The organism is Actinocrinis sp., from assembly GCF_035653575.1.
In the GTDB taxonomy this organism is placed as follows: Bacteria; Actinomycetota; Actinomycetes; order Streptomycetales; family Catenulisporaceae; genus Actinocrinis.
Window position 1 is genome coordinate 1 of the sequence record NZ_DASRBQ010000080.1, and the last position, 48,818, is coordinate 48,818.

The 48,818-nt window shown below is 70.0% G+C and carries 55 protein-coding genes; 30 read left to right on the forward strand and 25 right to left on the reverse strand.

Going from position 1 to position 48,818, the window contains the following annotated elements; all coding sequences use genetic code 11:
* Positions 1-614: 614 nt before the first annotated feature.
* On the reverse strand, positions 615-1,718 hold the full coding sequence (locus VFA06_RS11780) for a Vms1/Ankzf1 family peptidyl-tRNA hydrolase (protein ID WP_324840536.1): 1,104 nt from the start codon (positions 1,716-1,718) through the stop codon (positions 615-617).
* Between the two features lie 216 nt (positions 1,719-1,934).
* On the opposite strand from VFA06_RS11780, the gene VFA06_RS11785 reads away from it, so the two are divergent.
* The 8 genes from VFA06_RS11785 (at position 1,935) to VFA06_RS11820 (ending at position 6,484) form a co-directional block, all read left to right on the forward strand.
* On the forward strand, positions 1,935-2,345 hold the full coding sequence (locus tag VFA06_RS11785) for a ChaB family protein (protein ID WP_349260156.1): 411 nt from the start codon (positions 1,935-1,937) through the stop codon (positions 2,343-2,345).
* A 53-nt stretch (positions 2,346-2,398) separates the two neighbouring features.
* Positions 2,399-3,367, forward strand: coding sequence for a PfkB family carbohydrate kinase (locus tag VFA06_RS11790; protein ID WP_324840538.1), 969 nt, complete (start codon positions 2,399-2,401; stop codon positions 3,365-3,367).
* A 9-nt stretch (positions 3,368-3,376) separates the two neighbouring features.
* Complete coding sequence (locus tag VFA06_RS11795) at positions 3,377-3,628, forward strand: hypothetical protein (RefSeq protein ID WP_324840539.1); 252 nt, start codon at positions 3,377-3,379, stop codon at positions 3,626-3,628.
* Positions 3,629-3,754: 126 nt separating this feature from the next.
* Positions 3,755-4,270, forward strand: a complete 516-nt coding sequence (locus VFA06_RS11800) for a mycothiol transferase (protein ID WP_324840540.1) — start codon at positions 3,755-3,757, stop codon at positions 4,268-4,270.
* A 102-nt stretch (positions 4,271-4,372) separates the two neighbouring features.
* Entirely contained in the window at positions 4,373-4,834 is a 462-nt protein-coding gene (mscL, locus tag VFA06_RS11805) for a large conductance mechanosensitive channel protein MscL (protein WP_324840541.1), read from the forward strand.
* Positions 4,835-4,932: 98 nt separating this feature from the next.
* Complete coding sequence (locus VFA06_RS11810) at positions 4,933-5,199, forward strand: DUF4235 domain-containing protein (RefSeq protein WP_324840542.1); 267 nt, start codon at positions 4,933-4,935, stop codon at positions 5,197-5,199.
* Positions 5,200-5,285: 86 nt separating this feature from the next.
* Positions 5,286-6,191: a polysaccharide pyruvyl transferase family protein gene (locus VFA06_RS11815; RefSeq protein WP_324840543.1), complete on the forward strand. Its 906-nt coding sequence runs from the start codon at positions 5,286-5,288 to the stop codon at positions 6,189-6,191.
* A 119-nt stretch (positions 6,192-6,310) separates the two neighbouring features.
* Complete coding sequence (locus VFA06_RS11820; RefSeq protein ID WP_324840544.1) at positions 6,311-6,484, forward strand: hydrophobic protein; 174 nt, start codon at positions 6,311-6,313, stop codon at positions 6,482-6,484.
* 132 nt (positions 6,485-6,616) lie between these two features.
* Here the strand turns inward: VFA06_RS11820 and VFA06_RS11825 are convergent, their stop codons facing one another.
* Entirely contained in the window at positions 6,617-7,165 is a 549-nt protein-coding gene (locus tag VFA06_RS11825; RefSeq protein ID WP_324840545.1) for a DUF6328 family protein, read from the reverse strand.
* Between the two features lie 125 nt (positions 7,166-7,290).
* Here VFA06_RS11825 and VFA06_RS11830 point away from each other — a divergent pair, with 125 nt between their 5' ends.
* Positions 7,291-9,309, forward strand: coding sequence for a maleylacetate reductase and hydroxyquinol 1,2-dioxygenase domain-containing protein (locus VFA06_RS11830; protein WP_324840546.1), 2,019 nt, complete (start codon positions 7,291-7,293; stop codon positions 9,307-9,309).
* A gap of 57 nt (positions 9,310-9,366) precedes the next feature.
* Here the strand turns inward: VFA06_RS11830 and VFA06_RS11835 are convergent, their stop codons facing one another.
* The gene (locus VFA06_RS11835) at positions 9,367-10,149 is read right to left on the reverse strand and encodes a GPR1/FUN34/YaaH family transporter (RefSeq protein ID WP_324840547.1); all 783 of its coding nucleotides are present in this window, start codon (positions 10,147-10,149) and stop codon (positions 9,367-9,369) included.
* Complete coding sequence (locus tag VFA06_RS11840; protein ID WP_324840548.1) at positions 10,139-11,350, reverse strand: alcohol dehydrogenase catalytic domain-containing protein; 1,212 nt, start codon at positions 11,348-11,350, stop codon at positions 10,139-10,141. Before VFA06_RS11840 ends, VFA06_RS11835 begins: the two co-directional genes overlap by 11 nt.
* A gap of 334 nt (positions 11,351-11,684) precedes the next feature.
* Between VFA06_RS11840 and VFA06_RS11845 the strand changes: the two genes are divergently transcribed.
* The 3 genes from VFA06_RS11845 (at position 11,685) to VFA06_RS11855 (ending at position 13,410) form a co-directional block, all read left to right on the forward strand.
* The gene (locus VFA06_RS11845; protein WP_324840549.1) at positions 11,685-12,146 is read left to right on the forward strand and encodes a hypothetical protein; all 462 of its coding nucleotides are present in this window, start codon (positions 11,685-11,687) and stop codon (positions 12,144-12,146) included.
* A 234-nt stretch (positions 12,147-12,380) separates the two neighbouring features.
* Positions 12,381-12,932, forward strand: coding sequence for a type 1 glutamine amidotransferase domain-containing protein (locus VFA06_RS11850; RefSeq protein WP_324840550.1), 552 nt, complete (start codon positions 12,381-12,383; stop codon positions 12,930-12,932).
* The gene (locus VFA06_RS11855; protein WP_324840551.1) at positions 12,904-13,410 is read left to right on the forward strand and encodes a hypothetical protein; all 507 of its coding nucleotides are present in this window, start codon (positions 12,904-12,906) and stop codon (positions 13,408-13,410) included. The genes VFA06_RS11850 and VFA06_RS11855 overlap by 29 nt, the downstream gene beginning before the upstream one ends.
* A gap of 155 nt (positions 13,411-13,565) precedes the next feature.
* Here the strand turns inward: VFA06_RS11855 and VFA06_RS11860 are convergent, their stop codons facing one another.
* On the reverse strand, positions 13,566-14,153 hold the full coding sequence (locus tag VFA06_RS11860) for a hemerythrin domain-containing protein (protein WP_324840552.1): 588 nt from the start codon (positions 14,151-14,153) through the stop codon (positions 13,566-13,568).
* A gap of 208 nt (positions 14,154-14,361) precedes the next feature.
* Between VFA06_RS11860 and VFA06_RS11865 the strand changes: the two genes are divergently transcribed.
* The gene (locus tag VFA06_RS11865) at positions 14,362-15,495 is read left to right on the forward strand and encodes a glutathione-independent formaldehyde dehydrogenase (RefSeq protein ID WP_324840553.1); all 1,134 of its coding nucleotides are present in this window, start codon (positions 14,362-14,364) and stop codon (positions 15,493-15,495) included.
* An 11-nt stretch (positions 15,496-15,506) separates the two neighbouring features.
* Complete coding sequence (locus tag VFA06_RS11870) at positions 15,507-15,755, forward strand: hypothetical protein (protein ID WP_324840554.1); 249 nt, start codon at positions 15,507-15,509, stop codon at positions 15,753-15,755.
* Between the two features lie 6 nt (positions 15,756-15,761).
* On the opposite strand, the gene VFA06_RS11875 is transcribed toward VFA06_RS11870, so the two are convergent.
* From VFA06_RS11875 to VFA06_RS11915, 9 genes are all read right to left on the reverse strand, one after another.
* A complete protein-coding gene (locus VFA06_RS11875) occupies positions 15,762-16,880 on the reverse strand; it encodes a glycosyltransferase family 9 protein (RefSeq protein ID WP_324840555.1) in 1,119 nt (372 codons plus the stop codon).
* A 23-nt stretch (positions 16,881-16,903) separates the two neighbouring features.
* Positions 16,904-18,376 (reverse strand): D-glycero-beta-D-manno-heptose 1-phosphate adenylyltransferase, encoded by a 1,473-nt coding sequence (gene rfaE2 / locus VFA06_RS11880; RefSeq protein ID WP_324840556.1) that lies wholly within the window; start codon positions 18,374-18,376, stop codon positions 16,904-16,906.
* Positions 18,373-19,032, reverse strand: coding sequence for an SIS domain-containing protein (locus VFA06_RS11885; RefSeq protein WP_324840557.1), 660 nt, complete (start codon positions 19,030-19,032; stop codon positions 18,373-18,375). The genes rfaE2 and VFA06_RS11885 overlap by 4 nt, the downstream gene beginning before the upstream one ends.
* The gene (locus VFA06_RS11890) at positions 19,029-20,246 is read right to left on the reverse strand and encodes a glycosyltransferase (RefSeq protein ID WP_324840558.1); all 1,218 of its coding nucleotides are present in this window, start codon (positions 20,244-20,246) and stop codon (positions 19,029-19,031) included. The genes VFA06_RS11885 and VFA06_RS11890 overlap by 4 nt, the downstream gene beginning before the upstream one ends.
* The gene (locus VFA06_RS11895) at positions 20,243-21,208 is read right to left on the reverse strand and encodes a glycosyltransferase (RefSeq protein ID WP_324840559.1); all 966 of its coding nucleotides are present in this window, start codon (positions 21,206-21,208) and stop codon (positions 20,243-20,245) included. Before VFA06_RS11895 ends, VFA06_RS11890 begins: the two co-directional genes overlap by 4 nt.
* On the reverse strand, positions 21,205-22,260 hold the full coding sequence (locus VFA06_RS11900) for a glycosyltransferase family 9 protein (RefSeq protein ID WP_324840560.1): 1,056 nt from the start codon (positions 22,258-22,260) through the stop codon (positions 21,205-21,207). The genes VFA06_RS11895 and VFA06_RS11900 overlap by 4 nt, the downstream gene beginning before the upstream one ends.
* Positions 22,257-23,924, reverse strand: a complete 1,668-nt coding sequence (locus tag VFA06_RS11905) for an HAD-IIIA family hydrolase (RefSeq protein ID WP_324840561.1) — start codon at positions 23,922-23,924, stop codon at positions 22,257-22,259. The genes VFA06_RS11900 and VFA06_RS11905 overlap by 4 nt, the downstream gene beginning before the upstream one ends.
* Complete coding sequence (locus VFA06_RS11910; protein WP_324840562.1) at positions 23,921-25,558, reverse strand: carbamoyltransferase family protein; 1,638 nt, start codon at positions 25,556-25,558, stop codon at positions 23,921-23,923. Before VFA06_RS11910 ends, VFA06_RS11905 begins: the two co-directional genes overlap by 4 nt.
* Positions 25,559-25,681: 123 nt before the next feature.
* Entirely contained in the window at positions 25,682-26,662 is a 981-nt protein-coding gene (locus VFA06_RS11915; RefSeq protein ID WP_324840563.1) for a UDP-glucuronic acid decarboxylase family protein, read from the reverse strand.
* A gap of 241 nt (positions 26,663-26,903) precedes the next feature.
* On the opposite strand from VFA06_RS11915, the gene VFA06_RS11920 reads away from it, so the two are divergent.
* Both VFA06_RS11920 and VFA06_RS11925 read left to right on the forward strand, forming a co-directional pair.
* The gene (locus VFA06_RS11920) at positions 26,904-27,785 is read left to right on the forward strand and encodes a glycosyltransferase family 2 protein (protein WP_324840564.1); all 882 of its coding nucleotides are present in this window, start codon (positions 26,904-26,906) and stop codon (positions 27,783-27,785) included.
* Positions 27,769-28,713, forward strand: a complete 945-nt coding sequence (locus VFA06_RS11925) for a glycosyltransferase family 2 protein (protein WP_324840565.1) — start codon at positions 27,769-27,771, stop codon at positions 28,711-28,713. The genes VFA06_RS11920 and VFA06_RS11925 overlap by 17 nt, the downstream gene beginning before the upstream one ends.
* 54 nt (positions 28,714-28,767) lie before the next feature.
* On the opposite strand, the gene VFA06_RS11930 is transcribed toward VFA06_RS11925, so the two are convergent.
* The gene (locus VFA06_RS11930) at positions 28,768-29,844 is read right to left on the reverse strand and encodes a DNA ligase (protein ID WP_324840566.1); all 1,077 of its coding nucleotides are present in this window, start codon (positions 29,842-29,844) and stop codon (positions 28,768-28,770) included.
* Between the two features lie 32 nt (positions 29,845-29,876).
* Positions 29,877-30,314 (reverse strand): hypothetical protein, encoded by a 438-nt coding sequence (locus tag VFA06_RS11935; protein WP_324840567.1) that lies wholly within the window; start codon positions 30,312-30,314, stop codon positions 29,877-29,879.
* A 280-nt stretch (positions 30,315-30,594) separates the two neighbouring features.
* Between VFA06_RS11935 and VFA06_RS11940 the strand changes: the two genes are divergently transcribed.
* The 4 genes from VFA06_RS11940 to VFA06_RS11955 all read left to right on the forward strand — a co-directional run bounded on the left by VFA06_RS11940 (position 30,595) and on the right by VFA06_RS11955 (position 34,329).
* Positions 30,595-30,948 carry an STAS domain-containing protein gene (locus VFA06_RS11940; protein ID WP_324840568.1) on the forward strand — a complete coding sequence of 118 codons (354 nt, stop codon included), beginning with the start codon at positions 30,595-30,597 and terminating at the stop codon, positions 30,946-30,948.
* The gene (locus VFA06_RS11945; protein ID WP_324840569.1) at positions 30,945-31,988 is read left to right on the forward strand and encodes a sensor histidine kinase; all 1,044 of its coding nucleotides are present in this window, start codon (positions 30,945-30,947) and stop codon (positions 31,986-31,988) included. Before VFA06_RS11940 ends, VFA06_RS11945 begins: the two co-directional genes overlap by 4 nt.
* Before the next feature lie 57 nt (positions 31,989-32,045).
* Positions 32,046-33,098, forward strand: coding sequence for a DNA topoisomerase IB (locus tag VFA06_RS11950; RefSeq protein ID WP_324840570.1), 1,053 nt, complete (start codon positions 32,046-32,048; stop codon positions 33,096-33,098).
* Positions 33,099-33,180: 82 nt separating this feature from the next.
* Positions 33,181-34,329 (forward strand): enolase C-terminal domain-like protein, encoded by a 1,149-nt coding sequence (locus VFA06_RS11955; RefSeq protein ID WP_349260155.1) that lies wholly within the window; start codon positions 33,181-33,183, stop codon positions 34,327-34,329.
* A gap of 78 nt (positions 34,330-34,407) precedes the next feature.
* Here the strand turns inward: VFA06_RS11955 and VFA06_RS11960 are convergent, their stop codons facing one another.
* Positions 34,408-34,722, reverse strand: a complete 315-nt coding sequence (locus tag VFA06_RS11960; protein ID WP_324840572.1) for a hypothetical protein — start codon at positions 34,720-34,722, stop codon at positions 34,408-34,410.
* Between the two features lie 81 nt (positions 34,723-34,803).
* Here VFA06_RS11960 and VFA06_RS11965 point away from each other — a divergent pair, with 81 nt between their 5' ends.
* From VFA06_RS11965 to VFA06_RS11985, 5 genes are all read left to right on the forward strand, one after another.
* Positions 34,804-35,421, forward strand: coding sequence for an endonuclease (locus tag VFA06_RS11965; RefSeq protein WP_324840573.1), 618 nt, complete (start codon positions 34,804-34,806; stop codon positions 35,419-35,421).
* Between the two features lie 155 nt (positions 35,422-35,576).
* Entirely contained in the window at positions 35,577-37,598 is a 2,022-nt protein-coding gene (locus tag VFA06_RS11970; protein ID WP_324840574.1) for a transketolase, read from the forward strand.
* A gap of 5 nt (positions 37,599-37,603) precedes the next feature.
* Positions 37,604-38,122: a DUF5709 domain-containing protein gene (locus VFA06_RS11975; protein ID WP_324840575.1), complete on the forward strand. Its 519-nt coding sequence runs from the start codon at positions 37,604-37,606 to the stop codon at positions 38,120-38,122.
* A gap of 30 nt (positions 38,123-38,152) precedes the next feature.
* A complete protein-coding gene (locus tag VFA06_RS11980) occupies positions 38,153-38,794 on the forward strand; it encodes a UdgX family uracil-DNA binding protein (protein WP_324840576.1) in 642 nt (213 codons plus the stop codon).
* A gap of 59 nt (positions 38,795-38,853) precedes the next feature.
* The gene (locus VFA06_RS11985; protein WP_324840577.1) at positions 38,854-39,414 is read left to right on the forward strand and encodes a ferritin-like domain-containing protein; all 561 of its coding nucleotides are present in this window, start codon (positions 38,854-38,856) and stop codon (positions 39,412-39,414) included.
* Between the two features lie 87 nt (positions 39,415-39,501).
* Here the strand turns inward: VFA06_RS11985 and VFA06_RS11990 are convergent, their stop codons facing one another.
* Positions 39,502-39,999, reverse strand: a complete 498-nt coding sequence (locus tag VFA06_RS11990) for a DUF1360 domain-containing protein (protein ID WP_324840578.1) — start codon at positions 39,997-39,999, stop codon at positions 39,502-39,504.
* A 138-nt stretch (positions 40,000-40,137) separates the two neighbouring features.
* Between VFA06_RS11990 and VFA06_RS11995 the strand changes: the two genes are divergently transcribed.
* Together VFA06_RS11995 and VFA06_RS12000 are read left to right on the forward strand one after the other, a co-directional pair.
* Positions 40,138-41,109, forward strand: a complete 972-nt coding sequence (locus VFA06_RS11995; RefSeq protein ID WP_324840579.1) for a TIGR03557 family F420-dependent LLM class oxidoreductase — start codon at positions 40,138-40,140, stop codon at positions 41,107-41,109.
* The gene (locus VFA06_RS12000; RefSeq protein ID WP_324840580.1) at positions 41,106-41,552 is read left to right on the forward strand and encodes a hypothetical protein; all 447 of its coding nucleotides are present in this window, start codon (positions 41,106-41,108) and stop codon (positions 41,550-41,552) included. Before VFA06_RS11995 ends, VFA06_RS12000 begins: the two co-directional genes overlap by 4 nt.
* Here VFA06_RS12000 and VFA06_RS12005 read toward each other — a convergent pair.
* From VFA06_RS12005 to VFA06_RS12035, 7 genes are read right to left on the reverse strand one after another with little or no spacing between them, the layout of a single operon-like run.
* Positions 41,527-43,290 (reverse strand): complex I subunit 5 family protein, encoded by a 1,764-nt coding sequence (locus tag VFA06_RS12005; RefSeq protein WP_324840581.1) that lies wholly within the window; start codon positions 43,288-43,290, stop codon positions 41,527-41,529. The genes VFA06_RS12000 and VFA06_RS12005 overlap by 26 nt on opposite strands.
* A gap of 4 nt (positions 43,291-43,294) precedes the next feature.
* On the reverse strand, positions 43,295-43,663 hold the full coding sequence (locus VFA06_RS12010; RefSeq protein WP_324840582.1) for a sodium:proton antiporter: 369 nt from the start codon (positions 43,661-43,663) through the stop codon (positions 43,295-43,297).
* Positions 43,660-44,802 carry an MnhB domain-containing protein gene (locus tag VFA06_RS12015; protein WP_324840583.1) on the reverse strand — a complete coding sequence of 381 codons (1,143 nt, stop codon included), beginning with the start codon at positions 44,800-44,802 and terminating at the stop codon, positions 43,660-43,662. Before VFA06_RS12015 ends, VFA06_RS12010 begins: the two co-directional genes overlap by 4 nt.
* Entirely contained in the window at positions 44,789-45,085 is a 297-nt protein-coding gene (locus VFA06_RS12020; protein ID WP_324840584.1) for a DUF4040 domain-containing protein, read from the reverse strand. Before VFA06_RS12020 ends, VFA06_RS12015 begins: the two co-directional genes overlap by 14 nt.
* Positions 45,082-45,486: a monovalent cation/H(+) antiporter subunit G gene (mnhG, locus tag VFA06_RS12025; RefSeq protein WP_324840585.1), complete on the reverse strand. Its 405-nt coding sequence runs from the start codon at positions 45,484-45,486 to the stop codon at positions 45,082-45,084. The genes VFA06_RS12020 and mnhG overlap by 4 nt, the downstream gene beginning before the upstream one ends.
* Positions 45,483-45,746, reverse strand: coding sequence for a monovalent cation/H+ antiporter complex subunit F (locus VFA06_RS12030; protein ID WP_324840586.1), 264 nt, complete (start codon positions 45,744-45,746; stop codon positions 45,483-45,485). The genes mnhG and VFA06_RS12030 overlap by 4 nt, the downstream gene beginning before the upstream one ends.
* Positions 45,743-46,333, reverse strand: a complete 591-nt coding sequence (locus VFA06_RS12035) for a Na+/H+ antiporter subunit E (RefSeq protein WP_324840587.1) — start codon at positions 46,331-46,333, stop codon at positions 45,743-45,745. The genes VFA06_RS12030 and VFA06_RS12035 overlap by 4 nt, the downstream gene beginning before the upstream one ends.
* 210 nt (positions 46,334-46,543) lie before the next feature.
* Here VFA06_RS12035 and VFA06_RS12040 point away from each other — a divergent pair, with 210 nt between their 5' ends.
* From VFA06_RS12040 to VFA06_RS12050, 3 genes are all read left to right on the forward strand, one after another.
* Positions 46,544-46,672, forward strand: a complete 129-nt coding sequence (locus tag VFA06_RS12040; protein WP_324840588.1) for a hypothetical protein — start codon at positions 46,544-46,546, stop codon at positions 46,670-46,672.
* A gap of 206 nt (positions 46,673-46,878) precedes the next feature.
* On the forward strand, positions 46,879-47,715 hold the full coding sequence (locus tag VFA06_RS12045) for a hypothetical protein (RefSeq protein ID WP_324840589.1): 837 nt from the start codon (positions 46,879-46,881) through the stop codon (positions 47,713-47,715).
* Between the two features lie 133 nt (positions 47,716-47,848).
* Positions 47,849-48,685, forward strand: a complete 837-nt coding sequence (locus VFA06_RS12050) for a metalloregulator ArsR/SmtB family transcription factor (protein WP_324840590.1) — start codon at positions 47,849-47,851, stop codon at positions 48,683-48,685.
* Positions 48,686-48,818: the final 133 nt, after the last annotated feature.

Sequence of the window (48,818 nt, forward strand, 5' to 3'; positions counted from 1 at the left end):
CGGCGCGCCGCGGCCGTGGGTGGGTGGGTCACCTGCATATCCCCTTATCTCGGGTGGCGGCGGCGCATGTGGGTGCGTCCGGCCGCACGGGAGTGCGGGCACGCGAGACGGGACGGCGGGATCACCGCTTGGCCCCAGGACACGGCCCGATCGGTTCGGCGCGATGCCAACGTCGGAAGATCATCGGGGTGATTGCGGAGCGACGAGGTGCAGCCGGGCCCGATCCGACCGCTTGGCGTGCGCGCCGCCGCCCCGTTCGGAAGGATCCCTGCGGGACGGCTACGGGTTTATCAGTGCTCGAAGGTGGGAATTGCCGCGACGACCGCCGCGATCGCACTGTCAAGCACTGAGGGGGAAATTAGCGCCGCGCAGAGAACCGGTCAACGATTGCTGACGAAACAGGTGTTTCCGCGGTGTGCGGGCCGGCCTGGCAATTACCCTGCGGTTTCGCGCCGGTCACGGGCTTGTCGCGAAAGATCGCCGCCGCGTGTTCGAAGCGCGGCGGCGACCCGATCTGTCGCGAATGCTTGATATGTCGGTTACCAATTCGAACCGTTGATGTTCGTTGATGTTTGTGGCAGCGGTCTCAATTGCCCGTTCGGGCTCTGCCGCGATCAGGTGTGCCGCAGCACCGCGCCGACCCCGTGCTGCGGACCCGGCTCGCCGCCGGCCAGCACCAGGATCCGGCTGCCGCTTTGCACCGCGGCGCGCACCAGTACGTTCCCGGCCTTGTCCCGCCGGATCTGCGCCGAACGCATGTCGGTCAGCTCCTCCGGATGCGCGGCCAGCTGCCCCGGCTGCGGACCCCACCACATCCACGAGTCAAGCTCCTTGGATCCGTGCCGGATCAGCAGCGTGTCGACTTCGCCGCGCCGCAGCGCCTCCACCGTCGGCACCAGGCCCTCGACCGCCCCGCCGGTGGCGAGCCTGCCCGCGTAGCGCTCCCGCACGTCCGCGCGCAGCGACTCTTCCGTCCGCGCGGCGACGACCATGGCCGCACGCCGGGCCTGCGCGCGGTCCGAGCCTTCGGCCCGGCCGCCGGAGGGCAGCGGGACGGCCCGTGCGCTCCAGTCTGGGCCGAGGTGCTCGAGCAGCATGGTCTTGGCCCGCGCGTCGCCGCTCACCGCGATCAGCTCGGCGTGGTGGGACTGCGCGATCTGCCGCACCCGGTCGGCTTCCTGTTTGGCGTTCGCCGCCCAGGTGTTCTCCACCTCCCGCTGGAAATGCGCCTCGTGCCAGTCGCCGTTGTGCACCTTCCGCAACGGCCAGCGCGCTCCGGCGTCGACCCGCTCGCGCTCCTCTACTCCGGCGCCGTCGTACACCTCCACCTCGGCCCCGCCGCGATCGGCGAAGACCAGCAGGTAGGAGGGGAAATCCGGAGCCTGCGCGAGCAGTGGCAGGACGTCCGGCAGGTGGCCGAAGGCGGCGCGGTCGAGCACGTTCGGCACCCGCAGCTCCTCCTGCAGCAGCACCGAGCCGCCGGCCGCGAAGATCGCCTGGCCGTGCGGCGAGGGGCGGTCTCGGTCCGAGCCGACCGCCGCGTCGATCGCCTCCAGCGTCGGTTCGTCGGCGCCGTCGGCCTCCAGTCGGCCGCGCAGCTCCCGCCAGCGCAATTCGATCGCGTGCGCTGCCTCGGGATCGGCGCGGTCCGTGGCGAGATAGACGGAGGCGAACGGCCCTGGATTGTCGTACAGCTGCTTGAAGTGACCCGGCTCCATGCTCACGCTCCCTTCGCGCGGTGCTCGGACGACTCGGCGAACCCGTAACGGGCCCGGTTCCTCGTGGTACCCGTTCGGTCCGCTCGAAACGGGGTGCGGTTTCCGCTCCATCGGAAGGGGCACTCGACACTGATCAAGCGCAGGACGACGAGAACGACCTGACAACTAAGAGACGTGACGATTAGGACCGTGACGACGGATCGGAGGTCGATTCAGATGCCGGGACGCCAGGAACTTCCTTCGACGCTGCGCCGTTCGCCGGCCAAGGCGCAGCGCACTTGGATCGAGGCACACGACAGCGCCGTGCAGCAGTACGGCGAGGGAGAGCGGGCGCACCGCGTGGCCTTCGGCGCGCTCAAGCACAGCTTCGAGAAAGTCGGCGACCACTGGGAGGCGAAGGAGGGCGGCCGCAAGGGACCGTCCGACCCGCAGTCGGCCCGGCCGCGGCAGATCGGCGGGCGCAGCGGCGAGGGCGTCGACGAGCAGGCCAGCAAGCAGCACCTCTACGAGCTCGCGAAGAAGCTCGACATCCCCGGCCGCTCCACGATGAGCCGCGGGGAGCTGCTGGAGGCCATTCGGAAGGCGAATCGCAGCAAGACGCGGGAGAAGCAGCCGAGTTCCCGTTGATCGATCGCCGCCGCGCGAAGACGCGGAGCGGGATGAACGGGACGGGGAGCGAGATGGACGGTGAACTGCGCCCGGCCGTGGTCGTCTTCGGCCAGGCCGGCCGGGACCTGGTGCTGCCGATCGACGAACTGCCGCAGCCGGGCACGTCCGCCGTCGTGCATACGCACAGCGAAGTGCTCGGCGGGAAAGGCGCGAATCAGGCGGTCTCGTTCGCACGACTCGGTATCCGGGTCGCGCTGGTGGCAGTACTCGGGGACGATCGCGCGGGAGACGAGGCGCTGGCGCGGGCACGCGCGGACGGCATTGACGTGTCGTGCGTCGTCCGGCGCGCCGACACCGTGACCGGACTCATCGTCGAAATCCTCGACCGCGAGCATCGCTGGCGCTATTTCGAGGACCTGCCCGAGGCCGTGCAGTTGACGCAGACTGATGTCGAGGCCGCGGGCGACTTGCTGGTCCGGGCGGATGCGGCTGTCATCCAGCTGCAGCAACCCGCCGCGGCCTGCCTGGCTGCCGCGACGATGGCGCGGAAGGCCGGTTGCCGGGTCGTGCTCGACGGTGCGCCGCAGCCGGATCATCGCAGGGCCCTGCTGGAGAACGCGCACGTACTGCGCGCCGACGGCCACGAAGCCGAGCTGCTGACCGGCCGGCGGATCCGCGGCGTGCAAGACGCGGTACGCGCGGCCGACGAACTACTGGCCAACGGACCCGAAGTCGTCGCGCTCGCGGTCGAAGGCAAGGGAAACCTCGTCGCTTGCCCTCAGGGCCACGTCTTCTATCCGCTCGACGACGCGCAGACCGTGGACACCACCGGCGCGGGCGACGCCTTCGTCGCCGCATTGACCACGGCACTCGTACTCGGCGAGGCACCGCGGGAAGCGGGTCGCTGGGCGGTCGCCGCCTCGGCCCTCACGGTCGAGCACGTCGGCGGGCGACCGCGGATGACCGCCGAAACGCTCCGGGCGCGCCTGGCCGCGGCACCGGACCCCGGCCGGTTCAGCACTGAAGGCACGAAAAAGTAAGGAGCTGACATGGACCGCTCGACGAGCAAGCACGGCCCGCGGCTGGACGAGGAGATGAAGAAGGAGGTCGAGGGCCAGATGCGGGCCGGTCACCCGACCCGCGCCGAGGAGTGGCACGACCCCGAGCCGATCGAGGACGAGACCAGCCCGGAGGTGGGCGAGGAGATCGAGCAGCGGCGCGAGCGCGAGCGCGGGCGCACCGAGAACAAGCCGCCCGAGCCGCCCGCGCGTTCGGCGGCACAGAATGACGGTGATCAGTAGAGTCCTGAGCCGCGGGCACGGCGCAGTCCGGACACTGCCTGCGGCCGCGACCCGAATAAGCCGGTCAACGCGACACCGGGGAGTCGGCAATCACGATGAGGAGCCACCGATGACGGGGAGCTGGCGATGAACGGTGCGGAACTGATCGTCGACGCCTTCGGCCGAGTGCGCGAGGTCGTGCACCACGCCGCCTCCGGGCTGACGGCGCAGCAACTCGCGGAACGGCTCGATCCCGACGCGAACTCCATCGCGTGGCTGGTGTGGCACCTGACACGCGTTCAGGACGACCACGTCGCGGACGCCCTTGGCATCGAGCAGGTGTGGACGGCGCAGGGCTGGGAGCAGCGCTTCAATCTCCCGTTCAAGACGGAGGCGAGCGGTTACGGCCAGAGCTCCGCAGAGGTGGCCGCCGTGCGCGTCGAGTCCGCCGAGCTGCTGACCGGCTACTACGACGCGGTGTACCAGCAGACCGTTGAGTGTGTACGTGGCCTGAGCGACGCCGACTTCGAACGCATCGTTGACGAGGCCTGGGATCCGCCGGTGTCGCTCGGCGTGCGCCTGGTGAGCGTGATCTCTGACACGCTTCAGCACGCGGGTCAGGCCGCTTTCATCCGCGGCGTCTTGGAGCGCCGCGCGGGCTAGGTCCCGCGCCGCGCCGCGCTACGTACCGCGGCGCGGCGCTCGCGAGCACATTGGCCCGCGCGGTACGCATTAGTCGCGTCTGCGCGGGCAATCCGGTGCGCCATGAAGGGATTCCGCAAGTTCATCCTGCGTGGCAACCTGGTGGATCTGGCCGTGGCGGTCGTGATCGGGAGTCAGTTCTCGAGCCTGGTTCACCAGTTCGTCGTCTCGTTCGTGAATCCGCTGCTGGCGCTGCTCGGCGGCACCCCAAATTTCAACAACCTGACATTCTCGGTGCACGGGTCGAAGTTCGCGTACGGGGCGTTCATCACCGAGGTGCTCTCGTTCCTCATCTCGGCGGCGGTCGTGTACTTCGTCATCGTGCTGCCGGTGGCCCGATTCCTGCATCTGTTCGAACGCAACCAGGCCGCGACCGAGCGCAATTGCCCCGAGTGCGATCGCAGCATCCCGATCCAAGCGCGCCGCTGCCCTGAGTGCACCAGCGTGCTTGTCCACGATGATCCCGACCCCGCCGCGACGGCTCCCGCCGGCGGTCCGGCGCCGGTAATGGGCCCAGAGGGCTGACCGGCAGGTTTGACCCGGGCGTCGGCAGGTGACGCGGGGACGTGGCTGCGCCCACGCAGCGGCGGTGCGGCCGTGACTTCGACGGTAGGGAGCAGGCAGTGAAAGTGAGCAAGGTGGCCTACAAGCCACTCGGGATGGTGTTCGGCGCGGCCGGCGGGGTGCTGGCGGGCGCGGTGTTCAAGCGGGTCTGGCGGCTGATCGACGATCAGCAGGACGCGCCGAGCCCGACCGACGAGGATCGCGGCTGGCGCGAGGTGCTGGTCGCCTCTGTGTTGCAGGGCATGATCTTCGCGCTGGTCCGGGCGGCGGTGGATCGCGGCGGAGCGGCGGGCGTGCGCCGGATCACCGGCACCTGGCCCGCGTGACCCGAAGCGGAGCGGACCAGGGGAGCGGCGCACGAGGCACGCACGACACTCCCACGGTCATTCGGGACTCAGCAGGACGCGCGATCGTGGAAAAGGCGAAGCGCGTCCTGCTCGTCGGCTGGTTCAGCTTCCTGCACGGCGAGGCTACCGCCGGGGACGTGCTCGCCTGGCGCGCGGTGCGCGCTGAACTGGAGCGCGCCGGGATTGCCCACGACACCGCCTGGAGCCCGGTGTTCCGGCCCGGCGGCCTGATCTTGGACGCGGCGCGGCCGGAGGACTACAGCGACCTGGTGTTCGTCTGCGGGCCGTTGCACGGGCCGCAGATCGCCGGGCTGCACGAGCGGTTCCGCCGCTGCCGCAGGATCGCGGTCGGCGTCTCGGTCCTCGACCCGCGCGATCCGGCGGTAACCGGCTTCGACACGATCATCGCCAGGGACGCCCCGGACATCACGTCGCGCCTGGATCTCGCGACCGGGCCCGCGGCCTCGGCAAGCGCGGTCCCGGTGATCGGCGTCGCGCTGGCGCATGGCCAGGGTGAATACGGACCGGCGCGGCGACACGAAAGTGTCACCGAGACGATCACGGCGTGGCTGCGGGAGGCCGGCGTCGCCGTCGTGCCGCTGGAGACCCGGCTCGACAGCGTGGACTGGACGCTGGCGGCCCGGCCGGAGCAACTGATCAGCGTCGTCCGCAGGCTCGACGCGATCGTCACCACGCGCCTGCACGGACTGGTCCTCGGCCTGGCCAACCGGGTGCCGGTGCTGGCCGTGGACCCGGTGGCAGGCGGCGGGAAGGTCGCCGCCCAAGCCGCTGCCTGGCGCTGGCCTGCGTTCTTGCCGGCGCAGCGGGCGCGGCAGGCCGCCTTGCAGGGGTCGCTGGACTGGTGCCTGTCAGCCTCGGGCCGCGAGCGGGCCGGGCTGTGCGCCCAGCAGGCCGTGGCGGCCGCCGAGGCCGGTTCGCTGGCGGCGCGAATCGGCGCCCGGCTTTCTTAGGAAAACGCTCCCACGAACTCCTGTTTGGGTCGGCGCTGAGCGGTTATCAGGTCGGCGGCAAAGCACGGCGCAAACACGAGATCCGGATCACGAGAGTGATCAAAGGAGTGAGTGGTCAGATGGGTATTATTCTGCTCGTCCTGCTGCTGGCGCTGATTCTCGGCGGCCTCGGCTTCGCGGTCCACGTGCTGTGGTGGATCGCGCTGATCGTGTTCGTCGCCTGGCTGGTCGGCTTCGGCTTCTCCGGAGGCGTGTCAGGTGGCGGCCGTCGCCGGTGGTACGGGCGCTGGTGACCCGATAAAAGGATGCGAGGCGGCCGGTCCGGTTATCCGGGCCGGCCGTCCGCCTGTCTCGGCAGGAATTACCGAAAAGACCGGGCCTTGCCGATCTTCCGGCTCGTTCGATGATTCTCGAAGAGTGATCGGTTAATCACCGCGTTCGCTGGAACGCGCCGTATCGGAATAGACCAGGTTCGGCATCAAGTACCAGAGCAGGCAGTAAACGATGACCACCGCGATGGTCAGCGGAAGCGCCAGCGCGATGCCCTTCAGCACATCCAGCACCAGGAACACCACGCCGCTCATCGCCACCAGCAGCGCGAGCAGCCCCGCCTGCGCGACGCGATCGGCCCAGACCACCAGTTCCGCCTTGTAGCCCTGGCGGAAGACCCGGCGGTGGTGGCTGACCGGCGCGATGAGCAGCGCGGCGGCCACCGCGGAGGCCAGCACGGTGATCGTGTAGACCGCGACCTGAAGCGTCGTCGCGTGGCTGAACCGGTTGCTGAACGGCACCGTGAGCAGGAAGCCGAACAGGATCTGGACGCCGGTCTGCGCGACCCGCAGCTCCTGCAGCAGCTCGGTGAAGTTGCGGTCCCAGCGTTGCAGTTCGGTCTCGGGGCGCTTTGCGGATCGCAGCGCGCAGCTCGCTTGCTGCCCGGGCGGCGCTTCTTCGCCGAAGGGCCGGGCACCGTCCATCCCGATCGACCTCCGAACTCCGGATATGACGTGCTGGCGCGATAGCGCGAAAGCAAGCTCTAGTACCCGAGCCGGCACCGCGCAATCATGGCCCGTACAAGCTGAGACGTACGGGAGCGGGAACGATGGCGACTGAGGGCTTCGAGGCGGAATCGCTTGAGAGGGCGTCCTTCGAGTACGCCGCGCACCCTGCGCGAGTGCTGTTCGGCAGCGGTACCGCGTCACGCGTCGGCGATGAGGTGCGTCGTCTCGGTGGCACGCGTGTGCTGCTTCTCGCTGGACACTCGGTCTCGGCCGCAGTCGAACACTTGTGCTCAACCCTCGGCCCGTTGCTTGCCGCTCGATTCGACGGCGCGGCCATGCACACGCCGGTCGAGGTGACCGAAAAGGCGCTCGGCGTGCTGCGCGAGGCGCAAGCGGACTGCCTGGTCGCACTCGGCGGCGGTTCGACCACCGGGCTCTCTAAGGCGCTCGCGCTGCGCACCGACCTGCCGCAGATCATCCTGCCCACGACGTATGCCGGTTCCGAGGTCACGCCGGTCCTCGGTGAGACGAGCGACGGACGCAAGGTGACGACCTCGTCCGCGGCGGTGCTGCCGGAGACGGTGATCTACGACGTGGAGCTCTCCCGGGGGCTTCCGCTCGGCCTGACGGTCACCAGCGCGGTCAACGCGCTCGCGCATGCCGTCGAGGCGTTGTACTCGCCGCAGGCCAACCCGATCATCGACAGCCTCGCCCTCGACGCGATCGCCCGGACCGCCCGCGCCCTTCCGCTGATTGCCGGGGGCGACACCGGCCCGGCGTCAGGCGGGAGCGGCGGGTTCGATCCGCGCGCCGATTTGCTGCGTGCCGCCTGGTTCGCCGGAACCTGCCTCGGCGGGGCCGGCATGGGCCTGCATCACAAGCTGTGCCATGTCCTCGGCGGTTCGTTCGGTCTGCCTCACGCCGAGACGCATACGGTGATCCTTCCGCATGCGATGGCCTACAACGCGCCGGCCGCACTACAGGCCATGCGCCGGATCGCCGAAGCCCTCGGCGTCGAGGACGCGCCGAGCGGCCTGTTCGACTTGATCGCTTCGGTCGGCGGCCCGACCTCGTTGCAGGCGCTCGGTCTCGCGGAAACCGACCTCCCGCATGCAGCGCAGCTCGTGGCCGCGCAGTCCTATCCCAATCCGCGGGAGCTGACCGTCAGCGGTATCGAATCCCTGCTGCGTGACGCTTGGCACGGGCTCCGTCCTGCCCCGTCATCGCTGCGCGGCGTCGCCGATTCGGGTCCGGCGTCGGCGATGCCTGACTCGAGCTCGCTCACCGAACAGGTCGTCGCCAGCTTCGACCATGCTCCCGACCCGCGAGTAAGACAGCTGATCACAAGTCTCGTCTGGCATCTGCACGCCTTCGCCGTGGAGAACGAGTTGACGCAGGGTGAATGGCAGCACGCGATCGACTTCCTCACCCGGACCGGTCAGATCTGCTCGGACACGCGCCAGGAGTTAGTGCTGCTCTCTGACACGCTCGGCGTCTCCAGCGTCGTCGACCTGCTTGCCAATTCGCGTACGCCCGGGGCCACGCCGTCTGCGGTCCTCGGCCCCTTCTACGTGGAGGGGCCGCCCGAAACGCAACAGGGCGCTGACATCTCTGGCGGCCTGCCGGGGATCCCGCTGTGGACCGACGTGCGGGTCCTCGGCGCGCAGGATCGGCCACTCGGGGGCGCGATCGTCGACGTCTGGCAGTCCAACCAGGACGGCTTCTACGACGTACAGCTGCCGGACCTGGACGGCCCGGTTCTGCGTGCTCGGTTCCGTACCGACGAGGAGGGCAGGCTGCGGTTCTGGTCGATCCTGCCTTCGCCTTATCCGATCCCTGATGACGGACCGGTCGGCGCGATGCTCGCCGCCGTCGGCCGCCACCCTTACCGGGCGCCGCATCTGCACTTCATGATCAGCGCCCCCGGCCACCGCCGGCTCGTGACCCAGCTGTTCGTCGCGGGCGGCGAATACCTCGACTCGGACACGGTCTTCGGCGTCAAGGAGGCGCTGATCGTGGACTTCGCCGAGCGCCACGGCCCGACGCCGGACGGGCGAGAGGTAGCAGGCGCGTGGCGCAGCGTCGAGTTCACCTTCCGGCTCGCTCCCGACGCATCCTGAGGCCGACGCGACCAATCCGGCTTGACCGCGCCCGGCTCTCAATCCTCTGCCAATCCGCTACAACAGGTGCCGTACTCCGGCCTCGCGGGCCACCGGCTCGATCTGCCGGCTCAGGTCGCCTTCGAGCGCGGCCGCCGCGCCACGGCGCCGGCCGATCGGCAGGATCTGCTTGCGCATCGTCTCTTCCAGGAGGAACGCGGTCCCGCCGTACAGCGAGATCGCGATGATCGGAATGCCCAGCCAGCCCGAGGCGTGCTCGATGTTGACGCCGCCGTACAGCTCGTACACGCCGCTGAGCGCGAACCTCGCCGTCGCCAACAGCGCAAGCAGACCCAGCAGCGGTCTCGCGACGATCGCACCGGTGCTGATCATCAGCACCGCGGCCGCGATCGTGAGCATGAACATCCCGACCGCGGTAGAGCGGCTGCCGGGCGGCGAGGTGTACAGCTCCAGTCCGAGCGCGATCCAGACAGCGCCGAAGATCAGCATCGCGGTGGCCACGCCGGCATCGCGCGCGGCATAGGCGACCAGCCCCGCCATGATCTCCAGCGGCCCTACGAAGGCGAGCAGGATGATCGCGAGCGGCTTGCTCTGCTGCGCGGACATCCATTGCAGTTGCAGGGCGCTGTACAGGATCGTCCCCGCGCCGAACGCGTAGAACGCAACGGGTGCGCTGCTTGCCACAGGGCGCAGCACGATGCGCAGATGGTCACCCGCGGCCCCGACGCCCACCGAGCCGGAATCGCCGGTCTCGGGCGGCTGTCCGCTGCGCGCATGTGCGGGTACTGGCTTCGTGACCGGTTCCTCGGTCCGCGTCGGCCCTGCCCCGTCAGTCGACATCGAGCACCGTCTTCAGCCAGCCGTCCTCGCGCCGATCGAAGTTCTGGTACGCCTCGATCGCCGACTCCGGCTCGGCGCGCCGCGTGATGAACGCGGTCGGGTCGACGGTGCCGGCCGCGACCAGGTTCAGCAGGCCGGGCAGATAGCGCCGGTGGTTGCAGTTGCCCAGCTTCACGGTCAGGTTCTTGTTCATCGCCTCGCCGAGCGGGAAGGCGTCGAAGCCGGGCGGATAGACGCCGATCACGCCGACTGTGCCCGCCTTCGCCGCGGCTTGCACCGCCCAGCGGGCGGCCAGGCTCGGAGCGTCGCCCGGCACCCACTGCGCGTCCTGCGGCTGGGCTTCGGGCGCGGCCTTCTCCCGCTCCTGCGCGAACTGCTCGGCCTGCTCCTTCGCCTGCTCGGCCGCAGGGCCCTGCTTCGGGCGCTGCGCGTCGACGCCCACGGCGTCGATCACCCGGTCTGCGCCGATGCCTCCGGTCAGGTCCTTGACCACCTCGACCGGGTCCTCGGCGTTGAAGTCGATCGGCTCCGCGTTCTGCGCCCGGGCCGCGTCAAGACGCGATCTGATCCCGTCCACGACCAGCACCCGGCCCGCCCCCTGCCGCTTCGCCGAGAGCACCGCGAACTGGCCGACGACGCCCGCGCCGAGCACGAGCACTGTGTCGCCGCTGCGCACCTCGGCCAGGCGCGCGCCGAACCAGGCCGTGGGGAAGATGTCAGAGAGCAGGATCGCCTCGTCGTCGGTCACGCCCTCCGGGATGCGCACCAGCGTGGTCATCGCGTACGGAATGCGCGCGTACTGCGCTTGCAGGCCGTTGATCGGTCCGGTGCTCTCGGGCCCGCCGAAGAACGCGGTCCCCGCGGCCGGCCCGTTCGGGTTCGCCGTATCGCACTGTGCGTAATAGCCGGCTCGGCAGTACGAGCAGGTGCCGCAGCCGATCGTGGAGCACACCACTACGCGATCACCGGGAGAGAATCCGCGCACCTGCGCACCGGTCTCCTCGACGACGCCGACCGCTTCGTGCCCGAGAATGGTGCCCTCCTTCATCTCGGGCATGGTGCCGCGCACCAAATGCAGATCGGTACCGCAGATGGCGCTGCGGGTGATCCGGATCAGCGCGTCAGTCGGCTGTTCGATCTTCGGGTCGGCGACGGAGTCGAGGCGGATGTCGCCGGTTCCATGCCATACCACTGCCTTCATCGAGAATCTCTCCAAAATGTGGCGGATTGGTGCGTCCCGAAAGGCGCTGACTGCCCAAGCGCTCCGCACCCAAACCCGCATGACGCAGAACGACGATCAGGTTCGGAGGGTGGAGGCGAGGCGACATGCGCTCAGCTAGGCCGCGGTTCGTTAACGTGTCCCTCGACCGGGTAACCGCGTCAAATGTCGCTTTCACTTCCCCGCGTACGACCGGAGAACCCGCTGCGTCGCCTGTATGTGACCGAACTGCGCAGGCGGTTCGGCGTCGAGGAGGCGACGCGCCGCCTGCTGCTTTATGCGGTGTGCTCGGCCTCTTCTTCCAGCCCAAGCCGGGGTGCTGACCACCGCGGCGGCCAGCCTCGGCGCGCATGAAGCCACCGCGATCTGGGATGTGACCTATGCCGAGAGCAGGCGCAAGGTGACGCCGGCCGAGCAGCACATTCACAGCCTGCTGGAGGTGGTGCCGCTGATGGCGACCGCCTCGCTGGCGGCACTGCACTGGGACCAGGCGCTGGCGGTGGTCGGCCGAGGACCGGTCAAGGCGGACTTCAAGCTGCGCCCCGAGGTACGGCCGCTGTCCACGCGCACTCGCGCCGCGGTGATCGGTGCCGTCACGGTCTTCGGCGCGCTGCCGTACCTCGAAGAATTGGTGCGCTGCCTGCGCACCAACCGTTCGCTGCGCAGCCAGCCGGCGGCGCCGGAGGCGAGTGCACCGACCCCGACACTTCGCGTCCCCAAGCATTCCGACGAGCGTGCGGAGACCTCCGTCGAGCGCGCTCACCTGCCCGTTCGCTGACAGCGAACGCGCCGCGCCGGCCCACCGCGCTTGCTCGCCGCGCCTCCATTCCGCCTTTCCCGCAACCGAGTGGAAGGACGGCGCTGCTGTGTTTTCAGTGCTGCCGTTTCGCATCCGAAGGGCTCGGGTAACCGGGCGAAAACCACGGGCCGGGACAGGCAGGACAGACCGGACCCGCCGAGAAATCACCTGCATGCATTCCTGTCTCCCTCTTCTTTGGACGGAGCGATTTTCATGGCCAAGGACCTCAACGGCCGCCGTATCGCCTTCCTCGTCGCCGACGAGGGCACCGAGCAGGTCGAACTGCGCGACCCGTGGCAGGCCGCGCTCGACGCCGGAGCCACCCCGGTGCTGGTCTCGCCGAAGCCGGGCAAGGTGTGGCTGTTCGACCACCTCGATCGGGCCGCGCAGTGGGACGTGGACGAGCCGCTTTCCGCCGCCGACCCCGACCGCTTCGACGCGCTCGTGCTCCCGGGCGGCGTCGCGAACCCGGACCGGTTGCGCACCATCCCCGAAGCGGTTGCCTTCGTGCACAAGTTCGTGCAGGACGGCAAGCCAGTGGCCGCGATCTGCCACGGGCCCTGGACGCTGATCGAAACCGGGACGCTGGAGGGCCGCACGCTCACCTCGTGGCCGAGCCTCCAGACCGACCTGCGCAACGCCGGCGCGAACTGGGTGGACCAAGAGGTGGTCGTCGACACCAGCCGGCCGAGCAGCCTGGTGACCAGCCGCAAGCCGGACGACCTCAAGGCATTCTGTGAGAAATACATCGAACACATCGCATAAGCGCGAGGTCGCGGTACTGCGTGCGCCGGGCGCGGACCGGTCACGCGGCTTGGAACTGCGCGATCAACTCGCCGCCTGCGAGGTTTCGATGGCCGTGCTGGTCCCGGAGCCACCGGGAAAGGCAGGCGCGGACAGCGCCTACGACGACGATCCCCTTCCGCGCTCTATCGCGCACGAGGAATCGGCGTCGTACGACGCGGTCGTTCTGCTGGGCAATACAGAGCCCTGGCTGGCCGCCGACCGGCACGCGCGCAGCTTCATTGAGACGGCTTACCGACAGGGCAAGCCGATCGGCGCCCTCGACCAACGCGAGGACGTAGCGTTCGCGACGCTGGCCGGGATCGTCAATAACAGTGAGTCAGGCCTCCGCGATGACGAAGGCATCATTACGCAGCCCGATCCGGAGGGCTCGACGAGTGCGTTCACGCAGCGCCTTCTCGGAGCCCTCGAACGCCAACGAACCCGCAGCGAGCAGTAGCACCGAGAGCCCCCACACACAGCGGCCGGTGGTGTGAGGAACGCGAGTCGCTCACACCACCGGCCGCTGTGCTGCTTGCGTCTGCGACTTGCCACTGCTCCGGTTGTCACTGGCTCCGATCAGACCGCCGGATTCTGCGTCAGCTGTATTCCGCGTCAGCTGTCGTCAGAGTGCTTCTTGAACGCGTCGCGGGCGCGGTCGAGCATCGAGGCGAACGGCCCGGCGGCCTTCACCATGCCCGGGGAGCCCGCGGCGGTCGGGTGCGGGTGCGTCGGGGCCGTCTTCTCGGCCTTCAGCAGCCGCTCGCCCATCCGCTTGAGCTCCTCCTCGGTGCGCTGGGCCAGCACCGTCGGGAACTCCTCGTGCTCCTCGTGCTCGGCGTGGTCGGACACGGCCTGCTCGAAGCTCGCCAGCTTCGTCTCGAACTCGGGGCTGTTGACGTCCATCTTCTCGAGCTCGGCCAGGACGTGCGTGGCCTCGTCTTCCTCGTGGTTGCGCGCGTCGGTGATCTCGTGGCCCGCGGTGTTCTTGGACACCGGGCGCAGAATCATCTCCTCGCCGACCTCGTGGACCGCGAGCAGTTCACGCAGCTGGTCGAAGCGCTCCTGCTTCGGCGCGCCGGTCGAAGCCTTGACCGCGACGAACAGCTCGCGGATCTGGGCGTGCTGCTCCAGCAGGATGCGGATGATGTTGCCCTCGGGCAGCCTGGCGGCTTCCGTCCGCTCCCTCTCTGCATGCTTCATGGTGCTCCCTTTCTGGATTTCTGCACGTCGCCGCCCGTTGCGCGGCGTTCGATCTCGGACTTCGCGTCTGCGTCTCGCGGGTACCCGGACGCAGCGGATGAAACTCCGACGAAACGGTGCATCCGCCGTTTGCCCTATGACCGCGTGGGCAGCCGGGCCCAAACGGCACGAATCGACCTGAACGCACTAACCGAAAGGCGACGGAAGCATGAGGGCTTTGGTCTACAAGGGCGCGCGTGAGGTAGCCGTGGAACAGGTGCCCGACGCGCGCATCGAGGCGCCCACGGACGTCCTGGTGCGCATCACCGCGACCAACATCTGCGGTTCGGACCTGCACATGTACGAGGGCCGCACCAGCGTGGAAGAGGGCAAGGTCCTCGGCCACGAGAACTTGGGCCAGGTGATCGAGGTCGGCTCCGCCGTGGCCCGGATCAAGGTCGGCGACTGGGTGTGCCTGCCGTTCAACATCGCCTGCGGCTTCTGTCGCAACTGCGAGCGCGGCCTGACCGGCTTCTGTCTCACGGTGAACCCTGGCATGGCCGGCGGCGCCTACGGTTACGCCGACATGGGCCCGTACAACGGCGGTCAGGCCGAACTGCTGCGCGTGCCCTTCGGCGACTTCAACTGCCTGCGGCTGCCCGAAGACGCGCAGGAGCGGCAGGACGACTACGTGATGCTCGCCGACATCTTCCCGACCGGCTACCACGCGACCGAGCTGGCACGGGTCAGCCCCGGCGACGCCGTCGCGGTCTTCGGCGCCGGACCGGTCGGGCTGATGGCGGCCTACTCGGCGGCGATCCGCGGCGCGGCGAAGATCATGCTGGTCGACCACCAGCGGGACCGGCTGCGGCTGGCGGAGAAGATCGGCGCCATCCCGGTCGACGCGAACGACGGCGATCCGGTCGAGCGGATCATGGAGCTGACTCAGGGCCGCGGCGCGGACAAGGGCTGCGATTGCGTCGGCTGGCAGGCGCACGACCCGGGCGGCACCGAGCACCCTGACATGGTCATCAACAACGTGGTCCGCTCGGTGCGCGCCACCGGGACGATCGGCGTGGTGGGCGTATACGTGCCCAGCGACCCGAACTCGCCGGACGAGCTTGGCAAGGAGGGCCAGGTCGCCTTCGACCTGGGGCTGTTCTTCCAGAAGGGCCTGACCATGGGCAGCGGGCAGGCGAACGTCAAGGCGTACAACCGGCAGCTGCGCGATCTCATCCACGCCGGCCGCGCCGAGCCGTCGTTCCTGGTCTCGCACCACGTCGGCCTGGACGACGCCCCGGACGCCTACCGCCACTTCGACCAGCGCGACGACGGCTGGACCAAGGTGGTCCTGCACCCGTAGCGTGGTGGACCATGCGCGCGTGGCGATGGTTGTTCGGCGACGTCAGCCTTACCAAACGCGCTGTCGTCATGGTCGGCGCGACGGGTGTAATCGCACTCCTCGCACGGCAGCTTCTTGGGCAGTGGGCGCTTCTCGTCGTCATGCCGGTCGGCGCTGTCCTTATTGCGACCGGATTGCGCACCAGCCAGCCGGAGCAGCCGCAACCGCGCACTGACCAAGACGTCTGGGATTCGGAAGCCCAGGAGCCAGAAGCGCAGTAAAGGCACTCAGCCGACGGAATGCGCGGTCGCCTCAAGGAGCTTGTCGACGGCGGCGATGACGTCCGTGGCGCGGATCGCGTCGAGGGCCGGATCGAGCTCGCTGCCGTGCGGGTCGCCGTGGTAGCCGGGCTCTGCGGCGTGCAGGGCCACGTGCCACGGGCGATCCGGCGGCGGCCCCCACTCGTTGGGCGGGATCGGGCCGAACAAGACCACTGACGGACGCCGGAACGCCGTCGCGAGGTGCGCGACGCCGGTGTCGCCGGAGACGACCAGCGCGGCCTCGGCCACCAGCGACGCGAGGTTGAGCGGCGTGGTTTGGCCGGCGACGGCGGCATGGGGCGGAAGGTCCGCGGCGCGCGCTACGTACGCGGCTAGGTCGCGCTCCGCTGCCGAGCCGGTGATCAGTACGCGCCAGCCAGACTTGTTCAGGTACCCGGCAACGGCCGCGAAGCGCGAGGGGGGCCAGCGGCGGCTCGCGTAGGCCGCTCCGGGATGGATGATGACGGGCCGGGCGTAGTTGGCGGGCCAGGGGCGGGCGGCGGTGTTCGAGCCCGCGGTTGCCCGGACGGCCGACGAGTGCAGGTTCGGCGCCGGGTGCGTTACCGGATCCGGGGGCTGGAGATCCAGCTCGCTCGGATCGGCCGGGATGCCGCTGCGCGTCAGCAGTCTGCACCAGCGGTGGACTTCGTGCTCGCTCGGCAGCCAGCGCGGACCGAGGTGGCACACGCCGCGATTCGCCGCGCGGCGGGTGCTGAAGCCCACGATCCGAGCGGGTCTGAGGTCTTCCAGCAGGCGGCGGCTGGCCGGTCCGTTGCCGTGCAGGTCGATGGCCAACTCCGGGGCGTCGTGCGGCCAGGGCCAGCGCAACGGCTCAAGTTCGCCGGCGGGCAGCAGGCGGTCGATCGCGCCGGTGAGCTCGGCCAGCGGGGCGAACTGCGCGGGCGCGGCGAGCACGATCTCGTGCTCGGGGAACGCGCGCCGCACGGCGCGGTATGCCGGCACGCCGGTGAGGAAATCGCCGAGGCCGAGCGCGCGCAACAGCAGCACGCGGGGCCTGGCGGCGGTGCTCTCTGCGGCGCTGCCGGTGACGACTGGGAAGGTGGTGGCGTTTGTGATCGTGGTCATCTCAGCTTGCTTCGTCTGTGGTATCAGGCTGCTTCATTGCGGGCCGAGCGGACCAGGCCGGTGGTCGACCGGCCAGACAGGTACGGCACGGTCAGGACTCTGCCGCCCCACCCGCGCACGAGCGGTGCCTCGGGCAGGTCGTCGGCCGCGTAGTCGCCGCCCTTGACCCAGACGTCGGGGCGCAGCCGCCGCAGTGTCTCCTCCGGGGTGGCCTCGTTGAACACCACGACCGCGTCGACGCAGCTGAGGGATTCGAGGATGGCTGCGCGGTCCGCCTCGTTGTTCAGTGGCCGACCGGCACCCTTGAGCCGGCGTACGGAGGCGTCGGAGTTCAGGCACACGATCAGGCAGTCCCCGGCCGCTCGCGCCGTGCGCAGGCAGTGCACGTGACCGGCGTGCAGCAGATCGAAGCAGCCGCCGGTCGCGACGACTGTGCCGCCGTGTGCCCGGACCGTTGCGGCGAGCTCGAAGGGGTCGGCGGGGCGGGGGAGGGCCGAGACAGGGCGCGGCAGGTCGGCGTGAGCGGTGGTGGTAGCGGCTGCTGGGGCGTAGGCGAAGGGGGAGGCGGCAGAGGCGTTGGACGTGTCGAATACCGGGTCGAGGGCTGATACGCCGCCGGCAGCCAGGAACGACGCTGCGGCGTCAACTGCCGCGACTACGGCTTCTGACGGCAGCGCGCCTGACGCGAGCGCGGCTGCGGTCGCGGCGGCGAATGCGTCCCCGGCTCCGCAGGCGTCGGTCGGCTCGATATCGCGGGCCGGGATCAACTGAGTGTTGGCTGCTCCGCACAGCAGCACTCCCTGCGCGCCGAGCGTGATCGCGAGCTGCGATACCGGCCAAGCGGTGCGCAGTTTGTCCGCTGCCTCCGCGGCCGCTCTCACAGCCGCAGACCCGCGCGCCGCCGCGGCGCCGGGCGACATCGAGGCAGCGGCCGCCTCCGCCTGATTGGGCGTCGCCAGCAGTGTGCCGGGGACGGGTGCTGCGCCGCGCGGATGCGGATCCCAGACCAGCGGCACGCGGCGAGCGGCCGTAGTCAGAGCATCGCGTACGGCCTGATTCGAGGTAACGCCCCCGGCGTAGTCGGACACGAGGATCGCGCGGGCGCCCTCGAACGCTTCGGTGAGCCGCGATCCCGGGTCGCCGGTGTACGGCTGCGCCGGATGGTCGATACGCAGCAGTGTCCTGCCATCGACGCGAACTCGCGTCTTCTGCGCGATCGCGTCTGGCCAGGGCAGCGCGACGAGGCGGACGCGTGGATCGATGAGCTCCCTCAGCATCTCGCCGTGAGCATCATCGCCGAGCGGGCAGACCAGCGTCACCTGGCACCCGGCCCGCGCTGCCAGGTGCGCTGCCAGCGCGGCGCCGCCGGGGCGTGGACGGACCGTGGGCTCGTCGACTACCGGCGCCGGAGTATCAGGGCACAACCGTCGCACCGCGCCGTCGAGGTCGCGGTCGAGCAGCGCGTCTCCGATGACGACAAGCGGACCGGCCGTCATCGGGGGACTCCGATCGGCGCGGCTTGCGGAAGATGCCGGACCTCACTGCCGTCCACGTCGCGGCTGAGAAGCTGTGGTTCCTGGCGCGCGAGGGCGAGATCCATGGCTTCGCAGACGAGGTGCAGCGCCACCAGATGAACCTCCTGCACCGTCGCCGTGTCGGGGCCGTGCGCGCAGATCGAGCGATGCGCCAGCGTCGCGAGCGGGTTCGGCGCCGGTCCTGTCAGGGCCCAGACGTGCATACCCACCGCCCGGGCCCGCTGCGCTGCGGCGATCACGTTGCCGCTGCGGCCGCTGGTGGACAGCAGCAGCAACACGTCGCCGGGCCTTCCGTGCGCCTCGACCTGCCGGGCGAAGACCTCGTCGGCGCCGTAGTCGTTGCCGATCGCCGTGGTCGCCGAGGTGTCGCCGTGCAGCGGGATCGCCGAGAACGGCCGGCGCTCGTCCCGGAACCTGCCGACCAGTTCGGCGGTCAGGTGCTGGGCCTGCGCCGCGCTGCCGCCGTTTCCGGCGGCCAGCAACCGGTGCCCGGCGCTCAGCGCGTCGGCCAGCTGGCGGCCCCACTCGGCGCAGGTCTCGGCGAGCACGTCGGAGGTCCGGAGCGCATACGTGACCTGACTCAGCCGGTCGCGCAATACCTGTTCGATCGACATCATCGGTTCACCGCCTCCTCGATCCTCCCGGTCCCTTCGGCCACGAGCCGGCTGTACACCTCCGCGGTGCGGCGCGCGATCCGCGGCCAGCCATAACGCGATCTGGCGCGCAGCAGGCCATTGAGTCCCAGCTGCCTGCGCAGCTCGCGATCCTTGATCAACGGCTTAAGCGCGTCGGCGAGTGCATCTGGCGCGCGCGGAGGGACGAGTACGCCGGTTACTCCGTCGAGCACCGTGTCGGTCAGCCCGCCGACGGCGCTCGCCACGACCGGGATGCCGCTGGCCATCGCTTCGAGCGGCACGATGCCGAAGGGCTCGTACCACGGCGTGCACAGCACCAGCTCGGCCGAGCGAAGCAGCGCCGGCATGTCGCCGCGCGGCACGGCGCCGAGCAGTTTGACCCGGTCCGCGACGTCGCATTCGGCAGCGATCTGACGCAGCCGGTGCGCCTCGGGCTCGTCGCAGAGCTGTTCGGCGGGCGGACCGCCCGCGATGACCAGCTCCGCCTCCGGCAGCTGTGCCAGCGCCCGGATCGCCATATCAAATCCCTTACGCGGCACGAGCCGGCCGATCGCCAGCAGCCGGTGCCTGCGGCCGCGCGGCGCGACCGGGCCCTGCGGAGTGAAGCGCTCCAGGTCCACGCCGCACGGGATGACCGAGATGTGCCGCCGGTCCACGCCAAGCCGCACCAGTTCGAACAGCTCGTCGCTGCAGGTCGCCACGATCCTGGCGCAGGTCTTGCCGATCTCGCGCTCGGTCTCGATGCGCGACGGCGGGCTCGTGTCGGCAGATCCCTGATACCGCTGCTTGACCACGCCGAGCGCGTGATAGGTCTGCACGACCGGGATGCCGAGGGGTTCCGCGGCCTCCAGCGAGGCCAGCCCGGACATCCAGAAGTGCGCGTGGACCACGTCGGGCCGCTGGGTCTTCCAGCGGGCCGCGAGCTCCCGCGCGAAGGCGGGCATGTGCGGCAGCAGGTCGTCCTTGGGCACCGGCCGAGGCGGACCCGCGTCGATCTGCTCGACCACGACCCGCCGGCCCATCTGGGTGCGCGCCGCCGTGTCGGCCGCGTCCCGCCGGGTGTACACCGTCACCTCGTGGCCCAAGGCGGCCATGCCGGTGGCGAGGCAGGCCACATGGACGTTTTGCCCGCCCGCGTCGGCGCCGCCGAGCGCGGCCATCGGGTTTGCGTGTTCTGATACGAGTGCGATTCTCATGAGCTCACCTCGGCCAGCACCTGGTCCCAGCGCTCGAGAAAGCGTTTGAGCCCATAGCGCTCAAGCGCCGCCTCACGCGCGGCAGCCCCCGTTTCACGTGCCAACTCCTTGTCGTTGATGAAGGCGCACATCGCCTCGTGCAGTTCGGCGACGCTCGGGGAGACCACCCCGGCGCCGGGCGGTACCGCCCGCGCGGCCTCGGTGGTCGCCAGCGCGACCGCCGGCATCCCGAGCTGCATCGCCTCAAGCAGCGAGAGCCCGAGCGAGGTCCAGCGGATGGGGTGCACGTACACCCGCCGCCGCGCGAGTTCCGTGTGCATCTGGTCCTGCGGCAGGTCCTCGTGCAGGTGAATGCGGTCCGGCGGGAATCCCGGGTGATGGCGCAGAGCATTGACACGCATCCCGAACACGTCGAGGGGCGCGTGCTCGGCGAAGCCCGGCAGCAGATCGGTTCCGGTGACCCGGCCGCGTCGCACCGGATCGTTGACCACGACCGCGGCATGCGCGATCTCCCCGGTGTAGCGCTCGCCGGGATCGACGATGCCGTGTTCGATCACGGTCGTCGGAGTGCTGCCGCAGTCCCAGAACAGGTCGTTGAAGTCCGTCACGTGCACGACGAGCAGGCCCGGATGGCCGGCGGCGGGGTGCGGCGTGTTCGGCACGTCCTGCTGCGGCGTGTTGTGCTCCACGTAGACCGCGGGCACGTCGATGCCCGGCACAAGACCGGTCCAGTTGACGACGAGCTGCGCGTCCTGCGGCCGTTGCAGAACCACCACGTCGAACGGCGTCGAGCGCAGCTCGTGCACCGGCACCTCGATCGCGCTGCGCGGCCAGTCCCAGGTGCGCGCCCGGCCGAGGCCGTCCGGACCGCGCGGCTCGGTGACAGGGAGCAGATACGTGTGCGATCCCTGCACGAAGGAGGTCGTCCACGAGCCGTGCACGTGCCATAACAGGATCCTCATGCCACACCTCCTTCGCGGTGGCCGGCCGAGGCCAGCAGCTTCTCGACGGCGCTGACCACGTCGCGGGCGGTCACGCCGGACAGGCACGGATGGCCGGGGACCGGGCACTCCCGGGCGCGGGTGCCAGCGCAGGGAGCCTCCTGATCGCCCAGCAGCACGGTCTCGACTCCGTACGGCGCCCAGCGCACGGCAGGCACGACCGGCGCGAAGAGGCTGACCACCGGAGTGCCGACGGCGGCGGAAAGATGCGCCGGACCGGTGTTCGGCGCGACGGTCACGGCCGCGCCGGCCAGCACCGCGGCCAGCTCGGGCAGGCGGGTGCGGCCGCCGAGATCCAGGGCTCCGGTCTCGCCGGCGGTTCGTGCGGTCAGCTCGCGCTCCTTCTTGCTGCCGGTCACCACGACCCGGTGGCCGTCGGCGGTCAGTTCGCGTACCGCCCGCGCCCACCGCTCGACCGGCCAGGTACGCGCGGGGGCGGTGCAGCCGGGATGCACCGCGACATAGCGCTCCGACGGGACCAGAGCACTGACATCCGGCAGCGGATCGCGCAGCGCGAGCCGTCCGTCGTCCTCGGGCGGAAGGGGGAAGCCGGCGGCGCGCGCCAGCGACAGCGCACGCTCGGGTTCCGGGATGTCCTCGTCCACGAGGTGCCGCACGTCGAGCAGCGAGCCGGGGTAGTCGACGCTGATCGCGCTGATCCGGGGCACCGCCGTCATCCGCAGCAGCAGCGCGGCCGGCAGCGGCGACTGGTGGAACGAGGTGAAGACGACGGCCTCGTCGAAGTCGCCGAGAATCAGTTCGCGCATCAGGAACCGAAGACAGCCGTCGTCCAGTGGCTGCGGGTTCGGACCGACCCAGGGCGCCTTGTAGACGAGCACGTCGTTGACGCCGGGCAGCAACGGCGCGACCGAGGCGCCGTCCGGACCGGCCAGCAGCGTCACGTGCCGTGAACCGGCCGCGAGCGCGCGCAGCGCCGGCCCGGTCAGCAGGACGTCGCCGAGGCCGTCCAGCCGCACGGCCAGCACCCGGTTGCGCGTGGTGGCGGCGCTCATCGCCGGCTCCCACTCGTTGATCGGCCGGTGGCGGCGGCGCGCGTGCGATGGGCACGCGCCGGCTCCGGATCGCTCTGGCCGACGATCCAGCGTGCCGCGGCGAGCAGGTCGACGCCGATCCGCGCTCCGGCCAGCTCCTCGATGCGAGTGCTCGGTGTGGGTATCAACACGCTGCGGCTTCCGGCCGCGCGCGCCGCCGCCACGTCCGCACCGATATCGCCGATGACGACGCAGTCCTCGGGCCGCATGCCGAGCTCAGCAGCAGCCTGAAATATCAGCCCGGGCCGCGGTTTGCGGCAGTCGCAGCCGTCCTCCGGCGTGTGCGGGCAGACGGCCCAGGCGTCGAAGGGGCCGAGCAATCGGCGTACCTGCTCATCTACCTCCTTGGCCTGGCCCGGCGTGATCAGCCCTCTGCCGATCCCGGACTGATTCGTGACGACGCCGATGCGCAGCCCGGCATCGCGAAGCAGCCGGAGTGCTTCCAGCGCTGTGGGCATGGGCGCGACGCGGTCCGGATCGGTGTTGTACGGCACGTCGTGAATCAGGGTTCCGTCACGGTCGAACAGTACCGCCAATGGCCGGCCTGGCCAGCTCTCCGCGTGCACATGGCGATAGCGCCGCAGCCCGCGCAGCCAATGCGCGGTTGCCACGGGCGGAATCGCGGCGCTGCTGACCGCCATCGCGGCCAATTCATCGGCGGTGCGCGGTCCTGGACGCACGCGTTCGGCGAAGAATGTGGCGGTCCCGGCGAACCAGCCCGCGGCAGCGAGGAAGCCGGCCCGGCGCAGCGCCGCGCTCTGCCTGGACTTCGAAGCCGTCGCAGACTTCGTCAGGCCCCGAATGCCCTGGGCTGCTCCGGCAGCCAACGCCGCGGTCCCGAGAGCGGTAACCGCCAGATGGCGTCGACGCGCGCCGCGAGTCGCCTCTGCCCTGTCGTACCAGTCGCGGCCGTGCAGCCGCGCCATCAGCACGTCGTCGGCATTTCCGGCCTGCATCCGAATGCTGACAAGCCGGTCCGCGGGCCGTACCGGATGGCGGGTGCGGCGCTGGCCGACGGTCAGCCGCCATCCCGCGTCCTGTACCCGCAGCGCGAGGTCGGCATCCTCGCGAAACGCCCGGCGGAACCGCTCGTCGAAGCCGCCGCTCTCGACCAGGGCGTCGCGCCGGTACGCCAGGTCCGCGGTGATCCACCGCGCATCGGCGAGCCCCGCGACGTTGCGCTCCCAGTCGGTCGGCCTGCGCTGGCTCGGCAGCGGAACGTGGATGACGCCCTGTACCGCGCCAACGTCAGGCGTAACGCGCAGGTCGTGATCCAGCCGCGCCCGCCAGAAGTGTTCGACCTCTACGTCGTCGTCGAGGAACACGATCCACGGCACGGTCGCCGGCACCGTGCGCCAGCCGAGGTTGCGCGCCGCCGCCGGCCCGCGGCCTCCGCTGGTCATCGCGATCGTGGTGCGGTCGGCCAGCGCCCGCGGCACCTGGAGCGGAAGCGGATCGGGCGTGTCTGGCCGATCGTCGACCACGACGACGAGCTCCGGCAGCGGCCCGGATGCCGTGGCCAGCGCGTCTACGCAGCGTTGCAGGCTCGGCCGCCCGATCGTCGGTATGACGATCGCGCAGCGCGTGTCGTACGCCGGCTCGGCGGTATCAGCCTTCGTGCTCATTGCGCCAGCTCCCCGCGTCTGATCACGAACGGGCCCAGCGCCAGCACGTCGACGGGGGAGGAGCCGAAGCACTCCAGGGCGTCGCGCGGGCTGTCCACCATCGGCCGGCCCGCAGTGTTCAGGCTCGTGTTCACCACGACCGGCAGTCCGGTGCGCCGCTCGAAGGCCGCGAGCATCTCGGCCACCAGCGGTTCCTGCGCCCTGTCCACGGTCTGGATGCGCGCCGTGCCGTCCACGTGCACTACAGCCGGGATGCGATCGCGCCACTCGGCCGCCACCCGGTGCACGAACAGCATGTAAGGGCTCGGCGTCGGACCGTCGAAGATCTGCGCCGCCCGCTCGGCCAGCACCATCGGCGCGACCGGCCGGAACTGCTCGCGGCCCTTCACATCGTTGAGCCGCTCCAGATTCGCCGCGTGCCCGGGGTGGGCCAGCAGCGAGCGGTGCCCTAGCGCGCGCGGTCCGTATTCGCTGCGGCCCTGGAACCAGGCCACGATCCGGTTCTCGGCGAGCGCCTGCGCGACCTCCTCGGCGACGCTTTCCGGCCTGTGGTAAGGGATGTGCGCGGTGACCAGCCAGGATTCGAGTTCCTCCGCGCTCCAGCCCCGGCCAAGCGCGGCGTCGGTCATCGGATCGGTCAGGTCACCGAGTTCCCGCGCCACGTGCAGCGCGCCGCCGAGCGCGGTTCCCGAGTCTCCGGCCGCCGGCTGCACCCATACCTGCTCGAACGGGCCCTCAGCCGCGATCCGCGAATTGGCCACGCAGTTGAGCGCGACCCCGCCGGCCATCGACAGCGCCCGGTCCCCGGTGCGTCCGTGCAGCCAGCGCACCAGATCTAGCAGCACTTCCTCGAGCACCAACTGCACGCTCGCGGCCAAGTCGGCGTGCTGATCCGTCCACGGTTCGTGCGGCTCGCGGCGCTTCGTCAGCGTCGACCAGGGCACCGGCTCGGTGACGAACCCGCCGTCCCCGCGCGGATAGACCGACCGGCGCAACTCGGCGGCGAACCGCGGCTTGCCATACGAGGCCAGGGCCATGACTTTGTACTCGTCGCTGGATCGCAGGAAGCCGAGATGGTCCGTGGCCTCCTCGTAGAACAGGCCGAGCGAGTGCGGCAGGAACTGACTCGACAGGATCTCCAGTTCGCCGCCGCCATACCGTCCGGCCAGATGCGAAACCGACTCGCCGCGGCCGTCGCAGACCAGGACGCTGCAATTCTCGAAGGGCGCGGCGAGCCCGGCCGAAGCCGCGTGCGCGACGTGATGCGGCACATGCCTGACCGTTTCCGGATCGACGCCGGGAAGCGCCTCGGCGATGAACCCCGGTGCATGGTGCGCGTACATCTGGCGCAAGTGGTCCCACGGATCGCCGAGCCCGAGCTCCTCGGCCGATTTCGCCTCGCGCGGATCATAGGAATAGGCGACGGCGTCGAGATCGTCCGGCCCCAGCCCGGCCTCGGCCAGGCACCAGGCCGCGGCCAGCTCCGGTAACTCCCACGTGGAGAAAGGCACCGGGCGTTTGCCGTGCTTGCGACGGCTGAATCGCTCCTCCTCCGCCGCGGCCACGATCCGGCCGTCCACGATCAGGGCGGCGGCGGGGTCGTGAAAAACGGCGTTGATGCCGAGAACGCGCATATATTTCCCCAAAACGTCGTGCAGAAGGTGTAGCGGCCGTTTGCCCGACCGTGAAACTCGACTCCGTGTTGCGCGGCCGCTGCGCCCCTGAGCCCCAGCGCGGCCGCCGCCGGCGGTCGCCGTTCAGGCGGCGGCTGCGGTCATTTGTTGCTCGGTCCGCTCGGCGAACCAGGCGATCGTGTCGCGCAGGCCCTCGTCGCGGTCGACTTTCGGTTCCCAGCCCAGTCGCGTGCGGGCCAGGGTGATGTCAGGGCAGCGCGTGGTCGGGTCGTCAACCGGCCGCTCGGTGAAGGCGAGCGGGGAGCTCGACCCGGTGAGCTCGACGATCCGGGTGGCCAGATCGAGCACGCTGAGCTCCTGCGGGCTGCCGATGTTCACCGGTCCCGGCTCGGCCGAGGCGGCCAGCGCGAGGATCCCGGAGACGGTGTCGGAGACATGGCAGACCGAGCGGGTCTGGCTGCCGTCCCCGGCGATGGTCAGCGGATCGCCGGCCAGCGCCTGCATGATGAAGGTGGGAATCGCCCGGCCGTCGTGCGGGCGCATCCGCGGCCCGTAGGAGTTGAAGATCCGCACGATCCCGGTGTCCAGGCCGCGGCTGTGCCGGTACGCCATGGTCAGCGCCTCGGAGAAGCGCTTGGCCTCGTCGTAGACCCCGCGCGGGCCGACCGGGTTCACATTGCCCCAGTAGTCCTCGGACTGCGGATGCCGCAGCGGGTCGCCGTACACCTCAGAAGTCGAGGCGAGGATGAACCGCGCGCCTTTCTCCGCGGCCAGCCCCAGCGCGTGCAGTGTGCCGAGGCTGCCGACGCGCAGCGTGTCGATCGGGTATTTCAGGTAGTCGGTGGGGGAGGCCGGGGAGGCGAAATGCAGCACGAGGTCGGCCTTGCCGGGCACGTGAATGAACTCGCTCACGTCGCACGGCACCATGCGGAACCGCCCGTCGGAGATGAGGTGCCCCACATTGTCCGGTTCTCCGGTTAGGAAATTGTCCAGGCACACGACCTCGGTGCCCTCTGCCAGCAGCCGCTCGCACAGGTGCGAGCCCAGAAAGCCCGCCCCGCCGGTGACCACGGCCCGATGGAAGCGGCGCGCGGTTTCCGCCATGTGGTGGCACCTCCCGGATCGTCCACGGCCGTCCTCGGATGGCCGGTTGTTGTCTTAACTGAAGCTTCACTTGGTCGAGTGACCGGTCGGCTACCCGGCACTTGCGGACGAAAACGACTTCCCGTCGAGACGTTTCTCCGGGCCAGCTCATCGCGCGTCATGGCTGTGTATTCGATCCCACAGACGACTGAATCGGGCCGGGCGGTCGTTTGCCTTCGGCGGGTGCGGCAACGTCCCGCCGATGAGCCGTACCACGGTCGTGATCGCCACCCGCAATCGTGCGGCGGAGCTTGACCGCACCCTCAGCGAGCTGACCGCTCTGCCGGAGCGGCCCCCGATCATCGTGGTGGACAACGCCTCCACCGACGGAACCCCGCAGCGGCTGGCGGCGCGCTTCCCAGCTGTCAGGGTGCTGCGAATGCCGCGCAATCTGGGCGCGGTCGCCAGAAACCGCGGCGTGCTTGCCGCCGCGACACCGTACGTGGCGTTCAGCGATGACGACTCCTGGTGGGCGCCGGGCGCGCTGGCCGAGGCCGAGCGCATCCTGGACGGTTCGCCGCGGCTCGCGCTGATCGCCGCGCGCACCTTGGTCGGGCCGCGCCGCGAACTGGATCCGGTGAATCTGTTGATGTGGCGCAGCCCGCTGCCTGAGCAGGAGCCGACGCCCGGCGGCCGCCCGGTGCTCGGATTCCTGGCCTGCTCGGCGGTGGTCCGCCGCCGGGCCTTCCTCGACGTCGGCGGGTTCGCGCAATTCATCCGGGTCGGCGGGGAGGAGAAGCTGCTGGCCTACGATCTGGCGGCGGCGGGCTGGCAGCTGGTTTACGCCCCCGGACTTGTCGCACACCACCATCCTTCGGCGGTTCGCGACCCGGCCGCGCGGCGCGTACTGGAACTGCGCAACGACCTGCTGATCGACTGGCTGCGCAGGCCTTGGCAGCATGCGCTGCGATCGAGCGCGCGGGCGGCGCGGGCAGCGGTGCGTGAACCGGTGGCCCGAAAAGCGGCGCTGTCGGCCGCGGCGCGCCTTCCGGTGCTGTTGCCGCGGCGCAGAAAACTTCCGCCGAACGTGGAATCGGCGGTGCGGATGCTGGAAGCCGGAGGTCGCTATGGCATCGCCGCGTGACAGTGCCGCCGCGGAGAACAGTGCCACCGCCGAGAAGCGGGTCACCGTCGTGGTCATTACGCACAACCGCCGCGAGGAACTGGCACGGACGCTGCACCGGCTCGCGACTCTGCCGACTCGGCCGCCGGTGATCGTCGTCGACAACGGGTCACGCGACGGAACGGCCGATTTCGTCCGCCGCGAGTACCCTGAGATGACTCTGATCGCGGCGGACCGCAACCTCGGCGCGGTGGGCCGGAACCTCGCGGCCCGGCGGGTCGAGACGCCTTATATCGCGTTCTGCGACGACGACACCTGGTGGGAGCCCGGGGCGCTCGTCCGCGCGGCCGACCTGCTCGACTCGCACGCCAACGTCGCCGCGATCACCGGGCACATCGTCGTCGAACCGGAGGGCAGCGACGACCCGATCGTGGCGGAGCTGCGCGACTCGCCGATTCCGCGACCGCCCGGTGCGCGGCTGCCGGGTCCCGCGCTCGGCAGCATTCTGGCCGGCGCCTCGGTCCTGCGCACCTCCGCATTCCGGCAGGTCGGCGGCTTCAATCCGCGATTGTGGCTGGGCGGCGAGGAGGAGCTGCTGGCGATGGATCTCGCGGCGTGCGGTTGGTGGCTGTGCTACGCGCCGGACGTCATAGTGCACCACGAACCCTCCACCCGACGTGAAAGCACGGCGCGTAGGCGCGACGGCATTCGCAACACCCTGTGGACGACTTGGCTGCGCCGACCCGTGACGAGCGCGCTGCGCCGCACCGTCTGGCTGGCCGGTTCGGTTCCGCGGGACAGGACCTCGGCCTCAGGGTTTTTCAATGCGCTGCGCGGCCTGCCGTGGGTACTGAGGGAACGGCGCGTCGTACCCGCGAATGTGGAAGCGAATATGCGACTGCTGGAAGTACCGCAGCGCACGTCCACCGCGCGCCGTTACGTGGGCTGAGTCGCTGCATGAGCTGATCAGGCACCGCTTTATGCACGATTCGCGTCTCGCGCACTATTCGGCGTGAACGTCGCGCGGTGCCTTATCCGGGCGCAGTCCGCGCCAGGACGGCGTGCGCAGCATTCCGTCGCGGGTTCGCTCGGCGTAGACGACCTCGCCAACCAGTTTCGGCTGCACCCACCGCGCCTCGCGCTCGATCGCGGGCGGCACACGGCCGGCGAACGGACTGCGCTCGGTGGCCAGCGCATCCAAGCGCTTGCCGAGATCCGCGAGGCTCTGCTCGGTGAAGCCGGTTCCGACGAGGCCCACGAACTCAAGGGTGTCCGCTGCCGTGTCATGCGCCGATCCACCGCGGCGCCCCACCCGACCCCCGCTCGTGCCAGCGCCAGCGCCTGCGCCGGCCACCGGAATGCCCAGTAACAGCGATCCGATCGCCCCGCGCCTGCGGCCCTCGCCGGGAGTCCACCCGCCGACCACCACTTCCTGAGTACGCACGTGCTTGATCTTGATCCAGTCCGGGCTGCGTCGGCCGGGCTGGTACGTGGACTCCAGCCGCTTGGCGATCACTCCTTCGAGCCCTTCTGCGCGCGTCGCCGCATACAACCCGGCACCATCGCCCGCCTGGTAATCAGGCGCCTGCCAGCTGGACACCGCCGCGAGATCGAGAGCGGCAAGGATCGCGCGGCGCTCGCGGTAGGGCTCGTCTACCAGAGAGCGTCCGTCCCTGCGCAGCACGTCGAAGACGATGTACGCCACCGGCGTCCGCTCGCTCAGCCTGGCGATCCGGGCCGCGTCGCGCACGTGCATCCGCTGCTGGAGTGCGCCGAACGAGGGCCGGCCCGCCGCGTCGAAGGCGACGATCTCGCCGTCCACCACCAGGCCGCGCCGTCCGGCCAGCCGAGCCAGCTCGGCGGATCGCGGTGTCAGTTCGGGATACGCGGCGGTGATGTCGCGCTCGTTGCGCGAGACCAGCTGAAACCGGTCCCTGCCCAGGTAGCCGATCGCGCGGACCCCGTCCCACTTCACCTCATAGCCGAACAGGCCGTCCTGCGCGCCGGAGGGAAGCCGGCCGAGAGTGGCCAGCATCGGGGCGATCGCGCGCAGGCCGGCCCAGGTGGCGTCTTTCGCCATCCGCGATCACCTCGACTCGCTTGTGCGCCAGGTCAGTGCCGCGCGGCCCTGACCTTCTCGCCGAGATCCTCGAGTACGTGCCAGGTCACCGCCTGCTCCAACGCCGGCAGCAGCCGGTTCTGCTCCACGTCGAGCAGCCCGCGGGCCTGCCCGGCCAGCGTGCTGACCAGCTCCGGTCCGGCCTCGCCGTACCCGTTCTGCTCGGCCACCCGGCCAAGGGTCCAGCTGACCTGGTCGCGCACCCGGTCACTCTGCCTGGACAGCTCTCCGCCGCCGGGGACGAACTCACGCAACGCTCCGGCGAGGCACTTGGAGGTCAGCGTGACGTGCTCCTCGACCGCCGCGGTCAGCTGCTTGACCAGCGCCCGCTGCCTGGCCGGATCCTGCTCGGCCGCGCACTGGCCCGCGACCAGCTCGATCAGCTTCCGGTCGGCGGCCAGCTCGGTGCCGAGGTCCGCGCCGTGGCCCATGATCCGCTCCCTTCGCCGGACCTTTCCGGGCCTGCCCTGGACGCGGCGGTTCGGGCGACAGTCCCCGGTGAGTACCCGGTCCGTCCATTTTTCCACTCGCTGGCACAAGTGTCTTGATTTTCTTCGCGCGATCATCGCCGCACGATGCTGCCGCACCATCGTTCCGGCCGGGACGAGCCAGCTGAATCACCCGATCCGCCATCGCATGGAGTGGCGGTATCCGGGTAGCCGGTCGCCCAAGAACCGAGTGGTCAGGCCTACGGGAGGAGGAGGTCAGCCGATGCAGCCGGTCAACCCACCGGGCGCCACGGAATCCGGCGTCTGCGACGGCGCCTCCGGCTTCCGGGCGTGGACCTCTGGCGAAGGCTGCTGGCATCTGGCCGGAGAAGCCGACCTGAACGCCGAGGGCGCACTGCGGGCCGCCTTGGATTCGGCCTGCGCATCCCGCGTCGCGCTGGTTCTAGACTGCGGGGAACTCGACTTCATCGACGTCGCGGGACTGCGGGCGATAGCTCAGACCGCGCTCGCCCTCGGGTCTCCCGTCGTCGTGAACGGCGCCAACGAGATGCTGCGGCGCGCCTGGTCGCTGCTCGACCTGCACGCCGCCGCCCCGAACGTGGAGTTCAGTACATGAGCATCGACCAGCTTCCTGAGTCGCGGCCCGCGGCGTCGAAGCGGGGCCGGTTCAGGCACGAGGCCATGCTTTATCGCGGACCAGACGAGTTCGTCCACCGCGCTGCGACGTTCGTGCGCGACGCCCTCGCCGCCGAAGAGCCGATCATGGTGGCGGTCATCGAGCCGCGGGCCAGCATGCTGCGGGACGAGCTCGGCGTGGACGCGCGGCTGGTGAACTTCATCGACATGGCGGCGATCGGCCGCAACCCGGCCCGGATCATCCCGGCCTGGCAGGAATGGGTCGTCCGGCACCAGGGCTCGGCGCATGGCTTTCGCGGCATCGGCGAGCCGATCTGGCCGGGCCGCAGCCCGTCCGAGTTGATCGAGTGCCAGCAGCACGAGGCGCTGCTGAACCTCGCCTTCGACGAGGGTCCGCCGTGGTGGCTGCTGTGCCCTTACGACACGACAAGCCTCGACTCGGATGTCATCGCGCGGGCGCATCAAACTCATCCGGGAGTAATGGACGCAGGCCGCGCGTACCGCAGTGCCAGCTATCCCCATCCGGAGTTCTCGCGATCAGCCATGTTTTCTGCAGCCTTCCCCGAACCGACCGAACCGACGGTGCAGCTGTATCGCACCGAATTCGGCCTGGCCGACCTTCCGCGCATCCGGCAGGCGGTGGCGACCTGCGCCACCGCGCAGCACGTCGCCGCGCGCCGCGTCGATGACCTGGTCTTGGTGGCGAACGAGCTGGCCTGCAACAGCATCAAGCACGGCGGCGGCACCGGCACGCTGCGCCTGTGGCGCGAGGGCGGGCAGGTGGTGTGCGAGGTGCATGACCGCGGCCTAATCACGGACCCGCTGGTCGGCCGGCGCAAGCCGAATCCGGAGGGCGGCGGCGGCGCGGGGCTGTGGATTGCCAATCTGCTGTGCGATCTGGTGCAGATCCGTTCCACTCCGCAGACCGGCACCACGGTACGTGTCTACGTGGAGGCATCGAAGGCTGATCCGGCGTCGAGCGTCGAGTCGGTGTCCGACGACCACAACTCCATGGCCTGACGGCTCTGGCGCGAGCGCACGGAAGCGAAGCGGCACACGGCTAGACAGGGGTGCGCAGTGCGTTTGCGGCAGAGCGATCTTCGCGCTCCCGGATACCGGCGCGTGCACCACGGCCGCGGGTTCCGGTACTTCGACCTGCAGGGCGCGCCGGTGACGGATCCCGAGTTGCGCCAGCGGTTCACCCAGCTCGTCATTCCTCCGGCCTGGCGCGACGTATGGATTTGTCCGTGGCCGACCGGACACATCCAGGCGACCGGCATCGATGCGGCCGGCCGGCGTCAGTATCTTTACCATCCGCGCTTCCGTGAGCAGCAAGAGCAGGCAAAGCACGAGCACGTCTTGGAGATGGCCGAGCGCTTGCCGTTGGCGAGGGAACGCATCAGCGCGGACTTGGCGCGGCGCGGCCTCGTGCGTGAGCGGGTGCTGGCGTGCGCGGCACGGCTGCTCGACTTCGGGTTCTTCCGCGTCGGCTCCGACCAATACGTCCAAGCGAACGGAACATACGGTCTGACCACGGTGCTGTGCCTGCATGTCGACTGCCGCAACCGCGAGACGGTCGCGTTCGATTATCCGGCGAAGGGCGGTAAACGCCGGGTGCAGGCGATCGTGGATGAACCGACCCGTAAGACCATCGCCGCGCTGCTTCGTGAGCGCGGGACCGAGGACAGGCTGCTGGCCTACCGCGAGCGCCGCAGCGTTGGAAGAAACGGCGGTAACGGCGACGGCTGGCACGAGGTGCACAGCGACGAACTGAACGCGTATCTTAAGGAGATCTGCGACCTGGACGTCTCGGCGAAGGATTTCCGCACCTGGCACGCCACCGTGCTGGCCGCGGTCGCCCTGGCCGTGTCGACACAGGCGGCGCGCACCTCCCCGACCGCGCGTAAGCGGGCCGAGGTCCGCGCGGTCAAAGAGGTGGCCGAATACCTTGGCAACACCCCGGCCGTATGCCGCGCCTCCTATATCAACCCGCGCGTCATCGAACTCTATGAAGAGGGCCGCACCATCGCGCCCGCGCTCACCGCGCTCGGCGCGGAGCAGAGCTTCGGTCAGCCGGCGACACAGGGCGCGGTTGAACGAGCCGTCCTCGACCTGCTCAAGGCCGGCTGAGACGAGCTCGGGGCCGCCAAGGCGCAGCCGCGACACCCAGCCGGTGTTTCACGATCACCGGATCCGGTTATCCGCAGCCGCCATGACTCCACCACCTGCTTCCGCTTCCGGCGGACCGCCGCCGGCCACCGATGTTCCGGTCGAGGCCGTGAGCGCGGCCGCGTTCACCGTGCCTACCGACAGCCCCGAGGGCGACGGCACCTTGACCTGGGACTCCACCACGATGGTGATGGCGCGTGCCTCCGCCGCCGGTGTCACCGGGATCGGCTGGACCTACGGCCTCGCGGCCGCGGCGAACGTGATCACCGACAAACTGGCCGACGTGGTGCGCGGATGCAGCGCGCTCGACGTGCCCGCGGCGAACGACGCGATGTGCCGCGCCGTGCGCAACGCTGGAAAGCCGGGGCTGGTCGCCATGGCCATCTCAGCGGTCGATATCGCGCTTTGGGACCTTAAGGCCCGGGTGCTCGGCGTGCCGTTGGTGCGGCTGCTCGGCGCGGCACGACCGGACGTCCCGGTATACGGCAGCGGCGGCTTCACCACCTACGACGACAAGCAGCTCGAAGAGCAGCTGCGGTTCTGGGCCGAGGAGCAGGGCATCCCGCGCGTCAAGATCAAGATCGGCGAGTCCTGGGGCCGGGACGAGCGCCGCGACCTGGCCCGCGCCGAGTTCGCGCGCGACATCGTCGGCGACGATGTCGAGTTCTACGTGGACGCGAACGGCGGCTACACCCGCAAGCAGGCGATCCGGGTCGGGCGCGCCCTCGCGGATCTCGGGGTGACCTGGTTCGAGGAGCCGGTCAGCTCCGACGATCTGGTGGGCCTGCACGAGATCAGGGACGCGATCACGCCGGACGTGGCGGCCGGTGAATACGGCTACGACCTGCCGTACTTCGGGCGGATGCTGAACGCGGACGCGGTCGACTGCCTGCAAGCGGACGTGACCAGGTGCGGCGGCATCACGATTTGGCAGCGGGTCGCGGCCGTCGCCGAATCGCTCGGCCTGCAGATATCAGGACACTGCGCGCCGCATGCGCACGCCGCCGTCGCCGCCTCCGTGCCGAACCTGCGGCATCTGGAGTGGTTCCACGACCACACCCGGATCGAGTCGATGTTCTTCGACGGCACCCTCGACCCGAGCGGCGGCGCGATCAGCCCGTGCGACAACACCGCTCCCGGGATCGGCCTCGAGCTGCGAAGCGCGGTGGCGAATCGGTACCGCGTCGCGTGACAAACGTCGCGTCTGACGGGCACGGCCCGATTCGCCACCAAGTACCCGCCTAACGCGGGCCAGCCGATTCAGGCCGCGTTACCGGCCGCCTCCTCCCGAACGCGCCCGCTCCTCGTCCCTGGCTCTCTCTTCGTCGGGTTCCTCGGCGTCGCCCGAGCCGGTGTCCTGGACATCCTCAGGCCGCACGCCGATCCCGCCGGACGCCATCGAGTCCGCGTCCGAGGCTTTCTGTACCGCCTGCCGCGCGTCGTCGAGCACTTCGCGCAGGTGATCGCTCTCCTGCTGCATTTCGCCGGCGCGCTGCCATTCGCCGCGGATCTGCTCGTCGGCGGAGTGTTTGGCGTCGGGGGTCGCCGCGTCTTCCAAATGCGGAAGTCCGTTTTCTTCAGACACAGTCGCTCCTTCTTCAGTGCAGGTCGGACGAAGCCGGGTACCCGATCGGGGAATTCGCACTCCCGATCCTCGGAGGAACCGATGTCCGCACCCGACGATCTGCGCCACCGGGTCGGTGACCTGCTCAAAGAGCACGGCCAGACCTTCGCGGACGAGGCCGGGGTCCGGCTGCGGGACACGCCGGGGCCGCTCTACCAGCTCCTCGTCGTCTGCGTCCTGTCCTCGATCCGCATCCGCGCCAACATCGCGGTGGACGCGGCCCGCGAGCTGTTCGCGGCCGGCTACCGGACTCCCGCGAAGATGCTGGAGGCCAGCTGGCAGCAGCGCGTGGACGCCCTCGGGCGCGCGCACTACAAGCGCTACGACGAGAGCACCGCGACCGCCCTGGGCGAGGGCGCGCAGCTCATTCTCGACCGCTGGCACGGCGACCTGCGCAAACTGCGCGCCGAGGCCGGCCACGATCCGCGCCGCGTCCGCGAGCTGCTCCAAGAGGTACCGCGCATCGGGCCGGTCGGCGCCGAGATCTTCTGCCGCGAGGCGCAGGGCCTGTGGCCGGAGCTGCGTCCGACGTTCGACAAGCGGGCCGCGCAGGGGGCGAGCAAGGCCGGGCTGCCGGCCGACCCGCGAAAACTCGCCGAGCTGGTCGCCGAGCAGGACCTGCCGCGGCTCGCCGCCGCCCTCGTGCGCGTGACGCTGTGACGCTGTGCCCGAAGTGACACTGCGCCGCGAAGTGCGCACACCCTTCGGGTGAATCAATTCCGCATGTCGGGGTAGCGCCGGTCGGTGACGCACCGGAAAGGCTCGACCCGAAGACGACGCACACGGACCAGACGGACCGGACGGAGCTACAGACCATGAACGCGATCGGAAGCGACCTGCGGGTCGGACCGGCGGCTGACCGGGCCGAGCTGTATGCCCTCGGCCGGCAACTGCGCGTCGACTCGGTACGTGCCAGCACCGCCGCGGGATCCGGCCACCCCAGCTCGAGCATGTCGGCCGCCGACCTGATGGCCGTGCTGATGGCCCGGCATCTGCGCTACGACTGGGACGACCCGGCTAACCCGGCGAACGACCACCTGATCCTGTCGAAGGGGCACGCCTCACCGCTGCTCTACTCGATGTTCCGCGCGGCCGGTGTGATCAGCGAGGACGAGCTGATGAACACCTACCGCCGCTCCGGTCGGCTCCAGGGCCACCCGACGCCGGTCCTGCCCTGGGTTGACGTCGCCACCGGCTCGCTGGGCCAGGGCATCGGCTACGGCGTCGGCGTCGCGCTGGCCGGGAGCAAGCTCGACCGGCTGCCTTACCGGGTCTGGGTGCTGTGCGGCGACAGCGAGATGGCCGAGGGCTCGGTCTGGGAGGCGCTGGACAAGGCCGCTCACTATGAGCTGAACAACTTCACCGCGATCATCGACGTCAACCGGCTCGGGCAGACCGGCGCCACCGAATTCGGTTGGGACGTCGAGCGGTACGCGCACCGGGTCACCGCTTTCGGCTGCCGCTCGCTGACCATCGATGGGCATGACATCGACGAGATCACCGCCGCGTACGAGGCGGTGGAACTGGCCGACCGGCCGACCGTCATCATTGCGCGCACGGTCAAGGGCAGCGGATTCTCCGAGATCGAGAACAAGCCGGACTGGCACGGCAAGCAGCTGCCCGAGGACATGGCGCAGCGCGCGATCGAAGAGCTCGGCGGCGTCACCGCGATTCACGTGCGCGGCCCGTTGCCCGAGGGCGCGCAATCCGCCGAGTCGCTCGGGTCGCAGGAGTCGCAGCAGTCGCCGGGTACCGGCGGCCCCTCCGCGCCCAGCCGCTCGCAATCGCAGGCTGCTGACGGTCAGCGCGCGGCCACGGCCCAGCGTGCCGCCCCGATCGAGCCGCCGCGTTTCGAGCTCGGCGAGAAGATCGCCACCCGCAAGGCCTTCGGCCAGGCGCTGGCCGCCCTCGGCGCGCGCCCCGACGTCGTCGCCCTGGACGGCGAAGTCGGCAACTCCACCTACACGGAGCTGTTCGAGAAGGACCACCCGCAGCGCTTCTTCCAGATGTACATCGCCGAACAGCAGATGGTCGCGACCGCGGTGGGGTTCTCGGTGCGCGGCTACCGGCCGTTCGCCGCCACCTTCGCCGCCTTCCTCACCCGCGCGCACGACTTCCTGCGCATGGCCGCCATCTCGCAGGCCGATTTGTGCGTCGTCGGCTCGCACTGCGGCGTCGAGATCGGCGCGGACGGACCGTCACAGATGGGGCTGGAGGACATCGCGATGATGCGGTCCGTCCACGACTCCACCGTCCTCTACCCGTCCGACGCGCCGAGCGCGGCCGCGCTCACCATCGCCATGGCCGACCTGCCGGGAATCAGCTATCTGCGGACCACGCGCGGCGGATATCCGGTCCTGTACGGACCGGACGAGCGATTCCCGATCGGCGGCTGCAAGGTGTGGGGTGAGAGCCCTGACGACGTGGTCACCCTCGTCGGCGCCGGAGTCACCCTGCACGAGTGCCTGAGCGCCGCGACCGAGCTGGCCCGCCAGGGGATCGCGACCCGCGTGGTCGACCTGTACTCGGTCAAACCGATCGACGCCGAGAGCCTGGGCCGCTGCGCCCAGCAAACCAGGCTGCTGATGGTCGTCGAAGACCATCACCCCGAGGGCGGAATCGGCGAAGCGGTCGCCGCCGTGATCGCGAAGGGCTGGCCGCGCCAGGCCGGAGCCCGGTTCGCGCACCTCGCCGTCGAATCGCTGCCCGGCTCCGCCTCCACCCCGCAAGCCCTGGACGCCGCCGGCCTCAGCGCCGAGCACATCGTGCGCGCGGTGCGGTCGGAACTGGACCGCGACGGCCTTCCCAGCGGCAAGCCGACCCTGAGGAGTGAGTGAGAACCATGACCACCGACCCGGGTGAAAGCCCGATCCAATCGCAGGATGTCCCCGAGGACGACGGCGTCCTGCAGCCCGGCGACAGCCTGGAGACCGACGACCTGTCCGCCGACCCGCTGGACACCGGCATCAGCCCGCCCGAGCGCAGGCCGGCCTCGGAGAAATACGGCGTCACGCTCGACGAGGCCCGTACCGGCGCCCCGCTGGATCAGCGCCTCGCCGAGGAGGAACCCGACTTCGGCGAACCGGCCTCGCTGGAAAACCGGCCGGAGGCCGAGCCGGACGCCCCGCCGGTCGACGACTTGGAGCCGGACCAGCGCGCCGGCCGCCTCGTCGCCGAGGACGAGGGCGCGCACACGGTGAGCACCCCGAACTACCTCGCCCGTGACATGGGCGTCGACGGCGGCGCGGCCAGCGCCGAGGAGGCCGCGATGCACGTGGCCGACGCAGACGTCAGAGACACCCGCGAGCAGGACGCCGAAGCGGCCGAGACCTGGCAGGATCCGCTGTCGCGCAACTCGTGAGCCGGCTCGTGGCGATCGGCGGAGGAGACGATGACAGCCGAGGAGTTCGTCCCGAGCGACGGGGACCTGACCGCGCTGGCCAAGGCCGCGGCGCACTGCGAGGGCTGCGAGCTCTACCGCGACGCGACGCAGACGGTGTTCGGCCGCGGCGACGAGCACGCGCGCTTCGTCCTCATCGGTGAGCAGCCGGGCGACCAAGAGGACAAGCGCGGCCTGCCGTTCGTCGGACCGGCCGGGGCGTTGCTCGACCGCGCGCTGGCCGAGGCCGGCATCGACCCCGGTGAGACCTACGTGACCAACGCCGTGAAGCACTTCCGCTGGAAGAGCGCCCCCGACCGCGGCAAGCGGCGCATTCACGAGAAGCCGGGCACGACGCACATCAACGCCTGCCGGCCCTGGCTGCTCGCCGAGCTCTCCCGGCTGCGGCCGGAGGTGATCGTGCTGCTCGGCGCCACCGCGGGCCAGTCGCTGTTCGGCTCCGGCTTCCGGGTGGGCAAGTCCCGCGGGGTGCCGGTCGACTGGCAGCCGCCGGAGGGCGCCGGTCCGGGGGCCAAGGCGGTCGCGACCGTGCACCCCTCGGCCGTGCTACGCGCTCCGGACCGCGACACCGCGTATGCGGGGCTGCTCGCGGATCTGCGTACCTGCGCCGAACTAGCCGGACGGCTCGATTGACCGTCCGCACTCGGGGTAGCCGTCAGCGGTCTGCGGCCGAAACGAGGAGGATCGCGTACATGCAGCAGGAGCAAGACGAGACGATGAACCCTGCCCAGCCCTTTCTGAGCGACATCGAGACGCTGCGGGCCAAGGCACGTGAACAGATGGACAAGGGACCGGTAACCTCCGCGTACGGCGCGGACCTCGACCGCGTGCTCGAGGTGCTGAACCAGTCGCTGGCGACGGAGATCGTCTGCGTCCTGAGATACCGCCAGCACCACTTCGCGGCCAACGGCCTGAACGCCGGCCCGGTCGCCGCCGAATTCCTCGAGCACGCCAACGAGGAGCAGCAGCACGCCGACCTGTTCGCGGCGCGCATCGTCCAGCTCGGCGGCGTGCCGGATCTGAACCCGCAGACGCTTACCGGCCGCTCGCACTCCCAGTACGTCACCTCGCACGAACTGCGCGCCATGATCGAGGAAGACCTCGTCGCCGAGCGCATCGCCATCGCCGCCTACACCGAGATCATCGCCTGGCTCGGCGACGGCGACCCCACCACCCGCCGCATCTTCGAGGAAGTGCTCGCCACCGAGGAGGAGCACGCCGAAGACATGCTCTCCCTGCTCGAACAGGGCTGAATGCCACCGACCCGCAGGGCTGAATTCCACCGACCCGGCCCGCCGACTCGATCAGAGCCGGCGGGCCGTCTCATCCCCCGGCACGACTCACATCAGCTTGGCCCGCAGGAAGTGCAGGAAGTCCGAGCCGGTCAGCGCGGTCAGGCCGCTCGCGGCCAGCCGCGTGACGCGGGGAGCGAACACCAAGCCGGCGCACAGCCCGGTCGAGATCCACATGCCGGTGCAGAACGGGCAGGTCAGCAGCTCGCCTACGGCTTTGCGCGCGCCGGAGCCGCGTACCTCCTCCTTCAGTTCGGCGGGCCCCTGCGTTCCGTGGAACTCGGTGAACGGCGCGCGCAGCGGGCTGGTCACCGGGTCCTTGGCGATCAGGCGGCTGAGTCGGTGCGTGGCGCCGGCCAGGATGACCACATCCCAGGGGCTCGGGTCCGGCACCGGCCGCCGAGTCGCTTTGGCGATGCCTGCGAGCGAGGCGACCAGTCCCGTGTACACGCCCATGGCGCCGACGTAGCTGCGTAGCGGAAAGTCGGCGCCTTGCGTGTATTCCTGCTCGACTCCGCGTAGTGCCTGCTCCGTCTTCTCCGTCACCGTCGCGCCTCCTGGTCCTTTGGGCGTTATGAGCCTTTCGCGCCGACTACCCGTCTCGATCGTGGGTACACGCGGGCGACGCACCGGCCGGCCCGCAGCTGGCCGGCCGCATGAGCGCAGCGAGATCGAGGAGAGGCAATGGTCAAGAAGATCGGGTACTTCCTGTCCAGTGAGGAGTTCGGACCACGCGAACTGGTCGAGCAGGCGCGGATGGCGCAGGACGCCGGCTTCGAAGCGCTCTGGATCTCCGACCACTTCCATCCCTGGAACGACGCGCAAGGACAGAGCGGCTTCGTGTGGGGCACGATCGGCGCCCTCGCGCAGGCCGTGGACCTGCCCATCGGCACCGCCGTGACCTGCCCGACCATCCGCATCCACCCGGCGATCGTCGCGCAGGCGGCCGCCACCGCCGCCGTGCTGACCGACGGGAAGTTCACCCTCGGCGTCGGCACCGGAGAGGCGCTGAACGAGCACATCCTCGGTGGTCCCTGGCCGACCTCGCAGGTGCGGCGGGAAATGCTGGAGGAGGCCGTGCAGGTGATGCGCGAGCTGTGGAAGGGCGAGAACTTCAGCCACCGCGGAACGTACTACACCGTCGACAACGCGCGGATCTACACGCTGCCGGACAAGCCGGTGCCCGTGTACGTCTCCGGTTTCGGCCCCGCCTCCGCCCGGATGGCCGGACAGATAGGCGACGGCTACGTCGGCACCCAGCCGGACTCCGAACTGCTCGGCGTGTTCCGCGAGAACGGCGGCCAGGGCAAGGTCACCCAGGGCGGCTACAAGGTCTGCTGGGGCCGGGACCGCGACGAGGCGGTCAAGACCGCGCACGAGCGCTGGGCCAACGAGCAGCTGCCGGGCGAACTGGCCCAGGTGCTCCCGCAGCCGGCGCATTTCGAGCAGGCGCAGCAGCTGGTCACGCCGGACATGGTGGCCGAGGCGCTGGTCTGCGGCGACGACGAGGAGGCGCATCTGCGCCGGTTCGCCGAGTACGCCGACGCCGGGTACGACGAGATCTACATCAACCAGATCGGACCGGATCAGCGCGGCTTCTTCGATTTCTACGGTCAGCGCATCCTGCCGCAGCTGAAGGGTATGCGCTCGCAATGAGCAGCAACGAACCGCGCAGGAACATCCTGAGGGAACCGAGCGAGCAATCGCGCATCCACACCAAGGTCGAAGAGGCCGAGCAGGAGACGTACAACGCGGCGCAGAAGGCGCGCGGCGCGCAGGGCCACGAGCAGAAGAAGCTGACGGACTCGGCCAACGTTTCCGAGACCTGGGAGAACCCGGCCGGCCACAGCGGCAGGCCGATCGGTTACGCGGCCTCGGGCGTGATCGTCCTCGGCTTCATCCTCGGCGGCATCGGCCTCACGGTCGGCCCGCGCGCGCTGATCTGGGTCGGCGTCGCGGTCATCGTCATCGTCGGCGCGGTCGGCATGGCGACGCACGTATGGAGCGATTACCGTCCGGGAAGCCTCGACGAGGAGGACAACGACGGGGGTGCCGGTGTACCGCCCGGCCGCCCTAGGCCCAACGCAGCGCCGCGATGATCGCGACCGCTCCGGCGGCGAGGAAGGCCGCGTAGTCGTTGATGGAGCCGGTGTGCACGGCACGCAGCGCGCGCACCGGCAGCGGTTCCTTCGAGCGCAGATATCCGACGGTCAGCAGCGCCCCCAGCCCGACGCTCACCACGATCAGGACCAGTTCCATCAGGTCCGTGTAATTGAAGTCCACCACCACGTGCGATAGCGACCCGACCCCGGCGAGTACGTCGTGAGCGTATTGCTGCGGATGCAAGAGCCCGGATGCCGCCGGGGCCATCGCGTGGTCGATGACAGTGCCCGGCACCACGCCGAACGCGATGCAGCAGGCGCTGAGGGCGAGCAGGCTGATCAGCATGCCAGGCCGCAGCGATTCGCTGCGCTCGTACTCCTCCTCCCGTTCGCGGAAGAAGGCCAGCCAGGCGGCCCGGCCCAGCGCGGCGATCGTGATCAGCTGCGCGACCAGCATCAGCGCGTAGGGCAGGTATTGGTGGCTCTCGAGCAGGCCGTGGTGGATGAGGCTGAGGGAGACGTAGCCGCCGAGCGGCGGGATGCCCGCGATCGAGGCGCACCCGACGACGAACGCGCCCGCGACCCACGGCCACCGGCGCAGCAGTCCGCCCATCTCAGACAGCTTGGTCACTCCGGTGCGGTGGGTGATCGCCCCGGCGCACAGGAACAGCAGCGACTTGAACAGCGCGTGGTTCACCAGGTGATAGGTGGACCCTGCGATACCTGAAGCCGCCCCCGTTGCCAGCCCTATCGCCAGCACACCCATCTGCGAGATCGTGTCGTAGGCGAGCAGCCGTTTGAGCTCATCCTGCGCGAGCGCCATGGTCGCCCCGACCAGCGCCGAGACGACCCCGACCACCATCAGGATGCCGAGGATCGGGGTGCGCGAGGTCGGAAAGACCTGAAATGCCAGCCGGCCGACCGCCACGATGCCCAGGTTCACCATGAGACCGGAGAAGAGGGCTGACACCGGTCCGGGAGCGGCGGTGTGCGCGTCGGGCAGCCAGCCGTGGAACGGGATCAGCCCGGCCTTCGTTCCGAAACCGGCCACCAGCAGCCCCAGTGCGACCAGATCGGCCGTGCCGACGTGGGCGGCCAGCGCGTCATGCAGCTGCGCGAGGTTGAGCGCGCCGTGCCCGGTGTAAAGCAGCCCGGCGCCGATGAACACCGCGAACGCCGCGACGGTGGTCAGGATGGCGATCTTGAAGGCGGCCTCCAGCGCGATCGGCCGCTCCAGGAAGAACCCGGTGAGCCCGTAGCTGGCCAGCGCGGCCACCTCGAACCACACGAACAGGTTGAACAGGTCCGCGGTGAGCGCCGATCCGATCAGGGCGGCGTCGAGCAGCTGGAACAGGCAGGCGAAGGCGCCGAGTTCGCGCTCGCCGAGACCGCCGAGCTCGGAGAGCGCGTACACCACGAGCAGGGTTCCGATGCCGGCGCAGACCAGCGCGAAGGTCATCCCGAACGGATCGGCGGCGAAGGCGATGCCCAGCACCGCGCCGTGGACCGGGCCCCAGCCGCCCATGTAGTGCGCGAGGATGCCGCCGCCGGTCCCGTACACGTGCGGCGCGATGAGCGCGAGCACGGCGAGCGAGCCGACCAGGCCCAGCGCGGAGACGATGAGCGGCAGGCGCTTGGAGAGGCGGGCGAGTAAGGGGGCGAGCACCGCGCCGGTGAGCGGAAGCGCGACGGTCAGCGGCAGCAGCGAGCCCGCGGCCGCGGTGGTCGTGATCACTGCGTCACCCTCGCAGCTCCCTGATCTTGTCGGCGTCCAAGGTGCGGTAGTGCTGCGCGACCCGTACCACGATGGTGAGGAATACGGCGGTCACCGCGACGCCGATGACGATCGCGGTCAGGCAGAAGTTCTGCAGTACCGGATCGGCGACGTTGCCGCGCACCAGGTCGTGCGCCGTGCGGCCGCCCGGCGGGCTGACCAGCACCGGAGCGGTCGATCCGGCCCGGTAGGCCATGGAGATGAACAGCAGGTAGGTGGAGCCCTCCATCAGCGAGAGTCCCATCACGATCTTGATCAGGTTGCGGCGGGTGAGCACCGTGTAGAGCCCGGCGCAGAACACGAACCCGGCTACCAGGTAGTTGGCTACGATCACTGATTCGCACCTCCCGCGTTCGTGGCCTGCGAGGCGTTCTCTTCGTTCTCCCGGTCCTCGGCGTTCGCGTCGCCGCCGTCGTCGCCGCCGTCTTCGTCCGCTGACTTGTCCCGGGCCCAGTCGTGGCTCATCGCCAACAGCGCGAACACCGCGATGATCAGACCCGTGCCGACCTCGACCAGCTCGCCGCCGGAGAAGAGCTGCACGACGCCGCCGGAGCGGATCGTCTGCGGCGGCGTGAGCGGCAGCCAGTTCGCGGTGAAGGAGCCTTTGCGGAACAGGCCGAGCGCCTCGGTCAGGATGATCAGGCCCGCGCCGGCCATCTCGATGCTCTCCATCAGCTTCGGCTGCACCACGCGCGCGACCCGCTTGCGGCCGAAGCCCGCGTACACGAGCAGCAGCACCCCGAGGATGACCGCGCCGCCGGGGAAGCCGCCGCCGGGGGAGTAGCCCCAGGCCACCAGGTAGCAGCCGGTCACCGCCAGGATCGGGGTCGCGGTGCGTACGGCCCCGCGCACGATGATCGACATCGCCTCGGCGCGCTCAGGACCGCGCCCGCCGACCAGTTCGTTGTCAGGGGTCTTCGGCCGGTGTTCGACGCTCGTCTTGGACGGGAACGGCGCCGCCGCCACGGCGGCGGGATCGTCGCTCGACTCGGATTCCCCGGACTGCTCCGACTGCTCGGATTCCTCGTCCGACTCCGCGCTCTCCGCCCGCCGGGCCTCGCGCTCCCCGGCGTCGGGCGACTGCTGCGCCGGTTCCATCTCGGACTGCTCGCGCTCGCCCGCGACGTCCTCGCCGAAATAGCCGGTCCTCGGTTCGCGCGGACGCGCCAGCAGCACGACGCTGATCACCGCGGCCAGCAGCAGAAAGGTCTCGCCGAAGGTGTCGAAGCCGCGGGTGCCGTATACGACCTCGTTCACTGGCTCGGTCAGGTTCCAGCTCGGCAGCGACACCTGCATGGCATACCTGGCAACCTCGGACAGCTGCTGGTGCGCGCGCGGCAGGCTCAGCAACGCTGCCCCGAAGGCCACCGCCACGCCCGCGGTGAGCAGCATGCCGACCACGACGTGATGCTTCGGTTCGGCCTCGACCGCCTCGCCGCGCAGGCGCGTACCGGGTTCGTCAGCCGTCGTCATGGTGCGACTCGCCTTCCTCCTCCAGCTCGCCGTGGTCGGGCACGTCGGTGCGCACCTTGCCGATAGCGATCAGGTACAGCGCCGGCAGCGCGATGGCGCCGACCACGACCTCGGAGTGCGCGTCGTCCGGCGCGCCGAGCACGACGAAGATGAGCGAGAGCATGGTGCCGACGCCGGAGAGGGCCATGACGGCGCCGTTGAGGTTGCGCAGCTTGACCACGAGCACGGCCGCTATCACGATCAGCGCGAGCACGAGATAGTCGAGCGCCCAGAACAGCGTCACCCTTCGCCTCCGCCGCCCGGTTGCCGCGCTCGCTCCTTCGCCTTCCGCTGCTCCTGCTCCTTCGCCTTCTCCTGGGCTTTGCGCTCGACGACCTCATCGCGCACCGCGCCGTCCCACATCGGCACGCCCGACTTGTACGCGGCGCGCGCCAGCGCGTGCGACGCGGTCGGGCTGACGATCAGTAGCAGCACCGCGACGAGCAGCGCCCGGCTGGCGTATGTGCTGTCGATGCCCTCGCCGACGACCAGCGCGACCAGCGCAGGCAGCGCGCCCATGGTCACCGTCTTCGAGGAGCACTGGATGCGGCTGTACAGGTCCGGCATGCGCAGGATTCCGACCGCCCCGGACAGCGAGAACGCGAGCCCGATGCTCGCGAGCACGAGGAACACGATGGTCTTCACAGCAGCCCCCGCTCCAGGTACCGCGCCCAGACGATCGCCCCGAGATAACTGAACGAGGCCAGCCAGAGCGCTACGTCGAGGTAGATCGTGCGGTCCGCGAAGGCCGCGAAGAACAGCACCGAGAGCGTCGCCTGCGTGGACAGGGTGTTGAGCGCCACGATGCGGTCCGAGATGGTCGGCCCGGCCGCCAGGCGCGCCATCAGCAGCAGGCCGATGGCCGTCTCGACGAGGGCGATGACGCCGTACAGCGACGTGCTCACGAAGCCTTCTCCTCTTCCTTCCGCCCGTCCTTCTGCCGCCCGCGACCCTCCGGGCCGCCGGTCAGGAACCGCTCCACCGGCTCGTTGATCTTGGCGCGAGCCTCCCGCGGACCGCCCTGTGGCACGACGACCGCGTGGTACTGCAGCTCAAGGCGTCGGCGGTCGACGTCGACGACCTGGTTGTCGACCACCACCGAGGTGACCAGCCCGACCACGGTCAGGCCGAACAGCGAGCGCTGCGTCGTGGGCACGATCACCATTCCGCTGCGCAGCGGCCGGCTCGGCGCCCAGATCCGCGCGGCCAGCCGCACGTTCGCGGACACGATCCGGCCGAGAGAGGTGACGAGCAGGCCGAGGGTGCGCCACAGCCGGCCCGGAGTGAGCACGGCCCACGGCGGGATGACCGGGCCGAGCGGAGCGAGCGCCAGCCCGACGGCGAGCGAGACGCCGATGCCGAAGGCGTACTGCTCCAGCGTCGCGGTCCACGTAAGCAGGATCCAGACGATGAGGCACCAGGCGGCGAGGCCGAGGGAGCGCGCGAGGCAGCGCACTGGTCCGGGGAGCCGGTCGAGGCGCGACGGCGGCACCGCTCACCTCCCGTGTCGTGGACCTGTCCACAGCCGGTTCTCGCGAATACCCGCGCTGCGACCGTGTACACGCGTTTGTTCCATCTGCCGGAAACCTGTTTCCGACCCCTCGCCGCGGGGCATTGCTTGGCTCCCGGTCGCTCGGCACCGCGCGGCAGCGAGCGGAGACAAAGGCACAAACCGTGCCTAGCCTGCGAGGAGGCGAGAACGATGACCAGACGCATCGAGACCGCTGAACAGAGCCGCCGCATCCGTGTACTCAAGCGCCAGCCGTCCCGGCGTGCTCTGCCGCCGCTGGATCTGCGTACGCCATCCGGGCGCCGCCGACTGCCTTACTGAGTCGCCCTTGCTGAGTCGCCCTACGTCACGTTAAGTCCGCTACGTGCTGATAGCCGCGGATAACCCGGTATAGGCCCGGGCTGCAACCAAGTTGGTGCCTCATCGCGTACTGACACGCGGGGGCTAACGGGTACCCGACTTGGTTTACGCGGCGCATACTCACTGCCGGCCCCTTGCCGCGGAAACTGTTCAGCAAGGGACTGAGAGTGACGCACATACATCGCAGGCGGTTAGCCGCCTCCGTGGTCGTCGCCGGGCTGCTCTGCGGCTCGGCGACCGCGTTGGCCGTCCCCGCCCTCGCCGCCGCGCCATCTGGGAAGCACACCGTGGCGTTCAAGGGCGTGGGGACGAGTGGGCAGGGCACGGTCTTGCTCGGCGGTAGCTGGCTCGACCAGATCACCCGAGACGAAGAGGTCTCGTTCGCCGAGTCGCACTGGAACTGGACCGCCTGGAACGACCCGACCCCGGTGGCCGACGGGTCCGACCAGGACCAGTACCAGTGCGCCGAGTTCGTCGCGCGGTCCATGGCCGCGGCCGGGCTGATCCCGGGCCTGAGCCCGGACGCGCCGCAGAACGACTACTTCAACTACACCGCGCCGAACGGCAAGGTCTACGACCTGCTGCTGATCTCGGTGCTGCCGCAGTACAACAACATCTACGACTACCTGATGGACAGCGGCGTCGGCATCGACGTCGGCGACGACCCGGCCGCGGCGCAGCCGGGCGACTTCGTGGTCACCTATCTCGGCCCGAACAACACCTCGAGCCACATGGGCCTGGTCGCGACCGCGCCGACGGCGACGAGCGAAGCCACCGTGGATGCCCACAACCACGCGCGCTACCACTACGGCTATCACTACTACGCGCCCTCGCACCTGGTCGAACTCGCGCCGAACGCGCTGCTGAAGGTCATCGCCTGGGCCGCGAAGTACAACTTCAAGGGCTCGGTAACGGCGCCGCACACGGCTCCGGTCGCCCCGGGCGGTTCGCACCCCCTGATCGGCGTCGGGCACCTCGCCGACCCGGCCGGACCGCAGGTCTGATCCTGCGCTGAGCGCACGTCAGCGTTCTACCTCGGCCTCCGCAGTCAAGAGTCACTCTCCGGCTGCGGAGGCCGAGTCGTATCCGTGCTCCGCCAACTTGCAATAGGCAGGCGTTCGCCTGCATGATGCCGGTATGGACGCGGACATGGTGTTCAAAGCCCTCGCCGACCCCGGCCGGCGCCGGCTGCTCGACATGCTGCACGAGCGCTCCGGGCTGACGTTGGGCGAACTGTGCGAGGGCCTGCGGATGCGCCGCCAGTCGGTCAGTCAGCACGTGGAGCTGCTGGAGGCGGCGAACCTGGTGGTCTCGGTGCGCGACGGGCGGCGCAAGCTGCACTACCTGAATCCGGTGCCCATCCACGAGATCCAGAGCCGCTGGATCTGGAAGTTCGAACAGCCACGTCTGGCCGCCCTCGACCTGATCAAGAGCCATGCGGAGGAGCAAGCGATGACGTCGGAAATCACGCAAGGCGCCGAGGCCGTCCCCGAGTACGTCTACACCACCTACATCCGTGCCACGCCCGAGCAGGTGTGGCACGCGCTCACCGACGCGGACCTGACCCGCCGGTTCTGGGGCCATGCGCAGGTATCGGAATGGTGCGTCGGCAGCCGCGTCGAGCACGTCCGCACGGACGGTTCAGGCATCTGCGACGCGGCCGGAACCGTGATCGAGGTGGACCGGCCGCACCGCCTCGTGTTCGGCTTCGACGACCCGGCCGCAGCCGACGACCCCACGTTCGAACCCAGCGTGGTCACCTTCGAGATCGAGAGCTACCGCGACATCGTCAAGCTCACCGTCACCCACAGCCGCATTCGCTCGGCTGAGCAGCGCGACGGACTCGCGATGGGCTGGCCGACCGTGCTGGCCAACCTCAAGACGCTGCTCGAGACCGGTGACGTGCTGCCCCAAGCGCCGTGGGAATTCCACGCCGAGCAGCGGGCCGCGCAGATGGTCAGAAACAGGCCCTAGCAGGCGCGCCTGGCGAGTAGACGTGACGGGAGCCGGTCGCCGCTGTGCACGGCGGCCGGCTCCCGGCGTTGAGCGTGACCGATTACGGCCAGATCGAGAGCAGTCGCCAGGCGGTCAGGTGCTGCACGTTGGC

Excerpts from the sequence above, each read along its gene's own strand:
- VFA06_RS11780 (WP_324840536.1), bottom strand. The coding sequence starts at position 1,718 with ATGGAGCCGGGTCACTTCAAGCAGCTGTACGACAATCCAGGGCCGTTC.
- VFA06_RS11785 (WP_349260156.1), top strand. The coding sequence starts at position 1,935 with ATGCCGGGACGCCAGGAACTTCCTTCGACGCTGCGCCGTTCGCCGGCC.
- VFA06_RS11790 (WP_324840538.1), top strand. The coding sequence starts at position 2,399 with ATGGACGGTGAACTGCGCCCGGCCGTGGTCGTCTTCGGCCAGGCCGGC.
- VFA06_RS11795 (WP_324840539.1), top strand. The coding sequence starts at position 3,377 with ATGGACCGCTCGACGAGCAAGCACGGCCCGCGGCTGGACGAGGAGATG.
- VFA06_RS11800 (WP_324840540.1), top strand. The coding sequence starts at position 3,755 with ATGAACGGTGCGGAACTGATCGTCGACGCCTTCGGCCGAGTGCGCGAG.
- mscL (WP_324840541.1), top strand. The coding sequence starts at position 4,373 with ATGAAGGGATTCCGCAAGTTCATCCTGCGTGGCAACCTGGTGGATCTG.
- VFA06_RS11820 (WP_324840544.1), top strand. The coding sequence starts at position 6,311 with ATGGGTATTATTCTGCTCGTCCTGCTGCTGGCGCTGATTCTCGGCGGC.
- VFA06_RS11825 (WP_324840545.1), bottom strand. The coding sequence starts at position 7,165 with ATGGACGGTGCCCGGCCCTTCGGCGAAGAAGCGCCGCCCGGGCAGCAA.
- VFA06_RS11830 (WP_324840546.1), top strand. The coding sequence starts at position 7,291 with ATGGCGACTGAGGGCTTCGAGGCGGAATCGCTTGAGAGGGCGTCCTTC.
- VFA06_RS11835 (WP_324840547.1), bottom strand. The coding sequence starts at position 10,149 with ATGTCGACTGACGGGGCAGGGCCGACGCGGACCGAGGAACCGGTCACG.
- VFA06_RS11840 (WP_324840548.1), bottom strand. The coding sequence starts at position 11,350 with ATGAAGGCAGTGGTATGGCATGGAACCGGCGACATCCGCCTCGACTCC.
- VFA06_RS11850 (WP_324840550.1), top strand. The coding sequence starts at position 12,381 with ATGGCCAAGGACCTCAACGGCCGCCGTATCGCCTTCCTCGTCGCCGAC.
- VFA06_RS11860 (WP_324840552.1), bottom strand. The coding sequence starts at position 14,153 with ATGAAGCATGCAGAGAGGGAGCGGACGGAAGCCGCCAGGCTGCCCGAG.
- VFA06_RS11865 (WP_324840553.1), top strand. The coding sequence starts at position 14,362 with ATGAGGGCTTTGGTCTACAAGGGCGCGCGTGAGGTAGCCGTGGAACAG.
- VFA06_RS11870 (WP_324840554.1), top strand. The coding sequence starts at position 15,507 with ATGCGCGCGTGGCGATGGTTGTTCGGCGACGTCAGCCTTACCAAACGC.
- VFA06_RS11875 (WP_324840555.1), bottom strand. The coding sequence starts at position 16,880 with ATGACCACGATCACAAACGCCACCACCTTCCCAGTCGTCACCGGCAGC.
- rfaE2 (WP_324840556.1), bottom strand. The coding sequence starts at position 18,376 with ATGACGGCCGGTCCGCTTGTCGTCATCGGAGACGCGCTGCTCGACCGC.
- VFA06_RS11885 (WP_324840557.1), bottom strand. The coding sequence starts at position 19,032 with ATGATGTCGATCGAACAGGTATTGCGCGACCGGCTGAGTCAGGTCACG.
- VFA06_RS11890 (WP_324840558.1), bottom strand. The coding sequence starts at position 20,246 with ATGAGAATCGCACTCGTATCAGAACACGCAAACCCGATGGCCGCGCTC.
- VFA06_RS11895 (WP_324840559.1), bottom strand. The coding sequence starts at position 21,208 with ATGAGGATCCTGTTATGGCACGTGCACGGCTCGTGGACGACCTCCTTC.
- VFA06_RS11900 (WP_324840560.1), bottom strand. The coding sequence starts at position 22,260 with ATGAGCGCCGCCACCACGCGCAACCGGGTGCTGGCCGTGCGGCTGGAC.
- VFA06_RS11905 (WP_324840561.1), bottom strand. The coding sequence starts at position 23,924 with ATGAGCACGAAGGCTGATACCGCCGAGCCGGCGTACGACACGCGCTGC.
- VFA06_RS11910 (WP_324840562.1), bottom strand. The coding sequence starts at position 25,558 with ATGCGCGTTCTCGGCATCAACGCCGTTTTTCACGACCCCGCCGCCGCC.
- VFA06_RS11915 (WP_324840563.1), bottom strand. The coding sequence starts at position 26,662 with ATGGCGGAAACCGCGCGCCGCTTCCATCGGGCCGTGGTCACCGGCGGG.
- VFA06_RS11920 (WP_324840564.1), top strand. The coding sequence starts at position 26,904 with ATGAGCCGTACCACGGTCGTGATCGCCACCCGCAATCGTGCGGCGGAG.
- VFA06_RS11925 (WP_324840565.1), top strand. The coding sequence starts at position 27,769 with ATGGCATCGCCGCGTGACAGTGCCGCCGCGGAGAACAGTGCCACCGCC.
- VFA06_RS11930 (WP_324840566.1), bottom strand. The coding sequence starts at position 29,844 with ATGGCGAAAGACGCCACCTGGGCCGGCCTGCGCGCGATCGCCCCGATG.
- VFA06_RS11935 (WP_324840567.1), bottom strand. The coding sequence starts at position 30,314 with ATGGGCCACGGCGCGGACCTCGGCACCGAGCTGGCCGCCGACCGGAAG.
- VFA06_RS11940 (WP_324840568.1), top strand. The coding sequence starts at position 30,595 with ATGCAGCCGGTCAACCCACCGGGCGCCACGGAATCCGGCGTCTGCGAC.
- VFA06_RS11945 (WP_324840569.1), top strand. The coding sequence starts at position 30,945 with ATGAGCATCGACCAGCTTCCTGAGTCGCGGCCCGCGGCGTCGAAGCGG.
- VFA06_RS11955 (WP_349260155.1), top strand. The coding sequence starts at position 33,181 with ATGACTCCACCACCTGCTTCCGCTTCCGGCGGACCGCCGCCGGCCACC.
- VFA06_RS11965 (WP_324840573.1), top strand. The coding sequence starts at position 34,804 with ATGTCCGCACCCGACGATCTGCGCCACCGGGTCGGTGACCTGCTCAAA.
- VFA06_RS11970 (WP_324840574.1), top strand. The coding sequence starts at position 35,577 with ATGAACGCGATCGGAAGCGACCTGCGGGTCGGACCGGCGGCTGACCGG.
- VFA06_RS11975 (WP_324840575.1), top strand. The coding sequence starts at position 37,604 with ATGACCACCGACCCGGGTGAAAGCCCGATCCAATCGCAGGATGTCCCC.
- VFA06_RS11980 (WP_324840576.1), top strand. The coding sequence starts at position 38,153 with ATGACAGCCGAGGAGTTCGTCCCGAGCGACGGGGACCTGACCGCGCTG.
- VFA06_RS11985 (WP_324840577.1), top strand. The coding sequence starts at position 38,854 with ATGCAGCAGGAGCAAGACGAGACGATGAACCCTGCCCAGCCCTTTCTG.
- VFA06_RS11995 (WP_324840579.1), top strand. The coding sequence starts at position 40,138 with ATGGTCAAGAAGATCGGGTACTTCCTGTCCAGTGAGGAGTTCGGACCA.
- VFA06_RS12000 (WP_324840580.1), top strand. The coding sequence starts at position 41,106 with ATGAGCAGCAACGAACCGCGCAGGAACATCCTGAGGGAACCGAGCGAG.
- VFA06_RS12015 (WP_324840583.1), bottom strand. The coding sequence starts at position 44,802 with ATGACGACGGCTGACGAACCCGGTACGCGCCTGCGCGGCGAGGCGGTC.
- VFA06_RS12040 (WP_324840588.1), top strand. The coding sequence starts at position 46,544 with ATGACCAGACGCATCGAGACCGCTGAACAGAGCCGCCGCATCCGTGTA.
- VFA06_RS12050 (WP_324840590.1), top strand. The coding sequence starts at position 47,849 with ATGGACGCGGACATGGTGTTCAAAGCCCTCGCCGACCCCGGCCGGCGC.